Consider the following 40,493-nt stretch of genomic DNA (forward strand, 5'->3'; position numbering starts at 1 on the left):
TTGATTTTGAAAAACATAATCGTTTTTATCTTACTAACCAAAAATATCATAGTGAGACTATTTAGAATTTAGTTTATAGAATTAAATTTAAATGATACCAAGATTCAGGGGAGGGAAAGATTTGTCGTTTACTTTGTTCGCTCCTCACCGCTTTGTGGCGCACTGAAGCACGTCAAAATGCTGCTGCTGTGCGCTCTTCACTTCGCATTGTGTCGAACCTCCGCCCTCCTGGTTCGTAGCCTTCTTCTTGTGCTATAAATCTCTTATTTTTCAATGCGTTGAGATGTATCAAAATCATGGAATACGCCTAAAACAGTTGAGTGCTGTCACTGCTATGCCACAATTTATGACACAGACATTTATTAATGCGACTAATACCTCATATACATGCAATGCATGAGTAGTGTTAAAATATTTAACCAAATTTGGTAATAAAGGCTTTAAATATGTATTCAAAAGTAAATGCTTCATCTATAAATCAAATCGATCAATTACCATCCAGAACACATAATGAAATTGAGGATATGAAGGGTAAGCTAAACAGTCAGCGAATTGAACTGATATTTGGCTCTTATGGGGTAGAGGTAGTTTTACAAGAAAATAATATTCGTGTTTCCAATTTACATTCAAATGGTGTAATGCGAACTTTTGCAGTTGTTAATTACTCCTTGCCGGTCCCAGATTGGTTTCAAAATACACATGATAAAATTTATCAAGGTGGATCTATTGGTCAAACAATAAAAAACGATGGATTTTCATTAATCAAGGAAGATGTCTATTTTGGTCTTACAAAATTGCCAGAATTTGCAAAAGAAAAAATGCAAACAGATAAAAAATCTGTTGCTGTTTATATATACCGATTGATTGTAAAAAATCAGGAAAACTCTGAATCAATAGATTATTGCACGGTCACTGAGATTTACAGTCCTTTATATTTAACTCTTGGGGACCTACAGCTGTTATCTCCAGAGGGAACTCAAAAACACCAGGTTATATCGGAATCAGTGCAGAAATATCTAGACGATATAAGTGCTCTAGATCAACTACTTATGCCAGAAAATCATGGGGTAAAAGCATTTAATGAAGGTAATTATGAAAAAGCTAAAGAGTTATTTCTGAGGGCAATTGATAAAAAACAAGAGACACCAGAAAGCTATTTTTACTTAGGGAAATGCCACTTCTTTTGTGATGAAAAGCAACAGGCTATTTCTCCTTTAAAAACCTATATTAAAAAAATAAATAAACTAATTGAGGTAAAACAAAATAATTCAGATGATGTTGCTAACCTTTCTTATGCATTTGATGTATTGGGGCAATGCTATGAAGCTGAAAATAAAGGTACTGCCGCATTAACCTGCTATGAGACAGCAACTAAGATTTATCTATCTTGTGCTTCTGCCTGGAACAACATGGGGTTGTTTTACATAAAGTCTGCTAAGTCTTATCTTGAAAAAGAAGACCTAATGAACGCTGTTAATTTTTTTGGGAGAGCGCTTGTTTTTATCAAAAAGGCACTGGAACTTTGTAGTGACAATCCTGTATTTTTACATGGTGTGGCGAGTTGGTATGAGCAATATATAGAAGTTCTTGAAAAGGTTATTGGGGATGATGAAGCCGTTCAAAAAAAAATGACTAATAATTTTAGTCATGCATTGCAATATTATCTGAAAGCATTAAATGCGTGCAAAGAAGATGATTTCGTTCTCAAAAATATTATTTTAGGCAATTACATCGAATGTTTAGCACAATATGGACATCATATGTATAAAAATGAACATTATAAAGAAGCGCAAGAAACTTACTTAAAAGTTATTCAATTTGATCCAGATCACCTTCCTGCGATTAATCAAATGGGAATGACTTTGTTCAAACAGAATTGTTTCTCTGAAGCAAGAAAATATTTCTCTTCTATCTTGGAAAAAACGAAAGATAAACAAGAAATTGCTGATGCATGGTTAAATATTGCGTGCACTTATAGATTTGAGAAAGAATGGTATAAGGCTCAAGAAGCACTTAATCAAGCAAAAACATTCTCGCCAGAAGATTCTTCTATTACCGATGAAGAAAAAAAATTGAACGAGTCAAAAGCGGCCGCTATTCTTATATCTACACCTCAAATATTATTTGGAAATTCAAATTCTACTGCTCAAGGAATTGAAAATAAACCATCACAAGATACAAGTTTTCAATTTCATTGAAAATTACCTATGAGTAAAAATAAAAATTAGGTGTCACAAAGGTGTAAGACTCATACGTTCTTTAATCAAATTGATAATCATATCTTGTGGTGGCATTACAATGAACCAAAATAGATTCTTTCAGGAATTTTGTAATTGTTACATTCGTGCTTAGATTTTATTAATTTCCGGAGTGACTTTTGTAATTTGATTAGATAAGTGGGCTTGGCGAGTGAAGGATAGATTCGTCAGTCACTTTGTTTCCTCATCACCGCTTCGCGCGCTCTTCTTCGCATTTTGTAAAAGAGAAAAGCGGTGGTGGCTTGAACATACAGTTTGGTAAATCCTTTGCTCTGAATTGTCCTTAGAATGCTTCTTGATATTTCCAAGCAGGTCCTTTAAGCTGCATGATATCTCCTCTAGTTAGACTCTCTATCTCAGCACTTTCCAACGTGTTTTTCAAATCTCTTATTTTCTTTAAATTTTCTTCTCTATAGTAATCTCTAACTAAATCGATGTTACTATAACTAATTCCTGTTTTTTCTTCGATTACAGTTAATATACGATGAAGGTCGCCATCTGGTTTCATCTTTTTATTATCTATATTTTTCTTTATTTCTTGTAGGAGTTTTTGTATTTGTGCAGTTGGAGAAGGAGAAAAATCAACAATGTTTTCAGTATGGGTGTTTAAAGTTCTAATTATATTCCCATGCAATTTTTCAGTATAATATGTGCCAGCACCTCTAATAATATGTATTTCTACATCCATGCCATCTATCCTTTCATGATAATCCTCTCCTACATATGAGTTCATATTCATGTAGTCATCAAAAGATTCATAATGTATGGTATGCAATGCCTTCTCGACAGCGCTTCCATGATTTGTCCCCCATCTACCCCACAAAAATCTTCCAAACATACCACCCCAAGCATAGGGCTGACCTAATGGAGTGTGTGCAAAAGCGCCTGCATATTCAAAAAGCATTTTTTTTACTGCATCAAGTTCATTATTGCATCTAGCCAAACCATATTTATTTTTTTTAAAAAAACTTTCCCATTTTTTTCTCCAATCCGAAAGACTTTTACCACTCATAGAAAATACCCCAAAAAAGTGAATAAATTATATATATATTTGAAATGTTGCTCAATAAAAAGTCCAGAAGAGATTCGTCAGTTAAAAAAAAGGAGGGGGAAAGCCTTCTCCTAATGATTTTGTAACTGTAGTCTCTAGTTATGCTGATGTTTTAGGGACTATGGCTATAAACCACGCTAAATCTAAAAGAAAAGCAGTTAAAGATAAATACGTTGATTCTCAAGATTATCAACGTATGTTTTCTAATGCTTTTAAAAAATGTAACAGATTTAGATATTACTGCCATAAACGGCCTGAAACAACGGGGGTTATATGACACTTTGTTACAAATCTGTTACATTATTCAGAGCTTTAATAATCCTTAAAGCGATTGGCAGCTACATTACTCCACAGCCTCTTTTAAAATATCTTTATAAAATTGTTTGCTAGCTGGTCTGAGCAGTATCGTTTCTGCATGTGCAGTCAAATGATACGATATTTCAAGTTTTCTGCGGTTAAATAACTTGCCCTTGATACACCAATAATACGCCAAAAGGATGATTTTCTTTTTGACGAGCTAACTGCGCAAGTTGAAACGTTTTATTTAAAAAGTGTTTTATGTTTTTCAGGCAAATCAGAAGCAAATACTTGTAATGATAATACAGCCAGGAAAAAACGTTTAAGTATCTTTGCAAATTTGTTTTTCTATTGCTCTTTCACATGTTTGCTCCCATTGAGTATCGCTTTTCCTAACCAGAAAAAGCATACTTCATGCGTCATTTTTTCTGCATTTTTTTCTAAAATCCAAGATTCAACTTCCTGCAAAATATCACTATTTATATTTTTTTTGTCCCATTGTAGAAAAAAAGCAATGAGCCATTTCATCTCCATACTGCCTTGAGAAGGCATTAGAATAGATGTTGTTTTAACCTCCTTTTCAAAAGGTATATTTAGGTCACGCAGTGCTGACTCTATATCATCTGCAGTATAAAATTGCTCATTGTGGTTGCCTATATAATCCTTGAAACGTGATTGAATTTCATAAATTTCAAGGCGTCCTCTCAAGACAATTAAACCTGACTCTCCAGCATCTGTTATTTTTTTAACGATATATGGTAAATCCAAAGACCAATAAAGGCATTGGGAGGCGATAACCCAATTGAAATAGTCATTGCGTGGGTTTTTTAAAAAATAGCTTTCAGCAGTTCCAACAAAGGTGTTTGTTTGAACGGGAATGCTAAACTGGTTTTTGGAGTATTCTAATAAAGCATCTGCGCTTGGTTCTACTCCTGTTATGCTGACTTTCGCTGGCATTTTACTGGCATAAGCATCAATTATTCTTATAATTAATTTGCCATCATGACAACCTAAATCCAAAATATTGACCTCAGATGTGGAGGGAGAAAAGCGAGTACTTATTAAGTCAATAAGTATCGATTTTTCACTTGCATTAGCAAAATAGGTTTTGAAAAACTCATTGTTATCATACATAGACATTTTTTTATCCTTATCTGTTTAAGTCAATATAAACATGGTTTGGAGGCTGTAACCAATTGCTCTTTGGATAATTCACTCCCAAGGTTTCAATGAATTGAAAAGATAGCGCTTTGCGCGAATAGCTTGAATTATTTATTGGGCTGCAATGAACAAAATTGCCATGAAATAATAATGCATCCCCAGCTTTAACCTCCAAAGGCGTATAACAATAATTCTCGCTAACAAAATCAGGAATATGGACATCATTTAGTGCCTCAAATTGTCTGGTTTTAAGTTGGTGATTTACCCGTGAACCCATTTCAAGGGCCAACGATTACTGCCCATAACCCCATACATGCACCCATTTTCTATAGATGCATCTTCTAAAGCTAGCCATAAAACAACTACCGAAGTTGGTTCAGTATAGGCAAAAGTTGATTCTTGATGTGGCCTGACTTCACTGCCTAAACCATGAGGGTGCTTAGGAATATAAACACTTAAATGACAAATTGGTTTTCTAAATCCTATACCTTTAAAAATCGATTTAAGCATGGAGTTTTTATAAACCGTGTGTTGCATCATTGAATATTTTTCTATGAGATGCATACCATGCCCAATTCTATTAACGACTCTTACATCATCTATCACTTCATAAAATACATGTGCTTTGTGACTGGATGATTGAAAATATGGTTTAGTGACATATTCTTTTGGTTCTGATTCTGGTTTCAACGGATTTTTAGAATAAAAGCAAACGATTTCATTATTCCAATTTTGCGCGATATCCAATTCCGCATCGTTTTGGATTTTTTCAATTTCATTCAATAACTCAGGTAGCTCCACCTGATTAAGGTACTCTTTAAGAACAATAATGCCATTTTGGTTATAACTGTTAATTGCGTGATTTAAATTAGATTGAAGATCAAAAAGAGTATATTCTTTTAATGCATTTGAATTGCTACTTGTTTTCATCGTTACCCCCTATTTGCAAGAGTAACAAATGGACGTATAACTTTTATGTCCAAATCAGGGTGTTTTTCCCGCTTTATGGTGTGATTCAACGGGATAATCGCAATCTCCGTGGATGCACTAGCTTCCGCACTAATGAGATGACCGCCAAAAATTTGGAAATTATTATCAGCTACAGCTGCATGAATGTGTACAAACAAATCCTCATTAGCCAAGGTTAGATTGCCCGTCAAGGAAGCAATTTCATAGGTTCCCTGAAACAATCTCTTGGTATGTTGTTGCGTATTGCGATGATAATAACCCAAAGTGATATTGGATATCGCACCAATAGCTGTAAAAATTGCGGATTTTAAATTAATAGAATGTGAATAATTGATGATGCTTTGAAATAAGTTTTCGCCTTCTTTTAAGCTTAATATAAAAGGCGAGTTTTCGAATTGATACGCGATGATGCTCCTATTGAGTTAACAATAAAGAGCCATCACCAAAAATCTAAGTGACGTGTTCGATCAGGATGGCTTAAAGAGTACCGAACACTAATGATTTTCTTAAGCCAGATTTAATCAACTCTAATTTCTTATGTCAAGAGCTAATTAAGCTTAAAGCAAGGCCTTTGCATGCAATACTTTCTTGATATTCTCAAAAAGTTGTGAGATGCCAGAAATCCTGCTCACTAACCTCAAGTTACTATTTGTTCAAAATTGGGTTGCTTGTGCTCTACTTCGCACCTTGTTGGTATAACTGATTGATTTACAAGGATTGTCCTTATTGAGACATAGGTAACACTTTTTTCTTTTAATGAAGCTCAGAGCAAGAGCTGGCGTAGCAAAAATTTTTGCATTAAAAACCACAAAATGAATTAAAATAAAGACAAATTTTTCATTGTTTCCTACTTTATAATTGAATAAGCAGCCTTGTTGCGCTAAGGATGCAATCCATAATTTCCTGTTCTTTTTTGCAGTATATTGGTCATGTGGAGTCCTATTGTAGATATTTTCCTTAAAATATTATTAACCCAAATAAATCGAAACAGCATCATAAGCAAATCTCGTATCATGAAGAACAAATTCACTCACCATTGGTGCGACAATTATCTTGGACGCATAACTTAATCATACTTGCGCAATGTAAAAGTAGAGAGGAGATTAGACGATGAAAACGAGAAAAAAACTATAATAACAATTGGTTACCCCTAACATGGGTTTGGGGCGCTACGCCTCATGGCATCTGAACCTAATAGTTAATCGCTAATTGATAATAGGATTTGAAGGTTAGAGGCTTATTTTAATATAATACGTTATTTAAGATCCTCAGTTGGGAGCACTGTAGTGTAAGCGAAACTTTCTTACAATGTAATGTTCTTTTATAGTTCACAGTATTGCAATGAGTCAGATTGTATAATCTTTGCATCTGATTTGAGCATTATACTCTAATTGGAGAAGCGTTTTTCTGGCAGATAGCTTTGAAATGTGAAGGCAATTGTCTAGTTGAGGTACTTAATTCCGATCTTACCAATGGAGCATTTGAAGTTCCTCAAGGGGGGACGTCGATTGGTAATTGGGGCTTTTAAGGACGATGGCCAAGCTTCTTTTTAATTGGTTAATGTTATATTGTAACTTGGGTCAAGCGTAGCTTAATCCCGGATCGGTGTTTGGTAGTTCATCAGATTGTAGGAGACATTCAAATGAAAATAGTTAAAGCAGCACAATATACCGAAATAGAATTACTCAACCTTTTTAAAGAAATCCATCATGATGCTCTCAGTATGAATAAAGAAAATTTTATAAAAAAATATGAATCTTTTGAAATTCCTGAGCAATTAATCTCATTTCAATTTGAAAGTAAAAATCGAGAAACAATACTCCATATACTGATGAACGAAATAGCCTTGGCTTTAGTTCATTCTAAGGAGATTATGAACTTAGTATATTTTTTCAAATTCTTAATCAATAATGGGGCAGATATAAACAGAATGTCTGATACCAATGATGTCCCATTATCCTATCTCTTTAAGTATAAAGATATGTTTCAACTCTGGAACTTAAACTACATAGTAGATTTTTTTAAAATAATTAACCAATCGGGGCTCACAATAAATAATCGTACTTTTGAGCGACTAGTAGGAAATGTCTTCATAGCGGATAGTGCATCTGAGGACCAAAGAACCCGTGTACTTGACGTTCTCATTTCTTTTGGTGCTGAATTAACAATGTTTCATGAGGCTGCAAGCAGTTATGATAATTTTTATAAGCAATATAAAATAAAATATAAGCAGTACAAATTATCCCAGGAGCAAGAAAAATTAACGGAGCAACTTGCTGAACATAAAGTGAGAATTCAGCGTTTAGAACAGCAAAATAGTCTTCTCTTAGATAACATAGCAAAACTGACTAAGAAAGTAGAATCTTTATTAAATAATTCAGAAAAAACTGAAATAGAAAATTCAACAAATGAATTCACTTTTTTTGGAAGTTAGGAAATAAAACTCTAATTACACTGCACCACATAAAATCATATAATAAGTCACAGATTTCCATTAATTCTAAATAATCTGATTCATCCAATGCTCTCTTTTGGCGACATAAGACATCTTGTTGCCAAAAGGGGGCTTATTCAGAGCCAGAGCTACCAGCAGCTTACGAGAGAGTTCAATGCCTGCCCCCTGAGGTATCTTAGTACTAAATTAAAATGATCCCAAGAGTCCGGGGAAGGATAGATTTGTCGCTTACTTCGTTCGCTTCTCACCGTTTCTCGGCGCGCTGAAGCGCGTCCAAAATGCTGCGCTTTGCGCTCTTCGCTTCGCATTTTGTCGAACCTCTTTCGGTTCGAACACTTCCGGGCCAATGACATTGGATGCCTTGGCAACTATTTCGGAGTGATTTCTTCTTTTGTGATTTATATTTGGAAATGGCGCGCCCGGAAGGATTCGAACCTCCGACCCCCTGGTTCGTAGCCAGATACTCTATCCAACTGAGCTACGGGCGCGTTGACTGGCGGAGAGAGAGGGATTCGAACCCTCGATGGGATTTCTCCCATACTCCCTTAGCAGGGGAGCGCCTTCGACCACTCGGCCATCTCTCCAATCAATGGCTGGGCAGTATATCAGGTATTTTCATGGCGTCAATATGCATGATTTATAAATTGAAACAGAAAGTTGGCGAAGTAAAAATTTTGGATGCATTAATATTGATCTATAATTAATCAGTGTGCAGTTAATTGCTTGATCAAGCTTATTGTACTTATTTTTTCAAAAAGTTAGTTTAATAATTTTATATTTTAATGCTTTATAAAAATTCCAAATTTTCATGATTGCTGCTACTCTTTATCATTCATAAATCAGAACTAATATCAGTGAAGACTAATGGCGTTAAGTTAAAAGATTTTGGTCCTTTTGTTATCTCTATTAAGGACATGCTCATTGAGAGCGTTACTCTTTTAATGAAATATCGTTGCAGTGATGTGACCGCAATTTAAAAATAAGGAGGATCGATGAAACAGAAGTCGAATTTACATGGTCGAGAGGTGTATGTAGTTGATGGAAATCGCACACCATTTCTCAAAGCCAAGGGAATAGGTCCTTTTTCTGGATCTGATTTAGCGGTAGCTGCAGGGATGACCTTATTAAATCGCCAACCTTTTGCGCCAACTGAGTTGGACGAAGTGATTATTGGCTGTGCTATGCCTAGTCCAGATGAAGCGAATATTGCACGAGTAGTTTCCTTGCGTTTGGGTTGTGGTAATAATGTACCCGCGTTTACAGTGATGAGAAATTGTGCTTCTGGAATGCAGGCTCTCGATAATGCGGCTATCCAAATTGCGAGTGGTCGCAGCGATTTGGTTCTTGCAGGCGGTACGGATTCAATGAGTCACGCTCCTTTATTGTTCAACCAAAAAATGGCATCCTGGTTAGCCAATTGGTATGCTGCTAAGAGTATGGGTCAAAAATTAGGTTTAATAACGCAATTTAGACCGGCTTATCTGGCTCCTGTTATTGCTTTGCTGCGTGGTTTAACAGATCCCATAGTTGGCATGAACATGGGGCAAACAGCAGAGAAAGTTGCCTACCGTTTTAATATTACTCGTGAACAAATGGATGAGTTTGCCAATCAAAGTCATTTAAGACTGGCAAAAGCCTATAGCGAAAATAGGATGACAGAAGTATCACCAATTATTGACTATAAAGGAAAAGTTTATCCGCAAGATGATGGTTTAAGAGCAGATTCAACCGTAGAAAAATTAGCTAAATTAAAACCATTTTTTGATAAAAAATATGGTATGGTCACCGCAGGTAATAGCTCACAAATAACTGATGGGGCTTGTTTATTATTATTAGCGAGTGCTGATGCAGTAAAAAAACATGGATTAAAAGTAATTGGTCGAATTGTCGATTCACAATGGTCTGCACTTGATCCGTCACAAATGGGGCTAGGTCCTGTTCATGCTGCAACCCCCATACTGCAAAGACAAAAGTTGACGCCTGAAGATATGGATTGCTGGGAAATCAACGAAGCTTTTGCAGCACAAGTTCTAGGTTGTGTCGCAGCATGGAATGACGAAGAGTATTGCCGTACTCAATTGGGTTTAGAAAAACCTTTAGGTGGTCCTTCATTAGAAAAACTCAATCGTGATGGAGGAGCAATCGCAGCTGGGCATCCAATAGGTGCAAGTGGTGCGCGTATTGTTTTACACGTTTTAAAATCATTGGAACAAAGAAATGAGTCGCGAGGAATGGCTTCTATCTGTATTGGTGGAGGACAGGGCGGGGCTATGTATCTTGAAAGAGTGACTGAGGTGAAAGGACATGAATAATTACAAACATTGGGACTTGCAACGAGACAGTGACAATATTCTGTGGCTAGCCCTGGATAGGAAAGATACTTCTGTGAACAGTATTAATGAAGAAGTACTGGATGAACTTAATAGTCTCTTGCACGAAATTTCACAAGATAAAAACGCCATAGGTTTGATTGTTTATTCGGCTAAGGAAAAAGGATTTATCGCGGGTGCAGATGTGAATTCATTTTCAAAATTCGCAACCCCGGCTCAAGCTGTAGATTTCTTGCGAAAAGGACAAGCAGTGTTTGCTCGATTACAGGCACTTACAATTCCTAGTGTTGCTATGATAGACGGTTTCTGCATGGGCGGAGGTTACGAATTAGCTCTTGCTTGTACCTATCGAGTTGCTAGTGATGAAAAAGATACTCGTATCGGTTTACCCGAAGTGATGTTGGGTATACACCCAGGTTGGGGTGGTTCTGTACGTTTACCTCAATTAATTGGTGGCTTTAACGCTTTATCACAAATTATATTAACCGGAAGTGCAGTTCCTGCTGCAAAAGCCAAGAGCTTAGGCATGGTTGATGATGTAGTTCCTGTACGTCAATTAAAACGAGCAGCAGTTTATTTTATTAAAAACAAACCACCGCGACATAAACCTTCGTTCGTACAGGGATTAACGAATAAGGCATGGTTGAGAAAGCCCATTGCTGCTTTAATGCGTCGAAATGTGGCTAAGCGTGTACGAAAAGAACATTATCCAGCACCTTATGCCATCGTTGATCTATGGGAAAAAGAAGGTGGTATGGGAGATAGGGCTTATTTGAAGGAAATAGACTCTGTAGAGCATTTAGTCTCAACTGGAATTACTTCAAAAAATCTAATCCGTGCTTTTTCTTTACGTGAACGTTTAAAAGGTTTTGCAAAAGGTAGTGATTTTAAAGCGAGCCATATACATGTTATAGGTGCGGGCGTGATGGGTGGTGATATTGCTGCCTGGTGTGCACTACGTGGATTGCGAGTGACTTTACAAGATCAATCTTATGCCCAAATTGCCCCTGCGATTGGCCGAGCTCATGCTTTGTATAAGAAAAAATTGCGTAAACCACGCCTTATACAAGCTGCAATGGATAATTTAATCCCTGATCCCGAAGGGCATGGTATTGCAAGAGCTGATGTCATTATTGAAGCGGTTTTCGAAAATCTTGCGGTAAAACAAGAAATTATGAAAGCAGTTGAGAAGCTCGCCAAAAAAGATGCCATCATTGCTACCAATACTTCAAGCATACCACTGGATGAAATGAGTAGTGTAATGAGTAATCCTAATCGTTTGGTTGGAATTCATTTCTTCAATCCGGTTGCTAAGATGGACCTGGTCGAAGTAGTGAGCAGCACAAAAACCTCCAAGAAAGTTGAGCTTAATTCGTGCGCTTTTGTTAATCAAATTGGCAAACTCCCATTACCAGTTAAATCCAGCCCAGGATTTTTAGTAAATCGAGTGTTAATGCCTTACCTTATGGAATGTGTTCAATTATTGGATGAAGGATACAGTGCTGAGACTATTGATGAAGCCGCACTATCATTTGGTATGTTCATGGGACCGGTAGAGCTGGCAGATACAGTTGGACTGGATGTTGGACTAGCTGTTGCTGAAAATTTAACGAGTCATTTTGGCGGAACTGTTCCACAGAAGCTACGTGACATGGTTAAAGATGGCAAATTAGGTCGTAAAACAGGCAAAGGGTTTTATCAATATAAAAATGGCAAACCAATTAAGAAACAGCCTAATAAGCCAATTGATCCACATATTGCAGACCGGTTAATCCTCAGAATGGTTAATGAATCAGCTGCCTGTTTGCGTGAAGGTGTTGTTGCTGATGCGGATTTACTTGATGCAGGCATGATTTTCGCTACCGGGTTTGCTCCATTTCGTGGTGGCCCAATGAACTATGCTAAGGATTTTGGTGCAAATAATTTAGAAAATTTATTTAAAACTCTTGAATCCAAGTATGGTAAACGGTTCAAGGTAGACGAAAGTTTGTGATTTGATTCTGTTTTTTATGCAACATGTAGCCTGGGTGCAGCGCAGCGGAACTCGGGCTTGAAAAATTTTATTGATGTTACAAACCCGGGTTCCGCTGCGCTGCACCCAGGCTACAAAATTTAAAAACAAATCAGATCATGTCACTACATTTATGGATAATTCACTACAAATGATCTTAACCAAGCAAAGATTATTTTTTTTGATTTCTTTACAATTTCTTTGTGTGTTTATTTCTCATGCAACCACTCTGGTTTTACCTCCAGCAGGGGATGTTGTTGGAGAAATTCAATACACACTATCCGAAGCAAATGAAACAATTGATGAGATAGGAAAACGTTTTGATGTTGGATATTATGAAATTGTCAGAGCAAATCCTCAAATTGACACTAAGCGTGTACTAGTTAATTCACGACTCGTAATTCCCGCCCAGTATATTTTGCCTGATGTTCCTAGAAAGGGAATTGTTATTAATTTAGCTGAATATCGGCTGTATTATTTTCCTGAAAATGAGAATGTGGTAATTACTTTTCCCGTTGGTATTGGTCGAAAAGGATGGAATACACCTTTAGGGTTAACTAAAATTATATCAAAAGAGGCAAATCCTAAATGGCGCCCAACAGAAAATCTGCGCGCCGAAGCAGAGAAAAATGGTGATTTTCTTCCTGATGAGTTTCCTTCTGGGCCTTACAATCCCCTTGGACAACATGCTTTGCGGCTGGGGTGGCCAACTTTTCTAATTCATGGTACAAACAGGCTTGATGGGATTGGTATGAGGGTAAGTGCCGGATGTATTCGTATGTTTCCGGATGACATTGAATATTTATTTCATATCGTTCCAACAGGAACTCCGGTACGAGTAATCAACGAACCAGTAAAAATTGGAAAACAAGAAGGGAAATGGGTAATACAAATACATCCTCTCTTGAGTGAACAACACAGTATGTCGCTGCAAGCAGCACTACAAAATCAATTAAGAATTAATAATCTTTCCAACTTCATTAATAGCAAAGTAATCCAAAATGAGCTTGCATATCCTACGGGCTTGATACGAAAAATTTAATATATAGTCACTGCTCTAGCAAACTAGGACTGCTCTTGACTGCAGTATTTTAAAAGACAATAGCTTATGAATAATATGATTAGCGCTCCCACAATATCGGTTAAATAATGCCACCCCAGCAAAACACAGGATGCAATAAGTAATAAATTAATTATCAACAATAAAAAACAAGGAATAGGCCATTCTTTAAGTAAATTTACGCACAATATTGCCCAGATTGTATGAAAAGAAGGCAGAGCGATTAATCCTCCTTCATTAGTCGTTGGATTAATATAATGGTGGATTTGTCTGAACTTAAGGCCAGTATCAATTTGTTCGGCGGAGAATAAAGGACTGCTGATGATACTTGCAGGAGCAGTTGTAGGGAAAAAATAATAAACAATAAAACCAATTAAAACCGTAGATAACAGATAAAAATAATACTCTCTAATCAGATGAAAACGACATGTAAAAATGATCAGTAAAGGTAAAATGCTCATTTGATAGGTCAGGCTATCATAAATGATACCCAGCACATATTTAAAGTAAGGATGGTTATTAGTCCAGACTAATATTTTTTCCATCTGGATATTCAAATGTTCTTCAAATCTGATGATGTATGGATCAACTATTGGAAAAGGAGTTAGCTGTACTGCATTGGTTGCTATTGCGACAACACTCATTACTATAAAAAAATAAATCAGTTCTCGACCAGCATATCTATATTTATTTCCTGGGGGAAAATAAAGGACAAGTCCAAGGTTTAAAAGAATTAATGTTACTATTAAACCTGGGATACCTTCAGGAAAGTAGTTATTACCTGGATATCCATAAAAAAAATGGTTTATTAAAAAAGCGAAAGAAGATAATGCCAGAATTAATCCGGTAAAAATTATAATTGAACGAGATGATACTTGACTCATTTAATCGATTATTCGACCGTTTCTAAAAGCTGTTGCTTTTGCTTAATTGCATGAAAAATCTCTTCTCTATGCACATTAACTGATCTAGGGGCGTCAACACCAAATTTAATATTTCCATGTTCTTGTGTTTTAAAAGCTAAAATTTTAACAGCAGCATCACCAATATGAATTATTAAAGGTTCTTCAAACTGAAGAGAAATTATATCCATTAAAAACCCTCTGTAACTTTTAAATAAGTTAATTGTAAAATCAATAACATTTGTTTAATGCACGGTAACCTAATTTATGGATACTTGTCACTAAAAAATTAATACAAACTCATAAAAAATCAATTTACTCTGATTTTCTCTAGTTTTATTTAGAAATTTCATCATTTTAATTGATTAATAATTGTATGATGTAACCAAAATGGTTATAATTGGCAGCTTTTTTATAAACCTTGCCTTACTGTTGTTTTTTTGATGACAGAAGGCTTCATCCATAAGGAGAAATCATGAGACATTATGAAATTATGTTTCTTGTGCACCCTGATCAAAGCGAGCAAGTACCAGCAATGGTTGAGCGCTATGAAGGGATCATAAGCAAGCACAGTGGTGTGATCCACCGCAAAGAAGACTTAGGTCGACGCCAATTAGCTTATCCAATAAGTGATGTTCATAAAGCGCATTACATTCTTATGAATATTGAATGTAGTCTTGAAGCTCTGGAAGAAATAAAAAATGCATTCAAATTTAATGATGCAATTATCAGAAACTTAATTACTCGTCAAAAACAAGCGATCACTACTGAATCTGTTTTGATGAAGAAAGAAAAAGAAACCAGATCTGCTTAAGAGGAGCCTTATATGTCAGCTTATTTTCGTAGAAAAAAAATGTGCCGTTTTAGTGCTGAAGGCGGTAATGAAATTGATTATAAAGACATCAATTTGCTGAAAAATTATATATCTGAAACCGGTAAAATTGTACCAAGTCGTATTACTGGCACACAAACTCGTTTTCAAAGACAATTGGCAAGAGCAATTATGCAAGCCAGATTCCTTGGTCTGTTGCCTTATTGTGATAGCCATAAATAAATAATAATGATGCGAGCAGGCAATTTTATAACAAGACAATGTAAGCTAGTACTTGAAAATAAGCAGCAAGCAATTCTTTATGCTGTTATTTTTTCAGTGCTACCTTTTGCATCCTGGATTTCAGTTGCTTTAGTTAGTTTAGTGACATTAAGAAAGGGTGCGAAATCTGGTTTTGATGTTTTGCTGCCTGCGCTTGTTATTCATTCAGTTCCACTGATAATGTTAATACCATTATCCGGGGCAATAATTAATACTCTTATTGCTTATCTTCCATGCTATTTTGCTGCATTGAGTTTGCGAAAGACGCAGAAATGGCAAGCAGTGGCTGGAGTATTTTTTATACTGGCATTTTCGGGATGTCTGTTTCTTCAACTTTTAGTACCTGGTTTTATCGTTGAACAATTTAATCAGTTTAAAATGATTTTGACACAATACCAGGAGTTGGTTGATTCTGCTCTTAATGGCATAAATTCAGTAATTTTGGCGCAATTGTTTTTCGGAATTCAGATATTAAGTGTAATTGTTTCTGCAACAGTTTCCTTGATGTTTGCTCGAACGATGCAAGCCAAGTTATTTTTACCTGGTGGTTTCAGGAATGAACTAATGGCATTTCGAAGTGGCAGACTTTCATTTTTAGTTTTTTTAGGAGTTTCGTTAGCAACTTTTTATGAAATTCCTTTGGCTATGAATGTCCTTCCAATAGTGCTGTGTTATTTCTTGGCTTCTGGATTTGGTCTGGTTTATTTTATTTTCTCTCGTAAGAGAAAAGTTAAGGTATTCATTTTATTAATGTTATTAATGTTAGTGAAACCAACTTTTGTATTATGTGCCTACATTGTTCTTGGTTCATTAGATAGTTTAGTTAATTTTAGATCGTATTTCCCTTCAAGGGTTGGCGAATCAATTTAAGGGGTTATTAAGATGGAAGTTATCTTATTAGAAAAAGTGAGAAATTTAGGTAACCTGGGTGATAAAGTAAATGTAAAATCAGGTTATGGTCGTAATTTCTTGATACCACAAAATAAAGCGGTATTTGCAACACCAAAAAATATCGAATTGTTTGAACAGCGCCGAGCTGAGCTAGAGAAAAAAGCACAACAATCATTGGCTGTTGCTGAGCAACGTGCTGCTAAATTGAATGATACCAATTTGGTTATTAGCGCTATGGCGAGTGATGAAGGTAAATTATATGGCTCCGTTGGTGTTAATGAAATCAAAGATGCTTTAACTGAGAAAAGCATTGAGGTGGTCAAGCGTGAAATCGTAATGCCTGAAGGTCCTCTTCATTCAATCGGTAGTTTCGTTGTTGAGATACATGTTCACAGTGATGTTATTGCCAAACTGCATGTTGAAATTGTTCCAGCTAAGTAAGCGTCAATCGTATCGCAACCTGGGTGAAGCGCTAGCATAACCCAGGTTTCTCTAGCAAATAAGCTTAAATATTTAACACAAAGCTATCTTTTGTTGTACATACGCTACATTAAAATTATTCTATAAAGTGCAAGTAAGGCAATTACCGTATTCAGAACAGCCCAAATATAAGAGGCATGTAATCCTTTATGTCCGCTGTAGAAAGCATATATAGCTACAAACGAACTACCTGAAAAAAATATCCATTTATCATTGTAGGCAAACCCCATAGAAAGCAAGGCAATTCCAAAAACCCCCAAAATTAAAAATATTTTATTTTCTTTACCTAGCATTAAATAGAACGTAAGCAGCTGGCAGCACAATAATATAGGTAAGAAAAATTGCGTATAGGGTCCACTACCTAATAAAATTGCTGCATGCCCTGCAATAAGTATTAATTGAAGAGCTATGAAGTAAAGCATTCTAAAGTAAATAGCAGTTACAAGTAATGCAACCCCACCAATAAAATAATAAAGTTGAGAATGAAGTTGAGGAGGCGTAGTTCCAAAAAACTTCAAAAGACCACATACTATTATAAGTGAGCCAAGGCACCCCAATAGGATAAATATTTTTTTAGCCACATATCACCATTTTAAGTAAATCCCTTTTGCTACTGATTCTTGTATAATTGCACCTTGGGGCTTATTAAATGAAATCCAATAATTTCCCATATTACTTAGTGCGAACTTAACTCTTGGGTATTGGCATACGTCTAACACATTACGGCAGTCAACAAGAGTAGTGTTTTCATCAACGCGCTTATAACATTTAAAATTCAAATTTTTGACATCAGAAGCAAATGCGCCCCAACTCATTGGATCTAATGTAGCATGTAACGGAGGACTCATAAATGCTTCTTCAGTATTTACACGCTCCAATTCAACTCTAGAGTCAGAATGATTTTGTATTAAATAATAAGATTGATTTCCTGTCTCATTTAAAATTAGATAATTTTGACTATAGCCAAAACCTGTAACTTCACATCCTCTTGGAAACATACTAGCAGCCTGTGTTGAACTAATTAGTATAGCGGATAACATGATCGATTTATTAATTTGATGGACTAAAGACATAATTACCTCAATAAGTAAACTTTGGGGGTTATTTTAATCATAAAAAATGCAAAGTCTATCCCGCAATAAAAAAATAGAGGCACTATTCCTTATGTGCGGAAATTTTTGCCTTAATCATTGGGTAATAGGTCCTATAAAAACTTAAAAATAAGTACATACCAACATATGACAAAGAGAGGCCAAGGCAAATAATGTTTGTATTAGGGTAAGTAATAAGTAGAAAAATAGAACTAATTGCATAAATGATAGAGCAAACATGCATAAGCACTTTTAATACTTTCGATTCAGTTAAATAGTCTAGTCTTGAAGGGTATACATATTTTACAGGTACAAAAATAAGGATGGAGAGGATAATTAATATAATGGCATTCGTTGTAGCTGAGGTGTTAAATATAAACATATATAAAATGGTAATATTCCAGTAGCATGGAAATCCTTTAAAAAAATGGTCTGGTGTTTTCGCATCAGATTGACAAAATTGATAAGCAGAAGTAATTGAAACCGCGGCAATCAGGAACACCGAGTAGTTAGGCGGAAGCATGTCGGGTCTGACGAGTAAGAAGAAACAAGGGGTTATCACATAATTCAAATAATCAACAATATTATCAAGAAGCGCGCCGTCTATTTTAGGTAAAATTTTCTTAATGTTGAACAACCGGGCAAGACTTCCATCAACAGCATCAATAACAACTGTAATCAGCATAAGCCATAAAGCAAAAATATATTCGTGTTGATACATTTTTACTAATGAAAAGATACCAATACAGGCTGCACTTGCAGTAAAGACATGCACTGACCAGGCCGCTACGTATTGTAATGGATGGAATTGCTGTTTGCTTAAATTCATCAATTATCCTAGTGTTAATAAAAAAATATTGCTTAAAAGCATTCTCTCTTAAATAAATATGGATTTCTAAAAATATTTAATAGTTATATTGATATATTGAGTTAAACTATTGTTCTTTTATAAAAGTTAAAAAACATAAAAATAGTATCAATAATCAAAAGTAGTGTGCAAGGAGAGTTGATAACTTTAGTTAAATATACTTTATTCTGTATGGAGAGATCATGAAAATTCAAACTGTAAATCCTGCGACGGAACAAATACTTCAAAATTATGATTGTCTTAATGTGCAGCAAGCTCATGAACGACTCAACAAAGGGCATGAGGCATTTCTGGCATGGAGAAAAACACCTTTTAGTAAGAGAAACACGTTAATGTTGCAAATGGCGCAACTTTTAAAATCAAAAGCAGACGAATTGGCGCATTTAATGGCATCTGAAATGGGTAAACCTATTACTGCAGGTAAAGCCGAAATTAATAAATGCGCCTGGTTATGTGAACATTATGCAGAACATGCAGAAGAATATCTCGCTCCAAAAATAATCAAGACTGAGATGAAAAAAGCAAAAGTATGCCATCTGCCTCTTGGAATTGTCTTTGCAATCATGCCATGGAATTTTCCATTTTGGCAGGTTTTCCGTTTTGCTGTACCTACTCTAATGGCTGGAAATGTAGCGGTTTTGAAGCATGCGCCTATTTCAACAGGAACAGGGAACAAAATCGAAGAATTATTTTTGGAAGCAGGTTTTCCGGAGCATGTGTTTCAACATTTAATTGTTGATAATGATGGAGCGGCTAAGATTATAGAACATCCAAATGTTATTGCAGTTACCTTGACAGGTAGTGGGCGTGCTGGTAGTGCTGTAGCAAGCCATGCAGGAAAGTTTTTAAAAAAATCTGTGTTAGAACTCGGTGGAAGCGATCCTTATCTTGTTCTTGACGACGCAGATCTTGATCTGGCAGCAGAGTGTATTGTCAATTCAAGACTTAATAATTCAGGTCAAGTCTGTATTGCCGCTAAACGTATCATTGTTTTAAAATCAGCTGAAAAAGAATTGGTACAAAAAATAACGGAGCAAGTGTCCACATTTAAAATGGGTGATCCACTTGATTCGGAAACGAAGCTTGGTCCATTAGCTCGTTCAGATCTGCGTGAAAACTTGCATATTCAAGTAGAAAAATCACTGAAACAAGGTGCTAAATTATTGCTAGGTGGTATAATTCCCGAAGGAAAAGGTTTTTATTATCCGCCAACATTGCTCACTCAGGTAACACCAGGCATGCCTGCTTTTGATGAAGAGTTATTTGGCCCTGTTATTGCGATTATCACAGCCAATAATGAGGAAGAAGGTATTGCTTATGCAAATCAAAGCCAATATGGGCTAGGAGCAGCGGTTTTTACCCGCGATTTGGAAAGGGGAGAGCATATAGCTACTCATGAAATAGAGGCTGGAGCCTGTTTCGTTAATGCTTTTGTGGCTTCTGATCCCAGATTACCATTTGGTGGAATAAAAGAATCCGGCTATGGTCGTGAGCTATCGAAGGAAGGTATATTAGAATTTGTAAATACAAAAACCATAGCGATTAGTGATTCATGATATTAGGGTTTGTTGGCTTTGACTACAGAAGTAGATGCCAACAAGCACTTAGTATAACATATTTTTTTTGAGCCACCCTCATTTAACTAGTATATTTACTGGCTAGGTGAGGGTGGCTGGTTATTTTTTTTAAACAACAATTCTCGCTGTAGAGCTGAGGCAAAATCGACGAGGTAAAACAACAATGTCTTATAAGTTTGAAGAGGGTAAAGATCTATTAATTGAAGCCATTGTAGATAAAATTAGAAGCTCTATGGTTGGTGAGCAAGCTGAGTTTTGCGCCGAATTTGCCAAACAGTTATATGGTACCGTAGCGATGGAGGATCTTAGTACATGGACTATCGATGATCTTTATGGTGCTGTAGTAAATTTTTGGTCTTTAATTAGTGAACGTGCACCACATGAGACGAAAATTAGAATCTATAATCCAGAATATGAACGTCATGGATGGCAAACAACGCATACTGTAATCGAAGTTATTTGTGATGATATGCCGTTTTTAGTTGACTCAATCCGATTGGTAATTCATCGAATGGGGCTATCCTCTCATCTGACCATTCATATGGGCGGTATTCGCGTTAAAAGAGATAAAAATAATCGAGTCTGTGAGATCTTACCTCGCAATCAAATGTTAGATGAAAAAGATGTAATTCATGAAGCGCCAATATTCATCGAAATCGATCGACAAACTGATCCTAAGGTGCTTGAAGAGTTGCATAAAGGATGTGAACGGGCTCTTGAAGATAACCGAGTTGTTTATGAAGACTGGGAAAAAATGCGCGCTGAAGTTCGAGAAGCAATTTCAGAGATTGATAAAGTATCTTCGATACTCGACTTGGATGAAGTGGAAGAGACCAAGGCATTCTTACATTGGATTGAAGACCATCATTTTACTTTTTTAGGGATGAGAGATTATGAGTTGGTAGAAAAAGGTAAAGAAACAGTGTTACAAGCTGTTCCAAATACCGGATTAGGACTTTTGCGTGAAAACGTCACTAAATCAATGACACGTAGTATTTCTGCGATGACACCAGAAGTACGTGAATTTACCTTATCTCCACGTATCTTAGTGACTTCAAAAACAAATACATTAGCAAGTGTTCATCGTGATGCTTATACGGACTACATTGGAATTAAACGATTTAATGCACAAGGAAAGGTGATTGGCGAAAGAAGAATTATCGGGCTTTATACTTCTGCTGCTTATCATACTAACCCCAAGCAAATCCCATTCTTGAGGCGTAAGGTAGCGCTCATTATGGAAAATTCCAAATTAAATCCACGCAGCCATGCAGGTAAGGTTTTGTTAAATATTCTTGAAACTTTGCCACGAGATGATTTGATTCAAGGAACAGAAGAAGAGCTTCTGGAAATTGCAATGGGTATTTTTTACATGCAAGACCGGAAGCGTATTCGTTTGTTTGCACGTGTTGACGTTTATCACCGTTTTGTTTCTTGTTTGGTATATGTCCCAAAAGACAGGGTTAATACGGAATTAAGATTGGCTATGAAGAAAATTCTTGATGAGAGTTTTAACTCTATTGAGACTACTTATTCACAGCAATTTACTGAGTCCGTTTTGGCGCGCGTTCATTTTATTATCAAAATTAATCCGAATTTGCCACTTGAATACGATTTAAAAGAAATTGAAAGAAAACTGATTGAAGCAGGTCGCTCATGGACAGATGATTTACAAACTCATTTATATGAGACTTATGGGGAAGAACAAGCAAATAGCCTCTATGCTCGTTATAAAAATGCATTTCCACTTGCTTATAGTGATGTATTTACTGCAAGGACAGCGGTCTACGACATTAAACATATCGAATTGCTTACACCGGAACAGCCATTAGGTATTAATTTTTATAAACCATTAGATGAATCAGAAAACAGTTTTAGATTAAAAGTGTATCAACATGATACAACCATTCCTTTATCTGATGTTTTGCCAATATTAGAAAAGCTGGGTTTACGTGCGATTAGTGAACGGCCTTATCCATTAAAATTTGAGGGTGGCAATGTCGCATGGATTAATGAATTTGCAATGCAATATAATAAACCAATTGAGTTTGATCTTGATGAAATTAAAGAATTATTCCAGAATGCGTTTGCTAAAGTTTGGTTTGGACAAGCTGAAAATGATGGATTTAATCAGCTCGTTTTAGCGGCAGGTCTTAATTGGCGTGAAGTAGCTGTTTTGCGTACTTATGCTAAGTATTTTAAACAAATTGGTATTACCTTCAGCCAAGACTATATGGAAATGGCGTTAAATAATAATATTGCCATTGCTAAAAAGTTAGTGAGATTATTTGAAATTCGTTGTAATCCTGTTGATGATCCTAACCGAGAAGATCGTTTTACCGATTTATCCATTGAAATATTAGGTGATCTTGATACCGTATCAAATCTTGATGAAGATAAAATAATCAGGCAGTACATTCATGCTATTAGTGCTACATTACGTACTAATTTTTATCAATTAAATAAAGATGGGCATCATAAACCTTATATTTCGCTTAAGTTAAACAGTAAGATTATTCCTGGTGTACCAAAACCGCATCCTATGTTTGAAATTTTTGTTTATTCTCCTCGTTTTGAGGGAGTTCACTTACGTTGCGGCAAGGTGGCTCGCGGTGGTTTGCGCTGGTCTGATCGCAGAGAAGATTTCCGTACAGAAATACTTGGTTTGATGAAAGCACAACAAGTAAAAAATTCAGTAATTGTACCTAGTGGCGCTAAAGGAGGTTTTGTACCTAAGCTGATCCCTGTAAATGGTACACGTGAAGAAATAATGGCTGAAGGAATAGGCTGTTATCAATTATTTATTCGTGGGCTACTCGATATTACCGATAATTACGTTGAAGGTAAGGTTGTCAAACCTGAACATGTTATCTGTTATGATGAAGATGATCCTTATCTTGTAGTTGCTGCCGATAAGGGTACAGCAACTTTTTCCGATCTTGCTAATGCTATTTCATTAGAATATGGTTTTTGGTTAGGCGACGCTTTTGCCTCAGGTGGTTCAATAGGTTATGACCATAAGAAAATGGGAATTACGGCCAAAGGTGCATGGGAGTCTGTAAAACGTCATTTCTATGAATTGGATATAGACATAGAAAATAATGATTTTACTGTTGTTGGTATAGGAGATATGGCAGGAGATGTCTTTGGTAATGGCATGCTGTTGTCAAAACACATCAAGTTAGTTGGTGCTTTTAACCACATTCATATTTTTGTCGATCCAGATCCTGATGCAGAAGCCAGCTATAAAGAACGAGAGCGTTTGTTTCATTTACCTCGTTCAAATTGGACAGATTATGATAAAAAACTTATTTCCAAGGGAGGCGGTGTATTTAATCGTAATGCTAAATCAATTCCAGTCAGTAAAGAAATGCAAGCAGTTTTCGGAATTAAACAGACAGAAATTGAGCCAAATGAGTTAATTAAAGCAATTTTGAAAGCTAAGGTGGACTTACTTTGGAGCGCGGGAATAGGAACTTATGTTAAAGCCAGCACTGAATCCAATGCGAATGTTGGTGACCGAACCAACGATGCTACACGGGTTAATGCAAAACAATTACGTTGTAAAGTTGTGGGTGAGGGCGGTAACTTAGGGTTAACACAACTGGCACGCGTTGAATACGCGATAAATGGTGGAATGGTATATACCGATTTCATTGACAACTCTGGTGGTGTTAATTGCTCTGATAAAGAAGTGAATATTAAGATTCTACTTAATAGCATTGTTGCAGTTGGCGATTTAACCCCAAAACAACGTAATGAACTGTTAGTTGAGATGACTGATGAAGTAAGTGAATTGGTACTTCGTGACAATTTCTTACAAACACGAGCAATTAGCTTAACGGCAGCACAACCTTTACAAGCATTAGATTTGCAAAGTCGTTATATAAGCGAATTGGAGCGTTCAGGGAAAATCGACCGTAATCTAGAGTATTTACCTGATGATAAAGTCATCTTAGAACGTAAATTGATGGGCAAAGGCTTGATGCGTCCTAGTATTGCTGTATTGATGTGTTACAGTAAAACAATTTTGAAGGAACAAATTCTGGCTTCCGGTGTTCCTGAAGAAAGTTATATGACGCAATTCTTAATTAGTTCGTTTCCTAAACCTTTGCAAGAGCGATTTAGCAAACAAATGCAATCTCATCCATTAAGAAGGGAAATTATCGCAACTCGATTAAGTAATATCATAGTAAATGAAATGGGTTTTACTTACGTTTACAGATTGCAGGATGAAACCGGCGCTCCAGTTTCAGCAATTGTAAGAGCTTATATGATTACTCGTTCAGTGCTTAATTTGGAATCTGTTTGGAAACAAATCGAGGAGTTGGGCACCAAGGTTAGCGCTAAAAAACAAATAGAAATGATGATGCTTTATTCCAGATTGTCACGGCGCATTACACGTTGGTTCTTACGTAGTCAACGTCGATCCTTAGATATTTCGGAAGTAGTAAAACTTTATGCGCAAGGGGTTGTTGAATTAAAGATGTGCGCCCCAACTGTCTTAAATGAAGAGCGACGAGCAAAATATGAAGAACATAACCAAGAGCTTATTGATCAAGGTATTCCTCCTGCTTTAGCTCACGAGTTAACTGTAACACGAGGCTTGTTTGCAGCAACAGACATTATAGAAATCGCGCACAAGAAAAATATGAAAGTAGCTCAGGTTGCTGAAATTTATTTTGGAATAGGTGAGTTCCTGGATCTGGCTTGGATAAGAAAACAAATTATTATGCATCCAAGTGAGAATCATTGGGAATCTTTATCTAGAGAAGCTTTGCGAGACGATTTGGATTGGCAGCAACGCGAACTTACTGCCGGACTGATCAACTATGATGGAGATAATCCAGATTTTCAAGCACGTCTTGCTTCTTGGGGAGAGTCTCATCGTGCACTAATTCAGCGTTGGCGCTACATTTTGGCAGATCTAAAGGCAAGTACGGTACTGAACTACACGATGTTTTTTGTTGCAATCAGAGAGTTGTTGGATCTAACTCAAACTACTCTCCAATCCTATGCATTAGAAGAACAAGAAGCATAATATTAATGTGTAGCTGACGAAGAACATGTGTAGCCTGGGTGCAGCGCAGCGGAACCCGGGGTTTCTTGACAACAGATTCCCGGGTTCCGCTGCGCTGCACCCGGGCTACACAATTAGATAGGTTCTGGTAATATAATGGAGGAGACGTCTATCAAATCTACTGACTGATTATGCCCTTCAAGAAACACAGTTCGATTCGCTTCTTTTAATATACTTGCTGCGATTAAATAATGCTCAGGTCCAAGAATAGAGAAGTCAATCAATTCACCGACTTCTGTTCCTTCAGATTGATTTAGTATTTTTTGTCCTGAATAGATTTTTTGCTCTGTTTTAATTTCATAAATTTTCATTTGGTGTTTTAAAGTCGCTTTGTAATGCATTCGAGCAATAATTTCTTGTCCCTTATAGCAACCTTTATTGAAACTAATGTATGGGGTCTGTTGTAAATCAAGTCTATGAGGTAAAAATAGACCTCTAGACTCAGGATAAATCTCTATTTGTCTTTGATACAGTCTTAAAGTGTGCCAGGTTAAAGAGCCAAGAAATTGCTCTCTGTCTATAAAGCGTTGCTTTATCTCATCGGCATCATCAGTTAAGGCGAGAAAAATATAGAACCCATGGCCTAAATGATAAAAGCAAGAACGAGCATTATATGTTTGGGAATAAAGCGCGCTTGGGAAGAACTCGGTGTCAGGAATTATATCTTTTTGATTTTGTAAGTAAAATCCAAAGACATTAAAACCAGTTTTTATTTTGAGTGAAACACGAGAGAGCAAAGCATATTTATTTAATGAATTTATAGATGCTTCTTGTAAATCATTAGGAAGAATTAACTTAATACCTTGCCAATTGATGACATCCATTAAAGCAAGAATCCGTCCTTTAAGATTACACTGAGCGCCTTGGGCCATTTGTATGTCGGATATGGACAGTAAGTCACAAGTTAATTGTCCTTGCAGAAAATCAATGGCTTTATCCCCTACAACATCAATAACACCCAGGTAGGATAAATCAAATAAATAATTGTTTTGTGGTAAAAGTATTAACTCTTTCTCTAAGTCTTTGAAGGTTGTTAATACTCTGCTATTAACAAGATGTGTAAGAATTTTACTCATTATTACTAACCCGAAATAAGCAGTTACTTTCAACAACGAATAACTGTCAAATTGAAATTTTGGAGAGTGTATCTGATTTTTTAAACGCTCCATAGTAGGGGCTGTTTACAATTATACTATTTTGGCTCAATCTAGCGAATTGTAAAAGTCCTTAGTGTTGAAAATATAAGATTTAATGATTTCCGTTTATAAAGCCACTAGTGTATTATTTGCCCGTACCTCATTCGTAAAGAGACATCCCATGCTAGATACCAAAGAAAAAGCAAGATTTGAATGGCACTGCCGCCGTGGTATGTTGGAATTGGATCTAATTTTACACCGTTTTCTTGAACAAAAACTTGAGTGTTTGTCGCCACAAGAACTCGATGCCTTTAACTCATTATTAAGTTGTACTGACCCAGAATTGTTTGCCTGGCTGATGGGGCATGAAGAACCTCAAGATAAAGAGCTTAAAAAAATTGTCACTATTATACGAAATAGCAATTGAACCAGGAAAGTCAAAGACTTATTTGCGTTTCACTTTAGTAGTTTATCTCATTACAGTTGCTTTAATTTTCTATTCATCAGTATATCTTTTTATCAAAGCAATTTTACTCGGCTTTATTGTTGTTTTGCTAAAAAAGGATTGGTCTAAACAAAACCCATGTTCTTCAATTAGGAAAATTCACTTTACAGGCAACGGATGGGTTTTGGAACCAACTCTGGGTAACAAAAAAACTTATGTTCAAGCAACTATCCTGATTCACAATCCTTTTTTTCTGCTCATTGAATTTAAAAGCTACAGTCAAAAAAAGCATCTCGTTTTATTTCTTGATCAGATTACAAACAATCAATTGCGGTTATTATTTCTTAAAACACATCAAAAATAGTATATAATTATACATGTGGTATAAATAAAGATCAGTCATTCATATAATGGAATTATGAGGAAGTGATGAATAAAGAAGCTTCTTATAGTGATGAGGACTTGATTAATTTGGCTAGACAGGGGAGCATGGAAGCTTATAATCTGTTGTTGTCACGGTATAATAATAAAATACAGCAAATTATTCACTTACATATTCAAGATCGAGCGAATGTTAGTGATCTGGCTCAAGAAGTATTAATTAAAGTTTATCGCTATTTACATTATTTTAATGAGAAAAGCCAATTCTCAACCTGGTTGTATCGTATTACACAGAATACAATCAAAAATCATTATCGTTCAGCTCACTTACGTACGGATATGGAAGCTGAATATGCAGATAATTATTATCCGTCGGTTCAATTATCTCCTGAATATTTATTAATGAATATCGAGTTTGGTGAGCAATTGGAAAACATACTTTCTACTTTATCTGAAGAATTACGTCTTTGTTATGGAATGCATATCCTTGATGGTCAATCTTATGAAGACATTGCAAAAAAAATGGATTGCCCCATTGGAACAGTACGATCTCGTATTTTTAGAGCTCGTAAATTGGTCATGGCATCAATAGATCAATTGTAGTCATTTTTTTCCGCTTACAATTATGATATAAAATAATTTTTGATTATTTTATAATCAGTTATCTTTATAAAAATATTTTTACAGAGCTCTTTTATGCCTAATTCTTTAGAAGAACGGTTAGTTAGTTGTCATAATAAGCTTTTACGACTTTATGAAGAAAATGAACCTGAACCAATACTTTTACAACATTTAAACGATGTTGATACGTACTACAATACTTCATTCAATAAATCAATTTATGCTCGTAAAACCATTGTAGAAAGTTATGAATGGTTTGTTGATAATCTGATTAAAGTTAAAAACGGCGGACTTTCTGCAGATAAAGCATTAAAAATGATTCAAGATCAGACCTTTAATCGAAAATTAGGCATTGCTTTTTATAATATAGTCAAAACGCTGGAAACAACTTTCTGGGCAGCAGCAAGCTCCATTTTTTTTCTTTGTGCTACTACGATTACCGCTCCAAACGCATTACTAGGTTTTGGCTTAACAATTATTGCAGCTGCGCTACTGATTAAATCAATCAGTAATTTTTTGCAGTGTATTGATGACTTTAAATCATATACTCGATTAAATGATGAAGATGAGAGAGAGCGATATTTAGTAACTTTTTTTAAACCTCAAAATTCTGCCGCATCGGGTTCAAGAATGGAAATTTTTGATGAACAAATTACTGAAAGCATAACTTTAGCAGTACAGTAAACTGAGAGGGTAAAGTTACATTATCTTTAATCGTCCATTCAATTATGATATAAAACAAGTGATTACTTGCTAATCAATATAACTGCTATTTCTTTTACTAGGGAAGAATTATGTTTAATCCACTTGAAGAGCGTTTGAAAGAATGTGATAAAAAAATTGATGCATTGTTTCTAGGATTGGCATTAAATGCACAAATTAGAAAAGATTTAGATGCTCTTAAAGCGTACTACAACAAATTGTATATTGATGCAACTTTTAAAGAAGATGAGGAAGAATACGTACAAGCTTATGAACTTTTTGTTCAAGGTCTTGAAGAGATAAAAAATGGAGAGACAACAGCTGATGAAGTACTGAAGACTATGGAAGATATAAAGTCTCTCAGAAAAACTGGTGTTGTTCTTGAGAACATTTTGAATGCACTAGAGTTATTATTCTGGGCTGGGACAGCGTGTGCATTTTTCTCATATACTGTTTTAATGGCAGCACCACTAGCGACCGTTAATCCTTTCTTTGCTCTTGCCGTCCTATCAACTTCTGCTTTGGGAGCGATATTCTCAGTGGTTAACTTCCTCAATTGCATTGATGAATTTAAATCGAGTTCTCCTGTTGAGGAGGAATTTAATCGTGAAAAAAGTTTAATCACGTTTTTTAAAGCAGTTGTACAGTCTTCAGAAACACCTTCTAAAGTATCTGACGAAAAGACCTATCAACCTGAGAGGCCCTATTCTTACACAGAGGGCATGACCTATTAATTAGAATAAAGTAGTCGCGAACGCAGGCAAAGCCCTTATCCGGGACTACCATGGTTTCCAGCTTATCGCTGTAAGCTCACGAACGATTAATTTTTTGATTTTCTCTTCATAAACGCAACAAATAAGCTGCGATTCAAAAAACATATGATAAAATAACTTCATTCGCCGAACCAATAATAAGAACTTTATGCTGGAAAGTGACCGCTTAATCAGTACTCAAAGTATTGCCTCAGAAGAGGCGATTGATCGTGCTATCAGACCTTTGAGTCTTAGTGAATATATAGGGCAGGATGCTGTGAGATCACAGATGCAGATTTTTATTGATGCAGCGAAAAAGAGAAAAGATGCTCTGGATCATGTCTTAATATTTGGTCCTCCTGGCCTTGGTAAAACAACTTTAGCAAATATTATTGCTCATGAAATGGGTGTTAATTTGCGACAAACTTCTGGGCCTGTCATTGAGCGTGCAGGGGATATCGCAGCAATACTCACTAATTTGCAGGCAAATGATGTTCTATTCATCGATGAAATTCATAGACTTAGCCCTGTCATTGAGGAAATACTCTATCCAGCGATGGAAGATTATAAACTGGATATTATGATTGGTGAGGGACCTGCCGCACGTTCTATCAAATTGGAATTACCACCGTTCACTCTAATTGGCGCAACAACACGAGCAGGCTTACTTACTTCTCCGCTTAGAGATAGGTTTGGCATTGTACAACGCCTTGAATATTATACTGTAGATTCATTAACACAAATTGTGGCGCGTTCTGCGCAATTACTTCATGTAAAAACAAAACCTGAAGGAGCGAGAGAAATCGCTTTGCGTTCAAGAGGGACACCTCGTATTGCGAATCGTTTACTCCGTCGCGTTAGGGATTATGCAGAAGTTAAGGGGAGCGGTGTCATTAGTGTTGATATGGCACAAAAAGCCTTGGAAATGTTGGATGTGGATAAACATGGTTTTGATCTCATGGATAGAAAATTACTGCTCGCAGTAATTGAGCAATTTAATGGGGGGCCTGTAGGTGTTGATAGTATTGCTGCAGCAATCGGCGAAGAAAAAGGCACAATTGAAGATGTTTTAGAGCCATTTTTAATACAACAAGGATTCCTTATGCGCACTCCAAGAGGTAGAATAGCCACACCAAGGGCTTATCAGCATTTTGGTTTAAACACAGTAGAGCAGGACTAATTTCATGGATGCCACAACCACGTATCAACATTCCTTTCGAGTGTATGCTGAAGACGTAGATTACATGGGGATTGTATATCATGCGAATTATCTTCGTTATTTTGAGCGAGCTCGGACAGAAATGCTAAGACAAAATAATTTGATCCTCTCTGATTTGATGAAACAAGATACACTTTTTGCGATATATGATATACATATTCGTTATAAAGCACCTGCTCGGTTGGATGATTTAATAACAGTTAATACTCAAGTACAGCAATTAGGAGCTTGTAGTTTTTTATTTGAACAGGGCATGCAAAATCAACAAGGAAAAATAATTTGTGACGCTAAAATTCAAGTGGTTTGTGTGGATAGTAATTTGAAACCCAAACGATTTCCACATTGAATAAAAAAATTGTCGTGGCCCAGGTAATAGTAGCCTGGGTGCAGCGAAGCGGAACCCGGGAAAATAAAAGCAGAGTCCTGGGTTACGGCTTATGCCTTCACCCAGGCTACAAAGTATGACTACGACACATAGATAAGATTCTTGGTACTGGAGATAATATAGATGAGTAATCAAGCAAATGTATTAATGTACTTTATGCAAGCAGGTTTGGTTGTTAAATCAGTCATGATTTTACTCGCTGCTGCATCCATCACGTCATGGACATTAATATTTCAGCGAGCATGGTTTTTTAACCGAAAAAAACAGCTTACAGAGGCTTTTACCCGAAGATTCTGGGACAGTGGTGATTTAAGCAGACTATATGCTGATATTGATAGTAATTTAGATGAACGACATGGCATGGCAGCTATTTTTCATGCTGGTTTTAAAGAATTTGTTCGGGCTAGAAAGCAAGGCAATGTCATTATTGAACCAATACAACGGGTGATGCAAATTACCCATGTCAAAGAAGCTGAAAAACTAGAAAAGCATTTACCCTTTTTTGCTTCTGTGGGTTCTATTGCACCTTATGTAGGACTATTTGGTACTGTTTGGGGTATAATGACTTCTTTTCAGGCTTTAGGTCATGCCCAACAGGCTACTATTGCTATGGTTGCTCCAGGAATTTCTGAAGCGCTAGTGGCTACGGCTTTGGGTTTATTTACTGCAATACCTGCGGTTATTGCGTACAACCGATATACAACACGTGCTAATGATTTATTAAATCGATTTGATTTATTTCAGGAAGAATTAATATCGCTTATAGAACAACAAAACAGTGATACTGTAAGAGGGTAAAATTTGAAATGATCAGAGCAAAAACCAAACGCGAACGCCCCATATCAGAAATTAATGTTGTGCCTTATATCGATGTGATGTTGGTTTTACTTGTTATTTTTATGATCACAGCACCTATGCTGAGTCAGGGAGTAACTGTGGACCTGCCAAAAGCTGCAAGTCAAACTTTGGCCCCTACCGATAGAGAACCGATTATTGTTTCGGTAAATCAGCAAGGTACTTATTTCCTTAATATCAGCAGCACACCTGCAGAACCAATAGAGTCCCAAGCTTTAGTTGTTCGCGTTGCTGCAGAATTGGAATTAGCAAAGCAATCAAATCAAAAGCTTAATGTATTGGTTAAAGGAGACCAAGGTGTTGCATACGGAAAAGTCGTTCAAGCAATGGCATTACTCAAGCAAGCCGGTGCGGAACAAGTAGGATTATTAACCGATTCAGGGGCGGAAAAAACAGAGGGGCAAGCATGATAAGCAATCCTAGTTATCGTAAAGCTTTTTTTGCTGCGCTTGGATTACATCTTTTTTTAATCGTGATGTTGTTAACTGACAACTCAAGTCAACGGCCTGTTTTAACAGCCGAAACTAAAAATACTCCAGGAGTAGACCAGCCCATTGCCGTGACGCCACAAACTGAAGTAGTAAAGGCTGTCAGTGTTGATAATAGGCAGGTAATGGAAACGGTTAACCGTTTAAAACAAGAACGTGAGCAACAAAAACGAGCCGAAGTCAATCGACAAAATGAGCTTAAACGACAGGCAGAAGCAGCAAGACAGCAAAGAATAAAGGAACAGCAACAAATTGCGCGACTTAAAGAAGAAGCCAATAAAATAGCTATTGCACATAAGAAGCAAGCAGAAGAAGAAAAGAAACGCTTAAAGAAGCTTGCTGAGCAAAAAGCATTGGAAGCGAAGCGTGTTGAGGAATTAAAAAAACAAAAAGAAGAATTAGTAAAACAGCAGCAATTGGAAGCTAAAAAGCTCGACGAACTGAATAAGAAAAAAGTGGCAGAGAAAGCCCAAGCTGACAAAGAAAAGGCAGAAAAGAAAGCTGAGCTGGCAAAAAAAGCTGAAATGGAAAGAAAAAAACAAGCAGCGGCTGATGCTGCTGCAAAACAAGCACAAGCAGCTCAAAATGCTGAAAGACAAGCGCGTATCGCTGGTGAAGTTGACAAATATAAGGCACTTATTGTAAATGCCATAGGAAGAAATTGGATATTGCCTGAAAATGTTGACAGCAGCTTATCGAGCCAGTTCAGAATACGTCTTGCTCCTGATGGAATGGTATTGGAGGTTACTTTAACCCGCAGCAGTGGCGATCCATTACTTGACCGATCAGCGCAAACAGCGATTCGTAAGGCTTCGCCGCTACCTGTACCTGCGGATGCAGAAACATTTAACCTGTTTCGCGATATAAGTTTAACCGTTCGACCAGAACAAGTGAGGGGGTAAAACTCGTGATTAACCGAATTATTACACTATTTTTATTACTTTTGACGCAGCAAACTTTTGCTCTTGATTTGGAGTTAACTCAAGGGATTAACTCAGCATTACCGATTGCAATTAATTCTTTTGGTTCAGATAGAACTGCTCAGGAAATCGGGCAAGTAATCGAAAATGACCTAAATATATCAGGGCAGTTTCGAATTGTTTCTGGCCCACAAGGAGCAAACTCGCAATCGTCAGTCGGTACGTTAAAACAATTGGGTGCAGACAGTGTTGTAACAGGTCGCGTAAGTCAGGTTGGGAATCATTATGAAGTGAGCTTTACCCTAGTTGATGCTGTAGCTAATGGGGCAACGTTATTGACAAAAACGTATCAGATTAGTGCGAACCAATTGAGACCGCTAGCACATCATATTAGTGATGAAGTATACCAAAAATTAACCGGGGAGAGGGGAATATTCTCTACCCGTATTGCGTATATTTCTGTTCAAAGAACTGCAAGCAGTACTCGTTACTCATTGGAAGTTGCTGATGCTGACGGACATAATCCTCAAAGTTTGTTAGTCTCATCAGAGCCTATTATGTCCCCAGCTTGGGCACCTGATGGCAAAAGTATTTCTTATGTTTCCTTTGAGAAGAAAAGAGCACAAATATTTACTGTTTCAGTTGAGACAGGCCAAAGACGTTTAATTACCAGCTTCCCAGGAATTAACGGTGCTCCTGCATGGTCGCCTGATGGAAGAGAACTCGCTGTAGTATTATCTAAAAGTGGAACACCTAAAATATATAACATCGACATCAGCACAGGTACTATGAAGCAATTAACCTTTGGTGATGCTATTGATACCGAGCCACGTTATGCTCCGGACGGTAAAAGCTTATTATTTACCTCGGGTAGAGGCGGCTCACCGCAAATATATCGTTTGTCTTTAGCTAATGGTCAAGTGACTCGTTTGACTTTCGAAGGCAACTATAATGCGCGTGCCTCTTATACTCCAGACATGAAAAATATTGTTATGTTGCATCGAGATGACAAGCAATTTAACATAGGATTACAGGGTGCAAACGGCGGACCGGTTGTCAGCCTAACGTTCTCTGGTCGTGATGAATCTCCGTCTGTTGCGCCGAATGGTCGTTTAATTCTTTATGCGACCCACAATCAGGATAAAGGTGTATTAGGTATCGTTTCTCTTGACGGTAGAATAAGAATGAGACTGCCCGCACGTGAAGGAGATGTACAAGAACCTGCGTGGTCTCCCTATTTAGGTTAATTATGACACGGATTATTTATGCACTTATTTTTTGCTTGGGCACTTTAAACAGCTATGCTTGGAATGCGGCAGGCCACAGGATAGTGGCACAAATTGCCTATGATAATTTATCACCCAAAGCCAAGGAAATGTGTCATAAATATCTCCGTTCGCGCACGGATAACACGCTTAATTCAAGTTTTGTAAGTGCTTCAACTTGGATGGATGATATCAGATGGAGAGAAGTATATTGGTATGATGTAATGCATTATATCGATATTCCTTTTTCCAGTGACGGAACCCCAGTTCCTCCTGTTGAAAGCACCAATGCCATAAAGACAATTAAACAGGCGGCTTCTGTTCTATCTTCTAAAAAGACTACCCCATCGGACAAGAAGCTTGCATTACGCATGTTAATTCATATAACCGGTGATATTCATCAACCTTTACATGCTACAACTAGAGTCAGTGCCCAGCATCCTAAGGGAGATTTAGGTGGTAATTTATTCCTACTCGGAGTGAATCCAGTAGGCAAAAATTTGCATCAATATTGGGATAATGGGGCAGGTTTTTTTCTTGGAACGTATGATGAGGCGCGAGTGAAAAATACAGCCCATCAATTGGAAGAAAAATTACCCTGTACGTTTATTGATAAACAAACAAGACCTGCTAAATGGGCAAAAATGTCTTATAAGTTGGCTTTAAAGAATGTTTATCAAATGAACCCTAATGAAACTCCTAGTACTAAATATCAAGAAAATGCCCAGCAATTAGCGCAAAAGCAAGTTACGTATGCAGGATGCAGGCTTGCTGCATTACTTAATAAAATTGCCCAGACATAGCATCAAATAGCAGATTTTTTATAATGAATGTAGCACGTATTTTAAAAAAGAGTATTTATTATATTGTTAGTATCACCCTGATCTTTTTACCTTCGTTTTGTGCGGCCTCATCCAACAACTCAGAACACTATTTAGTACGATTACAGCAAGAGTTGAACAAAATTGAACCGACTTTGAAAGACAGTATTATTACTATTTCAAGTAGATACGGCATTTTTTCATATTCAGGCCGGAATATAACGGATCAATCCCAATTTTATATTGGATCACTTACAAAACATATGACTGCTTATATGTTGCTTAGTTCATTGAGAAGAAAATATGCTCATCTCGATTTAACGCAACTGTTAGAGCAAAAAATTATCTTACTATTCCCGAATTCTACATTTTTAAAAAATGTTAATAGGACTTGGATATCTGAAATTACCTTATTGGATTTATTAACTCATCGGTCCGGTCTTTCTGATTATATTGATTATTATCAAAGTGAACTGATGCAGCCCCAAGCTTTGAATAATCCAATTAACCCTGTAGAAATCATGCAGTCGGTACATTTTAATCCTGAGAAAACCTATCATTATTCCAACACAAATTACTTTTTACTGGCAAAGTTACTTGAAGAATTAGAACAATCATCTTTCGAGGATATTTTCAATAAACTAATTAAAGAACCTGGTGATATGACCTTTTCGGCAGCTCCAGTTAAGGATAATTACTTTGTTTTAAAAGAAGATTTTCGATTTCCTAAATTAGTTAAAAATTTGAATAGAGAAATTTTCATAGACATGAGTAATGCTGTTGGAACTGGAAATATCATTTCATCCAGCGCCGATTTAATTAGATGGACTAATTATTTTTATACCAAGGCAGAGCATGAACTTCGATCAATAATGCTTAAAAATTATTTCGAGGATGAGGATGGAAATTGGGAACATCTTGGTTTGTCGACGGAGTTAACTTCTTTAGGCCCATTAATTGCATTTCAAGGAGGGCAAGACAGCTATCACAGTTTTCTTGGATACTTGCCTCATCATCGAATAACAATAGTAATATTAAGTAATAACGAGGACGATTTTGATAAATTAATGAAGATCTTAGATGATTTTTTTATTTATTAAATTTGACGAATAAAGCAATGTATAAATATTGTGCTATATTTTAGAGGCAATTCTTAAAAATAGGATTTTTCTATCCTCAATATAAAAGGAATTATTAAAATGAACAAATTATTTGCAAAGATTGGTATATTTAGTTTATTAATGAGCGTGTCGTTATTTGGTTGGACAGGACCATGCAAAGCTATTGCGATCTCTTGTATGCAAAATGGTTACTTCAAAGGAGGGCAAGGGGCAGGTAAAGAATTAGTCAAAGACTGTGTTTTACCTGTTGCAATGGGGAAAAAACAATTACCCAACACCAATTTTAGTCCAGAGCAATTGCAACGATGCAAAATGAAAATAGCTGAAAAAGTAAAAAGTAAAATACAACAAAAAATGCAACAATAATACGTTTTTAATTGTAGCCTGGGTGCAGCGCAGCGGAACCCGGGATCAAAGCGCAAATCTTGGTTTGACCCCGGGTTCCGCTGCGCTGCACCCAGACTACATTATTTAAGAGAAAGGAGTTTTACTATTCCTTCTGCAAGGATTCCATCACCGCCCCTAAGAAACGAGTTGCTTCGCCTCCAGTGACTGCTCGGTGATCAAAACTTAGTGATAATGGAAGTATATTATGTGATTCTATGGTTCCTTCAGTGTTAACGACAGCACCCTGATAGAGTCTACCTACAGCTAAGATGGCAACCATCGGTGGAACAATAATGGGACTTGCAAAACGACCAGCAAATTTTCCAAAATTGGAAAGAGTTATCGTAGCACCTTTCAATTTATCGGCAGTAATCTCTCGATTGCTCACGGACTTTTTAAAGTCGTTGATCATTTTTCGCAGATCGGCATCGGAAAGTTTTCCTGCATCATGAATCACAGGCACAAACAATCCTTCTTCATTATCCATGGCTAATCCAAGATGTACCTGCTCAAAACATTGGCGTGCGCTATGTTTTGTATCGAACCATGCATTTAATGCGGGCTCTTTTTTAGCAGCATAGATCATGGCTCGGATTAAACGAACCGTAATATCAGTACCTGGTTTCCATGCATTAAGATCTGCCTCATCAAAAATACTTACAGGAACTACTTCCGTGTGAGATTGCACCATACTATTGAGCATAGCGCGTCTTACTCCGCGTAGCGGTTCAAAACCAGCAGGAACTTCGGAGTTTTTATCTGCTTGTGCCTGAACATCATCACGAGTGATGACACCAAATTCTCCAGTTCCTTTAAGTGTGGCTAAATCAATACCCAGTTTTTTTGCAAGCATTTTAACCGCAGGAGTCGCTTTGATTCGATTTTTAGCAGCGTGTTGAGCACCAATAGTAAAATTATCTTCGGAAACTTCACTACTTTCTTCTAAGTTACCAACTACAGTTCCTTTATCTGCAGGTTTGGCACTGGTGGATTCAAAAGCTACCAAAGGTTCTCCTGTTTTAATTACATCGCCAGGTTTTCCATATAATTTGCTAATCGTTCCAGACTGAGGACATGGTACATCCACTACTGCTTTTGCAGTTTCCATTGAAACCAAGGGTTGATCGGCCACAACCGTATCGCCTTCTTTGACAAACCATTCATGTATCTCAGCATCTGGTAGGCCTTCACCCAAATCAGGTAGATTGAAAATATTCATTATTACTCCATTATGCTCATAACGCTGTTTTTAATACGTGTAACACTAGGTATGTATTGTTTTTCCAGTTGGAAATAAGGCATTACAGTATCATATCCGGTTACCCGTTGGACTGGAGCCATTAAATCAGCCATGGAATTTTCCATAATCTGTGCTGAAATTTCGGCGCCGACCCCACAAGTTTTTGCTCCCTCATGAACGATAACACATCGTCCTGTTTTTTCTACTGAGGCTAAAATTGTTTCAATATCCAATGGCTTGATGGTTGCAACATCAATTACTTCACAAGAAATTCCTTCATTACCCAATTGCTTCGCTGCTTGTTGGGTTTCATGGATGCTGGCACCCCAGCTTATTAATGTGACGTCATCACCTTGTTGCAAAGTAAAACATTTACCAATAGGAAGCGCTTCTCCATTATCTTCTACAGGTTGCTTGACCAAACGATAAATTCGTTTGGGCTCAAGAAAAATGACTGGATCGGGATTTCGCATAGCCGCTAAGAGCAAGCCATATGCTCTCTTTGGTGAAGAGGGAATGACAACTTGTAACCCAGGAATATGAGCAAATAATGCCTCAGTACTTTCTGAATGATGCTCAGGGGCGCGGATACCTCCACCAAAAGGAGCTCGAAAAACGAGAGGACAATGTAATCGACCCCGTGTTCTATTACGCATACGCGCAGCATGCGAAATAATTTGGTTCATGGCAGGATAAATAAATCCCATAAATTGAAATTCAGCGACAGGCTTTAGTCCTTGTATGGACATACCAATCGCCAGTCCAGCAATCATGGATTCTGCAAGAGGAGTATCAAATACTCTTTTTTCACCAAAGCGTTCTTGTAATCCAACTGTGGCTCGGAACACCCCTCCGTTTTTACCAACATCTTCTCCGAAAACGACAACATTTTCATCATGAGCTAACTCATAAGCCAAGGCCTGAGTTACTGCCTCAATCAAAGTAATATCAGGCATGAGTTGCTTCCTCCATAGCTATTGCACGTTGTTCCACTAAATACTCAGGTAATTCAGCATAATGATAATCAAAAATACTACTGATAGGCTGTGTTTTCATACTCAGATATTCATTCACTGCTTTTTCTACTTCTCCAGCACAATGGATTACTAAATTTTCTTCATCTTGAGCATTCCAGATTTTTTGCTCCATAAGAAATTCTTTAAATCGTGATATTGGTTCCTTTGGCTTGGCCTTTTCAACCTCTTCACCAGGTTGATAGCGGGTAGCGTCATCCGCCGTAGTATGATCGCATAAGCGGTAAGATAAGGCTTCAATTAGAGTAGGGCCTTCACCTCGTCGTGCTTTTTCAATCGCATCGCCTATAACTTGTCTTGTCGCCAATATATCATTGCCGTCGATTTGTATGCCTTCAAAACCTGCCGCTATAGCTTTTTGTGCAATTGTTTTTGAGCCCGTCTGCTGGTCTCTGGGGACAGAAATAGCCCATTGATTATTGTTTACCACAAAAACAACAGGTAAATTCCAAGTGCCTGCAACATTCATCGCTTCATAGAAATCGCCTTCAGAAGTTCCACCTTCACCAAGACAGACTACAGCAACGCGTGGTTGATTTCGGTATTGGAAAGCGAATGCAACGCCCGTTGCATGCAAACATTGAGAGGCAATGGGAACACATATTGGTAAGTCTTCTGCATTAGAAGAAAACTGACTACCGCGTTCATCGCCACCCCAAAATGCTAAAATTTCAGACATTTTCACTCCGCGCTGAAATTGGGCAGCATAATCACGGTAATAAGGAATCAGCACATCCTCTGGACGCATTGCATGACCAATAGCCGTTGAAATTGCTTCCTGTCCGTTAATAGGAGCATAAGTTCCCATTTTGCCTGTTCTTTGCAAGGCAATGGCTTTTTTATCAAAGGTACGTGTAAGAACCATGATTTTATAAAGTTCTTTTAACGTAGAATGATCATGGGCAAAAGCGGGCAATTGACCGACTAATTTTCCATTCTCATTTAAAAATTGGGTATATGTAACATCAAATTGAGCAACTGTTGCCATACGAGGCTCCTTGTCAATAAAGCGTTTGCATAGCATACTCACAAATTAATTCAAAAACCAGAGAATTCGTGTTAGATGTAGCCTGGGTGCAGTGCAGCGGAACCTGGGAATTACTAAATATTGGTTCCGCTGCACTGCACCCAGGCTACATAAATTTAT

At 36.9% G+C, this 40,493-nt stretch carries 39 protein-coding genes and 2 tRNA genes; 25 read left to right on the forward strand and 16 right to left on the reverse strand.

The window, feature by feature from the left end; translation table 11 throughout:
• The first annotated feature begins 446 nt into the window (after positions 1 to 446).
• Positions 447 to 2,198, forward strand: coding sequence for a tetratricopeptide repeat protein (locus tag Lstg_RS01700; RefSeq protein WP_058475929.1), 1,752 nt, complete (start codon positions 447 to 449; stop codon positions 2,196 to 2,198).
• A gap of 343 nt (positions 2,199 to 2,541) precedes the next feature.
• Here the strand turns inward: Lstg_RS01700 and Lstg_RS01705 are convergent, their stop codons facing one another.
• The 5 genes from Lstg_RS01705 to Lstg_RS01720 all read right to left on the reverse strand — a co-directional run bounded on the left by Lstg_RS01705 (position 2,542) and on the right by Lstg_RS01720 (position 6,146).
• Entirely contained in the window at positions 2,542 to 3,270 is a 729-nt protein-coding gene (locus Lstg_RS01705; RefSeq protein WP_058475930.1) for a hypothetical protein, read from the reverse strand.
• A 684-nt stretch (positions 3,271 to 3,954) separates the two neighbouring features.
• Complete coding sequence (locus tag Lstg_RS01710) at positions 3,955 to 4,746, reverse strand: class I SAM-dependent methyltransferase (RefSeq protein WP_058475931.1); 792 nt, start codon at positions 4,744 to 4,746, stop codon at positions 3,955 to 3,957.
• 10 nt (positions 4,747 to 4,756) lie between these two features.
• Positions 4,757 to 5,044, reverse strand: coding sequence for a phytanoyl-CoA dioxygenase family protein (locus tag Lstg_RS18085; protein ID WP_274519312.1), 288 nt, complete (start codon positions 5,042 to 5,044; stop codon positions 4,757 to 4,759).
• Positions 5,029 to 5,697 (reverse strand): phytanoyl-CoA dioxygenase family protein, encoded by a 669-nt coding sequence (locus Lstg_RS01715; protein WP_274519313.1) that lies wholly within the window; start codon positions 5,695 to 5,697, stop codon positions 5,029 to 5,031. The genes Lstg_RS18085 and Lstg_RS01715 overlap by 16 nt, the downstream gene beginning before the upstream one ends.
• 2 nt (positions 5,698 to 5,699) lie before the next feature.
• Positions 5,700 to 6,146, reverse strand: coding sequence for a PPC domain-containing DNA-binding protein (locus tag Lstg_RS01720; protein ID WP_338011239.1), 447 nt, complete (start codon positions 6,144 to 6,146; stop codon positions 5,700 to 5,702).
• Positions 6,147 to 7,378: 1,232 nt separating this feature from the next.
• Here Lstg_RS01720 and Lstg_RS01725 point away from each other — a divergent pair.
• Positions 7,379 to 8,170, forward strand: a complete 792-nt coding sequence (locus Lstg_RS01725) for a hypothetical protein (protein ID WP_058475933.1) — start codon at positions 7,379 to 7,381, stop codon at positions 8,168 to 8,170.
• Between the two features lie 432 nt (positions 8,171 to 8,602).
• On the opposite strand, the gene Lstg_RS01730 is transcribed toward Lstg_RS01725, so the two are convergent.
• A tRNA-Arg gene (locus Lstg_RS01730) sits at positions 8,603 to 8,679 on the reverse strand.
• A 6-nt stretch (positions 8,680 to 8,685) separates the two neighbouring features.
• A tRNA-Ser gene (locus tag Lstg_RS01735) sits at positions 8,686 to 8,775 on the reverse strand.
• Positions 8,776 to 9,183: 408 nt separating this feature from the next.
• Here Lstg_RS01735 and Lstg_RS01740 point away from each other — a divergent pair.
• The 3 genes from Lstg_RS01740 to Lstg_RS01750 all read left to right on the forward strand — a co-directional run bounded on the left by Lstg_RS01740 (position 9,184) and on the right by Lstg_RS01750 (position 13,574).
• On the forward strand, positions 9,184 to 10,503 hold the full coding sequence (locus tag Lstg_RS01740) for an acetyl-CoA C-acetyltransferase (RefSeq protein WP_058475934.1): 1,320 nt from the start codon (positions 9,184 to 9,186) through the stop codon (positions 10,501 to 10,503).
• A complete protein-coding gene (locus Lstg_RS01745; RefSeq protein ID WP_058475935.1) occupies positions 10,496 to 12,514 on the forward strand; it encodes a 3-hydroxyacyl-CoA dehydrogenase NAD-binding domain-containing protein in 2,019 nt (672 codons plus the stop codon). Before Lstg_RS01740 ends, Lstg_RS01745 begins: the two co-directional genes overlap by 8 nt.
• A gap of 151 nt (positions 12,515 to 12,665) precedes the next feature.
• Positions 12,666 to 13,574 (forward strand): L,D-transpeptidase family protein, encoded by a 909-nt coding sequence (locus tag Lstg_RS01750; RefSeq protein ID WP_172462836.1) that lies wholly within the window; start codon positions 12,666 to 12,668, stop codon positions 13,572 to 13,574.
• Between the two features lie 23 nt (positions 13,575 to 13,597).
• Here the strand turns inward: Lstg_RS01750 and Lstg_RS01755 are convergent, their stop codons facing one another.
• Together Lstg_RS01755 and Lstg_RS01760 are read right to left on the reverse strand one after the other, a co-directional pair.
• Positions 13,598 to 14,476 (reverse strand): phosphatase PAP2 family protein, encoded by an 879-nt coding sequence (locus Lstg_RS01755; protein ID WP_058475936.1) that lies wholly within the window; start codon positions 14,474 to 14,476, stop codon positions 13,598 to 13,600.
• Between the two features lie 8 nt (positions 14,477 to 14,484).
• Complete coding sequence (locus Lstg_RS01760; RefSeq protein WP_058475937.1) at positions 14,485 to 14,685, reverse strand: carbon storage regulator; 201 nt, start codon at positions 14,683 to 14,685, stop codon at positions 14,485 to 14,487.
• Positions 14,686 to 14,969: 284 nt separating this feature from the next.
• Here Lstg_RS01760 and rpsF point away from each other — a divergent pair, with 284 nt between their 5' ends.
• From rpsF to rplI, 4 genes are read left to right on the forward strand one after another with little or no spacing between them, the layout of a single operon-like run.
• Positions 14,970 to 15,308 carry a 30S ribosomal protein S6 gene (gene rpsF, locus Lstg_RS01765; RefSeq protein ID WP_058475938.1) on the forward strand — a complete coding sequence of 113 codons (339 nt, stop codon included), beginning with the start codon at positions 14,970 to 14,972 and terminating at the stop codon, positions 15,306 to 15,308.
• A gap of 12 nt (positions 15,309 to 15,320) precedes the next feature.
• Positions 15,321 to 15,548, forward strand: a complete 228-nt coding sequence (gene rpsR, locus Lstg_RS01770; RefSeq protein WP_010653600.1) for a 30S ribosomal protein S18 — start codon at positions 15,321 to 15,323, stop codon at positions 15,546 to 15,548.
• A 6-nt stretch (positions 15,549 to 15,554) separates the two neighbouring features.
• A complete protein-coding gene (locus Lstg_RS01775; RefSeq protein ID WP_172462835.1) occupies positions 15,555 to 16,457 on the forward strand; it encodes a hypothetical protein in 903 nt (300 codons plus the stop codon).
• A 12-nt stretch (positions 16,458 to 16,469) separates the two neighbouring features.
• Positions 16,470 to 16,919: a 50S ribosomal protein L9 gene (gene rplI, locus Lstg_RS01780; RefSeq protein WP_058475939.1), complete on the forward strand. Its 450-nt coding sequence runs from the start codon at positions 16,470 to 16,472 to the stop codon at positions 16,917 to 16,919.
• A gap of 104 nt (positions 16,920 to 17,023) precedes the next feature.
• Here the strand turns inward: rplI and Lstg_RS01785 are convergent, their stop codons facing one another.
• The 3 genes from Lstg_RS01785 to pcsA form a co-directional block, all read right to left on the reverse strand.
• A complete protein-coding gene (locus tag Lstg_RS01785; protein WP_058475940.1) occupies positions 17,024 to 17,539 on the reverse strand; it encodes a hypothetical protein in 516 nt (171 codons plus the stop codon).
• A 3-nt stretch (positions 17,540 to 17,542) separates the two neighbouring features.
• Positions 17,543 to 18,031, reverse strand: coding sequence for a hypothetical protein (locus Lstg_RS01790; RefSeq protein WP_058475941.1), 489 nt, complete (start codon positions 18,029 to 18,031; stop codon positions 17,543 to 17,545).
• An 82-nt stretch (positions 18,032 to 18,113) separates the two neighbouring features.
• Entirely contained in the window at positions 18,114 to 18,878 is a 765-nt protein-coding gene (gene pcsA, locus Lstg_RS01795) for a phosphatidylcholine synthase (RefSeq protein WP_058475942.1), read from the reverse strand.
• Positions 18,879 to 19,099: 221 nt separating this feature from the next.
• Here pcsA and Lstg_RS01800 point away from each other — a divergent pair, with 221 nt between their 5' ends.
• Complete coding sequence (locus Lstg_RS01800) at positions 19,100 to 20,473, forward strand: NAD-dependent succinate-semialdehyde dehydrogenase (protein WP_058475943.1); 1,374 nt, start codon at positions 19,100 to 19,102, stop codon at positions 20,471 to 20,473.
• Positions 20,474 to 20,657: 184 nt separating this feature from the next.
• On the forward strand, positions 20,658 to 25,535 hold the full coding sequence (locus Lstg_RS01805; RefSeq protein WP_058475944.1) for an NAD-glutamate dehydrogenase: 4,878 nt from the start codon (positions 20,658 to 20,660) through the stop codon (positions 25,533 to 25,535).
• A 113-nt stretch (positions 25,536 to 25,648) separates the two neighbouring features.
• Here Lstg_RS01805 and ygfZ read toward each other — a convergent pair whose 3' ends face one another.
• Positions 25,649 to 26,650: a CAF17-like 4Fe-4S cluster assembly/insertion protein YgfZ gene (gene ygfZ, locus Lstg_RS01810; RefSeq protein WP_058475982.1), complete on the reverse strand. Its 1,002-nt coding sequence runs from the start codon at positions 26,648 to 26,650 to the stop codon at positions 25,649 to 25,651.
• Between the two features lie 241 nt (positions 26,651 to 26,891).
• On the opposite strand from ygfZ, the gene Lstg_RS01815 reads away from it, so the two are divergent.
• From Lstg_RS01815 to Lstg_RS01880, 14 genes are all read left to right on the forward strand, one after another.
• Entirely contained in the window at positions 26,892 to 27,137 is a 246-nt protein-coding gene (locus tag Lstg_RS01815) for an FAD assembly factor SdhE (RefSeq protein ID WP_058475945.1), read from the forward strand.
• The gene (locus tag Lstg_RS01820) at positions 27,109 to 27,519 is read left to right on the forward strand and encodes a hypothetical protein (RefSeq protein WP_058475946.1); all 411 of its coding nucleotides are present in this window, start codon (positions 27,109 to 27,111) and stop codon (positions 27,517 to 27,519) included. Before Lstg_RS01815 ends, Lstg_RS01820 begins: the two co-directional genes overlap by 29 nt.
• A 65-nt stretch (positions 27,520 to 27,584) precedes the next feature.
• On the forward strand, positions 27,585 to 28,139 hold the full coding sequence (locus Lstg_RS01825) for a sigma-70 family RNA polymerase sigma factor (protein ID WP_058475947.1): 555 nt from the start codon (positions 27,585 to 27,587) through the stop codon (positions 28,137 to 28,139).
• 93 nt (positions 28,140 to 28,232) lie between these two features.
• Positions 28,233 to 28,841: a DUF5638 domain-containing protein gene (locus Lstg_RS01830; RefSeq protein ID WP_058475948.1), complete on the forward strand. Its 609-nt coding sequence runs from the start codon at positions 28,233 to 28,235 to the stop codon at positions 28,839 to 28,841.
• Between the two features lie 110 nt (positions 28,842 to 28,951).
• The gene (locus Lstg_RS01835) at positions 28,952 to 29,593 is read left to right on the forward strand and encodes a DUF5638 domain-containing protein (RefSeq protein WP_058475949.1); all 642 of its coding nucleotides are present in this window, start codon (positions 28,952 to 28,954) and stop codon (positions 29,591 to 29,593) included.
• A 187-nt stretch (positions 29,594 to 29,780) separates the two neighbouring features.
• Complete coding sequence (gene ruvB / locus Lstg_RS01840; protein ID WP_058475950.1) at positions 29,781 to 30,791, forward strand: Holliday junction branch migration DNA helicase RuvB; 1,011 nt, start codon at positions 29,781 to 29,783, stop codon at positions 30,789 to 30,791.
• Positions 30,792 to 30,795: 4 nt separating this feature from the next.
• Positions 30,796 to 31,176, forward strand: a complete 381-nt coding sequence (locus tag Lstg_RS01845; RefSeq protein ID WP_058475951.1) for a YbgC/FadM family acyl-CoA thioesterase — start codon at positions 30,796 to 30,798, stop codon at positions 31,174 to 31,176.
• A gap of 162 nt (positions 31,177 to 31,338) precedes the next feature.
• Complete coding sequence (gene tolQ / locus Lstg_RS01850; RefSeq protein ID WP_058475952.1) at positions 31,339 to 32,013, forward strand: protein TolQ; 675 nt, start codon at positions 31,339 to 31,341, stop codon at positions 32,011 to 32,013.
• Positions 32,014 to 32,021: 8 nt separating this feature from the next.
• Positions 32,022 to 32,480, forward strand: coding sequence for a protein TolR (gene tolR / locus Lstg_RS01855; RefSeq protein ID WP_058475953.1), 459 nt, complete (start codon positions 32,022 to 32,024; stop codon positions 32,478 to 32,480).
• Complete coding sequence (gene tolA, locus Lstg_RS01860) at positions 32,477 to 33,460, forward strand: cell envelope integrity protein TolA (protein WP_058475954.1); 984 nt, start codon at positions 32,477 to 32,479, stop codon at positions 33,458 to 33,460. Before tolR ends, tolA begins: the two co-directional genes overlap by 4 nt.
• A 5-nt stretch (positions 33,461 to 33,465) precedes the next feature.
• Positions 33,466 to 34,725 carry a Tol-Pal system beta propeller repeat protein TolB gene (gene tolB / locus Lstg_RS01865; RefSeq protein ID WP_058475955.1) on the forward strand — a complete coding sequence of 420 codons (1,260 nt, stop codon included), beginning with the start codon at positions 33,466 to 33,468 and terminating at the stop codon, positions 34,723 to 34,725.
• Positions 34,726 to 34,727: 2 nt separating this feature from the next.
• Positions 34,728 to 35,546 (forward strand): S1/P1 nuclease, encoded by an 819-nt coding sequence (locus tag Lstg_RS01870; RefSeq protein ID WP_058475956.1) that lies wholly within the window; start codon positions 34,728 to 34,730, stop codon positions 35,544 to 35,546.
• A 23-nt stretch (positions 35,547 to 35,569) separates the two neighbouring features.
• The gene (locus Lstg_RS01875; RefSeq protein WP_058475957.1) at positions 35,570 to 36,664 is read left to right on the forward strand and encodes a serine hydrolase domain-containing protein; all 1,095 of its coding nucleotides are present in this window, start codon (positions 35,570 to 35,572) and stop codon (positions 36,662 to 36,664) included.
• Positions 36,665 to 36,763: 99 nt separating this feature from the next.
• On the forward strand, positions 36,764 to 37,051 hold the full coding sequence (locus tag Lstg_RS01880; RefSeq protein ID WP_058475958.1) for a hypothetical protein: 288 nt from the start codon (positions 36,764 to 36,766) through the stop codon (positions 37,049 to 37,051).
• 124 nt (positions 37,052 to 37,175) lie between these two features.
• Here the strand turns inward: Lstg_RS01880 and Lstg_RS01885 are convergent, their stop codons facing one another.
• From Lstg_RS01885 to pdhA, 3 genes are read right to left on the reverse strand one after another with little or no spacing between them, the layout of a single operon-like run.
• A complete protein-coding gene (locus tag Lstg_RS01885; RefSeq protein WP_058475959.1) occupies positions 37,176 to 38,291 on the reverse strand; it encodes a dihydrolipoamide acetyltransferase family protein in 1,116 nt (371 codons plus the stop codon).
• 2 nt (positions 38,292 to 38,293) lie between these two features.
• Positions 38,294 to 39,268, reverse strand: coding sequence for an alpha-ketoacid dehydrogenase subunit beta (locus tag Lstg_RS01890; RefSeq protein WP_058475960.1), 975 nt, complete (start codon positions 39,266 to 39,268; stop codon positions 38,294 to 38,296).
• The gene (gene pdhA, locus Lstg_RS01895; protein WP_058475961.1) at positions 39,261 to 40,334 is read right to left on the reverse strand and encodes a pyruvate dehydrogenase (acetyl-transferring) E1 component subunit alpha; all 1,074 of its coding nucleotides are present in this window, start codon (positions 40,332 to 40,334) and stop codon (positions 39,261 to 39,263) included. Before pdhA ends, Lstg_RS01890 begins: the two co-directional genes overlap by 8 nt.
• Positions 40,335 to 40,493 lie beyond the last annotated feature (159 nt).

The sequence above is a fragment of the Legionella steigerwaltii genome, assembly GCF_001468065.1.
Classification (GTDB): Bacteria; Pseudomonadota; Gammaproteobacteria; order Legionellales; family Legionellaceae; genus Legionella; species Legionella steigerwaltii.

Bases quoted from the DNA above. Each gene is read 5' to 3' on its own strand.
- Lstg_RS01700 (WP_058475929.1), top strand. From the start codon at position 447: ATGTATTCAAAAGTAAATGCTTCATCTATAAATCAAATCGATCAATTA.
- Lstg_RS01705 (WP_058475930.1), bottom strand. From the start codon at position 3,270: ATGAGTGGTAAAAGTCTTTCGGATTGGAGAAAAAAATGGGAAAGTTTT.
- Lstg_RS01710 (WP_058475931.1), bottom strand. From the start codon at position 4,746: ATGTCTATGTATGATAACAATGAGTTTTTCAAAACCTATTTTGCTAAT.
- Lstg_RS18085 (WP_274519312.1), bottom strand. From the start codon at position 5,044: ATGGGTTCACGGGTAAATCACCAACTTAAAACCAGACAATTTGAGGCA.
- Lstg_RS01715 (WP_274519313.1), bottom strand. From the start codon at position 5,697: ATGAAAACAAGTAGCAATTCAAATGCATTAAAAGAATATACTCTTTTT.
- Lstg_RS01725 (WP_058475933.1), top strand. From the start codon at position 7,379: ATGAAAATAGTTAAAGCAGCACAATATACCGAAATAGAATTACTCAAC.
- Lstg_RS01740 (WP_058475934.1), top strand. From the start codon at position 9,184: ATGAAACAGAAGTCGAATTTACATGGTCGAGAGGTGTATGTAGTTGAT.
- Lstg_RS01745 (WP_058475935.1), top strand. From the start codon at position 10,496: ATGAATAATTACAAACATTGGGACTTGCAACGAGACAGTGACAATATT.
- Lstg_RS01750 (WP_172462836.1), top strand. From the start codon at position 12,666: ATGGATAATTCACTACAAATGATCTTAACCAAGCAAAGATTATTTTTT.
- Lstg_RS01755 (WP_058475936.1), bottom strand. From the start codon at position 14,476: ATGAGTCAAGTATCATCTCGTTCAATTATAATTTTTACCGGATTAATT.
- Lstg_RS01760 (WP_058475937.1), bottom strand. From the start codon at position 14,685: ATGGATATAATTTCTCTTCAGTTTGAAGAACCTTTAATAATTCATATT.
- rpsF (WP_058475938.1), top strand. From the start codon at position 14,970: ATGAGACATTATGAAATTATGTTTCTTGTGCACCCTGATCAAAGCGAG.
- rpsR (WP_010653600.1), top strand. From the start codon at position 15,321: ATGTCAGCTTATTTTCGTAGAAAAAAAATGTGCCGTTTTAGTGCTGAA.
- Lstg_RS01775 (WP_172462835.1), top strand. From the start codon at position 15,555: ATGATGCGAGCAGGCAATTTTATAACAAGACAATGTAAGCTAGTACTT.
- rplI (WP_058475939.1), top strand. From the start codon at position 16,470: ATGGAAGTTATCTTATTAGAAAAAGTGAGAAATTTAGGTAACCTGGGT.
- Lstg_RS01790 (WP_058475941.1), bottom strand. From the start codon at position 18,031: ATGTCTTTAGTCCATCAAATTAATAAATCGATCATGTTATCCGCTATA.
- pcsA (WP_058475942.1), bottom strand. From the start codon at position 18,878: ATGAATTTAAGCAAACAGCAATTCCATCCATTACAATACGTAGCGGCC.
- Lstg_RS01800 (WP_058475943.1), top strand. From the start codon at position 19,100: ATGAAAATTCAAACTGTAAATCCTGCGACGGAACAAATACTTCAAAAT.
- Lstg_RS01805 (WP_058475944.1), top strand. From the start codon at position 20,658: ATGTCTTATAAGTTTGAAGAGGGTAAAGATCTATTAATTGAAGCCATT.
- ygfZ (WP_058475982.1), bottom strand. From the start codon at position 26,650: ATGAGTAAAATTCTTACACATCTTGTTAATAGCAGAGTATTAACAACC.
- Lstg_RS01815 (WP_058475945.1), top strand. From the start codon at position 26,892: ATGCTAGATACCAAAGAAAAAGCAAGATTTGAATGGCACTGCCGCCGT.
- Lstg_RS01825 (WP_058475947.1), top strand. From the start codon at position 27,585: ATGAATAAAGAAGCTTCTTATAGTGATGAGGACTTGATTAATTTGGCT.
- Lstg_RS01830 (WP_058475948.1), top strand. From the start codon at position 28,233: ATGCCTAATTCTTTAGAAGAACGGTTAGTTAGTTGTCATAATAAGCTT.
- Lstg_RS01835 (WP_058475949.1), top strand. From the start codon at position 28,952: ATGTTTAATCCACTTGAAGAGCGTTTGAAAGAATGTGATAAAAAAATT.
- ruvB (WP_058475950.1), top strand. From the start codon at position 29,781: ATGCTGGAAAGTGACCGCTTAATCAGTACTCAAAGTATTGCCTCAGAA.
- Lstg_RS01845 (WP_058475951.1), top strand. From the start codon at position 30,796: ATGGATGCCACAACCACGTATCAACATTCCTTTCGAGTGTATGCTGAA.
- tolQ (WP_058475952.1), top strand. From the start codon at position 31,339: ATGAGTAATCAAGCAAATGTATTAATGTACTTTATGCAAGCAGGTTTG.
- tolR (WP_058475953.1), top strand. From the start codon at position 32,022: ATGATCAGAGCAAAAACCAAACGCGAACGCCCCATATCAGAAATTAAT.
- tolA (WP_058475954.1), top strand. From the start codon at position 32,477: ATGATAAGCAATCCTAGTTATCGTAAAGCTTTTTTTGCTGCGCTTGGA.
- Lstg_RS01870 (WP_058475956.1), top strand. From the start codon at position 34,728: ATGACACGGATTATTTATGCACTTATTTTTTGCTTGGGCACTTTAAAC.
- Lstg_RS01875 (WP_058475957.1), top strand. From the start codon at position 35,570: ATGAATGTAGCACGTATTTTAAAAAAGAGTATTTATTATATTGTTAGT.
- Lstg_RS01880 (WP_058475958.1), top strand. From the start codon at position 36,764: ATGAACAAATTATTTGCAAAGATTGGTATATTTAGTTTATTAATGAGC.
- Lstg_RS01885 (WP_058475959.1), bottom strand. From the start codon at position 38,291: ATGAATATTTTCAATCTACCTGATTTGGGTGAAGGCCTACCAGATGCT.
- Lstg_RS01890 (WP_058475960.1), bottom strand. From the start codon at position 39,268: ATGCCTGATATTACTTTGATTGAGGCAGTAACTCAGGCCTTGGCTTAT.
- pdhA (WP_058475961.1), bottom strand. From the start codon at position 40,334: ATGGCAACAGTTGCTCAATTTGATGTTACATATACCCAATTTTTAAAT.